This window comes from Colwellia sp. (genome assembly GCF_013214175.1).
GTDB lineage: Bacteria > Pseudomonadota > Gammaproteobacteria > Enterobacterales > Alteromonadaceae > Colwellia.
Map to the genome: position 1 here is coordinate 57,672 of NZ_JABSPA010000011.1, position 57,671 is coordinate 115,342.

Here is a 57,671-nt window from a genome sequence, read left to right on the forward strand (position 1 = left end):
GGCTGTTCAGCATAACCTTGTTGTTTTGCCACGCTATAAAAACGCAATTGGGAAAAGTTATAAAAGCTATGCAGCATAACACTGATAAATAAGCTGGCTAATAAATAGCTGAACAACAAAATAATGTTATTTTGGTAGTTGGTGCCTAATAAAAAAACCAATACCACAAAGCCTAGATACGCCAAACCAAAGCGAGTCGGGTATATCATGATGTTACTACTGTTTAGCTGATGTTCCGGCTGACTTGGGATCCTTCGCGCCAGCCAACGTTCAAAGTGTTTTTGAAAAAAACGCCTAACCGGCCGAGCCAATGAAAATTTTGCTGTTGCTGCCATAATTTACCCGTTACCTGGCAAGTTAGTAGCCAAATTAGTAACCAAGGGGATTAAGCACATCAACACTATTGAGTATTTGCCTAGCCACACTAGATGACTCAAGCTGACTTGCATCTAACTGTCGGTTTGGTTGCATTTCTAATCGGTGTTGGCAAACCACATAAAATACTGCCTGGACATCATCAGGTAAGACATAATCACGATTATCAATAAAAGCCATTGCTTTAGCGGCTTGCAACAATGCCTTGGAAGCGCGCGGTGATAAAGGCTTACAGCTTATTTCACTGGCAATTTCGTCAGTATTATTTACCGGACTAATGTGACCATTGTATGCCCGTCTACTGACATGGCTTAAAGCAATAATATATTCCAATACATCATTGGAAACACTCACTTGCGTGACGGCATCTTGCATCACTATAAGCTCTGCTTCGGCAACCACGGCTTCATTGTCAGCCTTACTGTTACCTTTGCTATCCGCTGAAGTTTGATTAGTCCGCTGAGAGGTATTTAATAAAATCTGTTTTTCGGCTTTTAAATCAGGAAAACCGAGCGATAAGCGCATCATAAAACGATCAAGTTGCGACTCGGGCAATGGGTAGGTACCGGCATGAAACAAGGGGTTCTGGGTAGCAATAACAAAAAATGGCATAGGTAATTCATGGGTAATGCCATCAATACTCACCTGCTGCTCTGCCATGGCTTCAAGCAGTGCACTTTGCGTTTTTGGACTGGCACGGTTAATTTCATCGGCCAAGACCACTTGATTAAAAATAGGACCTTTATGGAGCTCAAAACGATTCGTTTCATTATCAAAGATGGAAAAACCAACTACATCCGCGGGTAATAAATCGTTGGTGAATTGCGTACGCTGATAACTTAACCCCAGTGTGGTCGCTAAAACATGAGCCAGAGTTGTCTTGCCCATGCCGGGTAAGTCTTCTATTAATAAATGACCTTGGGCAAGTAAACAAGCCAGGGCTAAACGACATTCTTTCGGTTTACCTAATACCACTGATTCAATTTTATTTAAAATGGCAGTAATGGATGCTTGGCTGGCTTGAACTATATCTACAGCGGGTGTTTTCGACATAAAAAAACGTCTAATTATAAAGAGTTAATTAGACGTTTTAGCATGAATTGTCATTAAAGGGAATTGCTTGCCCTTATATGTTTAGCTTAGTCGTTAATATTACGTCGGCTAACTACCGCTTCACTCAACTGACTTAATAACTGTTCGGTATCATTCCAGCCAATACAAGCATCGGTAATACTTTGGCCATAGACTGCCGCTTTACCGTTTATTAGGCTTTGGTTGCCTTCAACTAAGTGACTTTCCACCATAACGCCAAAGATATTTTCGTTACCTTGGCTTATTTGCTCACTGACATCTGTTGAAACCAACATTTGGTTTTCAAACTTTTTCTGTGAGTTAGCATGGCTAAAGTCAATCATCACTTTGGTATTCAATTCAGAAGCTGATAACTGCTCGGTAACCAATTTAACACTTTGTGCATCAAAGTTAGTGGTTTTTCCACCACGTAAAATGATATGGCAATCGCCATTACCTGTGGTTTCAACAATAGCAGCATGACCAAATTTCGTTACTGATAAAAAGTGATGTGATGCTGCTGCTGAGCCTATGGCATCGATAGCGATTTTAATGGTACCGTCAGTACCGTTTTTAAAGCCTACCGGGCAAGAAAGACCTGAAGCTAATTCACGGTGAACTTGTGATTCAGTGGTACGAGCGCCAATGGCTCCCCAACACATAAGATCCGCCATATATTGCGGCGTTATCATATCTAAGAATTCGCCCGCAGTAGGTAAACCGAGATCATTAAGCTCTACTAATAACTTACGACCTAGACGTAAACCGTCATTTAATTGAAAACTGTTATCCATATAAGGGTCATTGATCAAACCCTTCCAACCCACGGTAGTACGTGGCTTTTCAAAATAAACTCGCATGACAATTTCAAGACTATCTTTATACTTTTCACGTAATTTTACTAAGCGTTGACCATATTCAAGCGCCGCTTTAGTATCGTGAATAGAGCAAGGACCAATCACTACTAATAAGCGATCATCTTTACCTTTGAGGATATTGTGTATAGCAGTTCTGCCAGCAACGACTGATTTAGTGGCTTGCTCTGACGCAGGAAATCGTTCCAATAAAGCGATTGGTGGTAATAAGTCTTTAATTTTGTTGATGCGTACATCGTCAGTTTGGTACATAGTTGGCTCTCTACTGCTCTTTCGTTACTTATTCATCACTAACATAGTACTCATTTTGCACTAATGTAGTGTTAGCATGAATGTTGACGATACTCATTGGCTTAGTTTTACTTTTACTTTTACTTTTATAAATAGTAAAAGTCTTCGCAAACTAACTGACCCTGAGTACCTATTATTAATTCCTAATTAGAATCCCAAAATCAATCTAGCAGTGTTGCTGGTTGAATACCATGAAAAATTACTGTTCTAAGCTAGTTTTTAGTACATTTATTCTAACGCGGAAAATATCAGTAAAGATGTAGCAAATATTTAATCAATATTTGCTACGGTTAAGATGGCTTAACACCTTCAAGTAAATGATTACTTAAGTAAAGCATGGCCTTCTGGTAACTGCTTGGCGATCCAAAGAGCGAGTTTATGTTTCATGTTAGGTTGGTCTTCATTGTCGACTGCTAACGGTTGAATGAGGTTATCGCTAACTAATAAACGATAAAGGCTTTCGATTTTATCTTTGGCCGAATTAGTTGCCGCAAAAGCATTATAGCCACGGTTTACCGCATATTTTTCACCAATGGTTAATGCTTTCTTTAGTAATTCTGCTTCATTTTTTAATTTTTTCATCGAATAGTGTCCTAGTAGCAATCTTAATTGTTATTACCATGCGTTAAATGCCCAAGAAACACAAGCTTAAATACACAGACAAACACCGGCAAACCCCTCTAAATATGACTAATAAACAATCAATTACGAATTTAATGACTTGCAGACTATTCTATTGATTTACATCATATAGACAACTTTTTAGTCTTGTATAATTTGCCTATAAATTTATATTTTCATTTGATTTTGTCCATTTAACATTACTATTTAATATCAGGGGTAACTATGCCTTTATCACGTACCAAAAATTTGCAACACAAAGCTTATATCCCTTTATCTGCTCGAGAGAATCAATACTTGATGGCTAAAATTCCTTTAACCGATGAGCTATTAGCACAATACCAAGGGCTTATTGATCAAAGCAGTGACAGACCTTATGAGAAACTCTATCAATACTTAGCCGACAAGTTCTTTGCTATCAATGATAGTTTATCACTAGAGAGTACTCAGTTTATCGCCAATGATAAATTTGCTCGAGTACGCTTTAGTCCGGAAAAATTTACTGCCCAAACCAAACAGCAAGTATTATTTTTATACAACCCTAAATATCACACCAGCCGAAATACCTTTTTCAATGGTGCCAACAGAGCTAAAAAGATAACCTTAATATTTTTAGCTAACGGTGAAGATATTCGTGGTCAATCAGCCAAGTTTCATCAGCTAGTCACTAAGGCTTTAACTGCTTTTGCTAGTAAAGCTAACATTGACCTGCAACAGATTAGGGTCAGTGATCATCAACATTTAACCTATGATTTGTTTGCTAAAAATAAAGGTATTGATGGTAGTCAGGCACATAAATTTAGAGCGATTTCTGACAGGTACTTAGCAGATCAATACCAATTACCAGCGCAGACGAAAGCGTTAACCTATGCGGTAGTCGAATTCCCTATTAACCGACGAGTCCGTGCGTTGGTTAGCCATGACGAAAACCCGCAAGAGCGTTATAACCCCTTGTATAACCTTATCGCTGATGCTTTTATTAGTACCGCTAAAAACCACAACTTAAATAACGGTGCTGTCGTCGCTAATGGCCTAGTACCGATTGTACGTTCGGGGGAAGATGAAAATGTGGTCACTGCTGGCGAGTTATTAATGCTTGGCTACAACCCACAACATACTAGTTGTGGTTATACCTGTAAGTGGAATTCGGCAAAATTAGTCGACAGTGTGCAACTCATTTTTGTTGCTAGTGAGCAAGATAAAACCAGCCACGGCTACGGTAAGTTTGTTAATAATATCGAGCAAGCATTACGCGAATTTGCCCAGAAATTGGCTGTGGTTAGTGAGCAAGAAGAAATGATGGTTCGATTGCATCAACATGTTGGCTTTCAACTTGGCTAGCTAAGCTTGCCCTGCATTTATCTTTTAGCCGAACATAGTTAGTCTTCACTAAATATGTTCGGCTATTTTCTAACAATCTATTTTGTCATTTTTATTAATTTCGAGTCCATTTACCGTCATCAATCCTAGTTAACGTTTATACTGATAAGCAAGGGGTTATGCTTGCTGGAGGTTAATATGTTTTTAAAAAATAGAAAGAATGGTGATATGGTCGATGTCGATAAAATCCAAGATTTAACCAATTTGTATCATGAAAAGGTTTTAGGTTGTTATCAAGTAGGCGAAGAGGTGCAAGATCCACAAGAGTTTGCGAAAGCTGAGTTAACCTTTTTATCGGGTGAAGACTTACCACGCTGTTGGACCGATCCACATTATAGAAGCCATAAAAAGTAGTTTTGCTAAAAAGAGTCTTGCTCAACAACTTGATAACTGGCACTGATACTGAAATATCTATTGGGGGGAGATAATAATTACCTCCCCCTGTTATTAGCCCTGTTATTAACGATTTGACCATCCATCTAATCATCTATTCTAGCCAATTTACCTTCATTAAAATCAGCTACGGCTAGCTAAAATGCGAACCACAGTAGCGCCCTATAAAGCTCTTAGTAAAAGGTCTTATTAAACAATCCTATTAAACAATCCTATTAAAGGCCTTAAATACAAATCATAAAACACCGGCTATTAAGCAACTCCACCTTATTTGAACTAAAATAATACTAAGTGGTAATTAACTTGAGTGTTCAGTTATGTTTCGCTTGTTATTTTTTATCATACTTAGCAATCCTTTTATGCTCAGCGACTTATTAGCTACAGAGCAGACTCTTTCTGCGCAACAACAAATCCCAGTATTAACCATAAAAGGCGCTATTGGCCCTGCTGTAAGTGATTATATTGGCAAAGAAATAAGCAAAGCAAATCAACAGGCTCAAGCTTCGGCCATACTACTTATTATTGATACACCCGGAGGTTTAAGCAGTAGTTTGCGCGATATCAATCAACGTATACTGGATTCAGACATTCCGCTACTGTGCTTAGTTTTCCCGCAAGGTGCACGCGCCGCCAGTGCTGGTACCTATATACTTTATGCTTGCCATATAGCTGCAATGTCCTCAGCGACAACACTGGGTGCAGCTACGCCGGTAAATATTGGCGGTGGTTTTACCCCAAAGCAAGAAGACAAAGATGCTAAACAACAAAAATCAGCCATGGAGAAAAAAGTCCTTAATGATGCCATTGCTTATATCCGCTCTTTAGCGCAATTAAGAGGCAGAAATGTAAAATGGGCAGAGCTGGCTGTTAGTGAAGGAGCTACCTTATCTGCACAAGAAGCCTTAGCTAAAAATGTGATTAACTATTTAGTGGAAAGCCCTGAACAATTGTTACAAGTCCTTGATGGTCAAACCATCATGGTTAAAAAGCAAGAGTACCAATTAAAGCTCGCGGGTGCGCAGTTAGACTACCGCCAGCCTGATTGGCGTAGTAAATTTATTGCCACCATTACCGATCCTAATATTGCTTATATTTTAATGTTAATTGGTATCTATGGTTTATTACTCGAATTCTATAATCCCGGTATTGGCATAGCTGGGGTTACCGGCGCGATTTCCTTGTTTATCGCCCTTTATGCATTTCAGCTTTTACCAATAAACTACGCTGGTTTGGCATTATTATTACTGGGCATCACCTTACTTATTGTCGAGTCTATGATCCCGAGTTTTGGTGTCTTTGGCATAGGTGGCTTAATCGCCTTTGTCTTAGGCTCTATTTTTCTAATAGATACCGAGCAACAACAGTTTCAAGTATCGCTTAAGCTCATCTTTACCCTAGCTATTGCTAGCGGCTCATTTATTGTCTTTATTCTCGGATATATATGGCGCCTGCGTAGTAATCAAGTTGTTAGTGGTTTAGAAGCGCTTATTGGCGCCCAAGGCACAGTACTAGAGAATTTCACCGGTGCCGGTTATATTTTATTAAAAGGCGAGCGCTGGGCCGCAGTTAGTGCGAAACAGCTACAACAAGGCGAGCAAGTGACAGTAAATAGTATTAAAGGTTTAACGGTTAGCGTAACAAAGTCCGCTAATCCTGAGAAAATCTCCGCAGAAATAGAGAGGTAGTGACTATGATGGAAATTTTAATTAATACCGGTATGTTGATGCCAATAACAATCATTAGTTTAGTATTATTGTTTGCTTTTAGTTTATTTAGGGTTTTACGGGAGTACGAGCGTGGCGTGATATTTTTCTTAGGCCGTTTTGAAAAGGTAAAAGGACCTGGCTTGATCATAGTGATACCTATCATTCAACAAATGGTGCGAGTAGATTTACGAACTGTCGTTATGGATGTGCCCAGTCAAGATGTCATTAGTCGCGATAATGTTTCAGTGCGAGTTAATGCCGTCATTTATTTTCGCGTTACCGACCCACAAAAGGCCATCATTAATGTCGAGAACTTCTTACAAGCCACATCACAATTAGCGCAAACAACCTTAAGGTCAGTTCTTGGTCAACATGAATTAGATGAAATGCTTGCCAACCGAGATATGCTAAATACCGATATACAAGCAATATTGGATGCTCGTACCGACGGTTGGGGTATTAAAGTATCCAATGTCGAAATCAAACATGTCGACTTGAATGAAAACATGATCAGAGCCATTGCTCGGCAAGCGGAGGCAGAGCGAACTCGGCGAGCTAAGGTCATTCATGCTTCGGGCGAAATGGAAGCCTCCACTAAGTTAGTTGAGGCTGCTAGTAAATTAGCTTTGGAGCCAAATGCTATTTTATTACGTTATTTGCAAACCTTGACAGAAATTGCCGGTGAAAAGAATTCCACCATATTATTTCCTTTGCCGATGGAATTGATGAAGGGCATATTTAGTCAAAATGAACAGCCCGAACAGAAAAGTACTCAACACGGATCCCAACAAGATAAGACGCCAAATAGCTAACGTCATCGCTAAATAGCCATAAAGAGTAATTATTGCTTAGCTGTATTTGTTCACACTGTGGCTTAGCAATTTTATTAACTTATTATCTACGCGACCAATAAGTAACCTCTTGCTCAGTCAAAAACTGCTCTGCGCCCTCTCCTTGCAACAAGGCTAGCGTAGCTAACATACCCGCTTGAATACATTGCGGTGCCAGCGTGGTGATTGACTTGGGTGCCTGCTCAATTGGCCAGCCAGTTAACGCATTAAGCACGTGACTATAACGCCGGCCATCTTTAACTAAAAAACGTTTACTATCACCACTTGTAGCTAAGGCGCCTTGATATAAAGCAATTATGGTATCTTTGTCATCTTTATTATTATCGTTGTTTAACTTAGTTCCCTCAATTGACTCAATGGCAACTTGCCAGGGCAGACCGTTTAATCTTGGTCCCGTTACCGCCAAATCTCCGCCCAGATTAACCAGCACCGGTAGCTTTGTTATTTGCTTAGCGAGTAAAATACTGCGGTCAACGGCATACTCTTTACCAATGCCGCCAAAATCAAGGGCCATGCCTTGGGGTAAGGTAATGCTATTTGGCTGATAACTAATATTTTCCCAGCCAACTAAGGGTAAAACACTGGCAACCTGCTTTGCTGAAGCGATATTAGCGCTACCATCAAAGTGCCATACTTGATTAAGAATACCAGCGCTAATATCAAATAAACCATCACTTAGCTGATAACACTGCTCAGCAAAGTTTAATAACAGGTAGCATTCTTCATCAATAGCAATGTTCTGCCCGCTACTATGGTTAATTTGGTAACAGACACTGTTTTTGTTATAACGACTAAACTTGTCTTCAATACGCCAAACCTCATCACTAACTGCACGGCCGACCAGCTTTGCTAAAGCTAAATCATTTGTTTGCATCAGTACTTCACATGGGCTGGCCATGGCATCAAAAGTTATCACATAACCCTGCTCTTGGGCTTTGACCGATAGGATTCGCTGACTGCTCTTAATCGTTTTTTTAATGGTATTGTTAATTACTTTGCTAATGGTTTCATTCATTGTCTTGCTAGTTGCTTTGTTCATTGACGTTACTATACGGAGAAAATTTCATATTAACTTCCATATCAGCTTTAAAATAAGGTGTCATAGCAACATCCATAACATTTCCCAGATTAATTACCCTATCAAGCATCATAAAAACGAATAACTCAGCTGGAATATAACCGCTTGCACAACGGGATAAACAGTTAAACTCGACAGTTCACTAGGCTCATCAAAACCGGCATTATTTGGCATTTGCCGATAATACTCTAATCTTACGGAAAAATCGTTACCATTATTCAGGCTAAAACCATACTTTACCCCAAGAGTCACAGCGTCCATTGCACCGATGCGATAATCAGCACTGATATAGTTTTCGTCTGGCGTAGTCTTATTTTCTTGTTCAGCAAAAGTATAAGGGCGATAGAATTTGGCGGCACTTTGTTGATAATAACGAATATGCGGCTGAAGGTAGCTTTGTTTACCGAAGCGACTAGATAGCGGCATGTACAAAGTGCTATCTAGGGTGTGCGATTTAATTTGCCAGTCGTCCCACATATAACGATATGAAATATCTAGCACACTGTTCAATAAGTTTTGGTCAAAATGGTATTTAGCTTGAGCAAAAGTACTTTGCTTATTACGTTCATTCGGCCTGTTTTCATAGATATAATCTTGCGCAGTGCCTTGTTGATCTAAAACACTGACAATTTTAAAGGGATCAGTTAAATAACCTCGCACCATAGAGTACGAATAATTAAACTGAGTGATCATCCTGCGGTTAATCACCTGGGTGAAACCCAGTAATACATCGCTAGTGACTTTTTTATCACTACTTCCTATACGAGTTTTAGCAAGATCTTCATCCCAACTTGCCGAATTACTATCTCCAATAGGCATTGAAGCATAAGGCTTAGGTATGCCGCCCATAGGGGTAAAGGTATCTTGAAAATGACTTAGCCCTAATGAAATAGTTGAGTTTTTCTTATAAAAATCCACCGCCAAATTACCATTAACCCCTAGGGATAAATAATCAAATTCTTTAGAGAAATGTCCGCCAATACTGCCCGTGTAATTCTCAGCTAGGGGTTGAGTCCACTGAGCGTTTAATTGCACTCGAGTATCTTTGAAGGTGTCATCAAGGGGCGTTTCCCCTGCTGGGGTAACATATTGGCCCTCACCTGAGGGGCGAGTAAATGTTTGCGCCTGCGCTTGTACTACAGCGCCATTCGCCGAAGCGCCAGTTAAAGAATCAATAGTCAATTTTAAATTTAATATTTCATCATTAGCAAAGGTTTTGTTGCCGCTGACAATCACCTCAGCCGCGGTTACTCGCTCGCCTTCAGAATAAAATAAAAAGGCACTATCAAATTGCCAATCTTTTAACACTTCAGCTTTAGCGTCATTAACCATTACGCCAGTACCTAATAAAGCGCCTGCGGCCATGGATAAAGCCATTTTGACATTAGCTTTTTTAAGCTGGCTATGCTGATTACTTTGGCTATGTTGCTTACTGTTTTTATTGTCTGGGTAGATCATTTATATATTGATAGTTACTGCTTGATTAACCAATCGGTTAATTGCAGCCACAACCTCCGCCGCCAAAACTTTTACCACCGCTAGAGGCTTCTTTTGAAAAATAAATGTGATCATCCAAAGCGGCATCAATAGGGCTGGATGTTAACGCCATTGCTTTTGTCGCCAATAAATCACGCTCCCAAGGCTCTACCCCCAAACTACTGCAAGCACTCAGGTTGACAAGAACAACAGCTAACAGGATAAACTTTGTTTTAGACACAGCTATAGACTGATATAGCTGCGGTGATTTTTTAATAGAGGATTTATTCGCTTTCATTATGACCTTTATGACTTTAGTGCCTTTGCTTGCCTTTAACACCCTTTTCAAAAAGAGTGGCTATAACAATCAACATTGAATGCCAGCTTTATACTTGGTTTAATTTACCGATACCAGAGCCACTATAGCGATATTTAATCTCGCCTTCAGCTTTTATTAACACGATTTTACTATCCTGCTTGGTATTATTGTAGGTATCCTTGCATGTAAAGTACTTACCTAGGATGGGTAATGTAACTATCTGCTCTCATCAGCTTAGACAAGTAAACTTACCCAAAATCATCCCAAACGTAACTAACTCAAAATGCATAAATAATTTCAACGTTAACAATTTTGAAATCGATTAACATTTCTTTAGAACAAACTTGGGTATATACTGCGCCGCCATGGCAATGATTAATGATTTAAAAATAATGACTTTCAATAAGCCTTATACCTTATTGTATTTTTTATTATGCTTTTGCTTTATCAGCACGAGCTTTGCACAACCATGTCACTCAGAAGCCAACCTAAGTAACGGCTATCATTGCCAACTTGAATTAGAAGATAATCATGAGCCCAGTGAACTATTAAGCGGCCACCTTTATCTAAATATGCTTGATAGCACTTGTGAAGTTATTTCATATACACCAGTAGAAAATCTAAACCTACAGAGCTTACCTTGCTGTAATCGTGGTCCTCCCACTAACTTATATTATTCAAACAACAGCAAGTAATACTATAAGCTAGGCAATAACTAAACCGTTATAAGGCATAGCATTATCTTTTTCTACCGACTCAGTTTCACTATTTTTATTAATGGTGACAGTAAGTTATTATTTTCCAGTAGTCCATTATTATGATTAATACCGTTATTATTACCCTCGTTTGCATCAGTCTTGTGATGATCATTACCGAGGACTTAATTCACCTCAACAAAGCAAAAACCACACTGTTTTTTGGCACCCTGTGCTGGATTCTAGTCTTTATATTCCCAAGCCAGCCAGATGTTGCCCGTGAAACCACGGAACAGCTCAATGAAAATTTATTAGAAATTGCCACCCTGTGGTTATTTCTAATGTCGGCAATGACTTTTGTTGCTTATTTGAATAGCAAAGGTTTTATCTCTGCTTTAGTACAACGCGTTTTGCCCGCAGCCATTTCTGAACGTGGCTTGATGTTCGTTATTGCCATTTTTGCCTTTGTCTTCTCTTCTTTTGCCGATAACGTCACGGCCACGCTAGTTTCTATAGCTGTGGTAATGAACTTACAATTAGAAATAAAAAAGCGTTTAAAATACGCCACCCTAATAATATTCGCCGTTAACAGTGGCGGTGTGTCACTGATCACCGGCGATGTCACTACCCTAATGATATTTCTTGAAGGTAAAGTCACTATTGCTAACTTACTTATCTTAGTTTTACCTTCTTTCCTCGGCGTATTAACCTTAGCGAGTTTATTATCGATAAAACTCTCCGGCGAAGTTAAATTATCCCAAACACGTATTAAAATTGAAAAAGCCGATATCATTATTGCGCTGATTTTTGTCTTAACTATCTCAGGCACCCTACTCGCCAATGTCTTGTTTCAGATACCGCCAGTATTGAGCTTTTTGTTTGGTTTGTCGGTAATGTTTTTAGTGGCAAGCTATCTACCAAAAAGGAACAATCAAGATGTTTTACACTATATTCGAGAAGTAGAATTTGATGCTCTACTGTTCTTTTTAGGTGTACTACTTCTGGTCGGTATTTTAAAACAAATTGGGGTATTAAATGGCTTTACTGAGCTCTATCAATACTTACCCGCCATGGCCGTTAACTATTTAGTTGGCTTTATGTCATCGGTAATTGACAATGTGCCCTTAACCGCAGCGTTATTAAAATCTGGCGTTGATATGAAAGTCACCGAGTGGTTAATGTTAACTTACGCCACGGGTGTCGGGGGCTCTATTTTAGTTATAGGCTCAGCCGCGGGCATCATTGCCATGAGCAAAATTAGCGAATTGAATTTCATTAGTTATTTAAGCAATGCTTTCTATTTGATTATCGCTTACACGGTAGGTTATATCGGTGTCTATTTCGCCGCAAATTGGGCACTGGCCTAAAACATCAGCCGCGGGTAGCAGGATAATGCCCTGCTGTCCGTTTGACTACATCAGTCACAGTAGCTAAAGCTCAGTTGGCACTCTCAATCGTTCACTGGCAATTGTGTTATAATTATCCCCAAGTAGTAATCATGATTAATGTATTATTAGCTTAAATCGAATGTTCAAAAACACCTTAAAACTCAATAGCCTTGTTAGCTTATTGATTCTCACAATCTTACCCATGCCATTAGTCGCTAAAGAGCTATTGATGTTAACTGATGATGGCCCGCCACACATGATTGCCGCCTCAAAAAGCGGCATCGACGTAGATATTACCCGTGAAGTTTTACAAATATTGGGCCATAAAGTGAAGGTTGGTATTGCTCCATTAAAACGTACCATGCGTCAAGTTGAGAATAAAGAAGCCGATTTATTTTTACCAACATTTTTTCAAAATGATACCGCCAAGTTGTATTTTTCTGCCCCTATAATTAGCTACCGCCCAATAGCCTTTAGTTTAAATAAAAACAACTTCAAATTTAATAAAATTGCAGACTTGGTTAGTGTACGAGTTATTACATTTCAAGGAGCTGCAGGTTATTTTGGCGAAGAGTTTGTCAAAATATCAAAGCTCGATAGCTATATTGAGCTACATGACATGTCAAAATTTCCAGAAATGTTAATTAAAGCAAGGTGTGACGTTGTAGTTTTGGATTACTACATCTTTTATTATTATTTACAAAAATATCTTAGGCAAAATCCGACAGAGGACTTTTCTGTTGAGGAAATTGATGAGTCTCTATTATTTTCTGAAGTTAAAGCCCATGTTGGCTTTCATGATCAGCACCTACGAAATAGCTTTGATAAACAATTAGAGTTATACAAAAACCAAGGGAAAGATAAGACAGTTATAAGTAAATACCTAGGCACTATTACACCTCAGTTATAAATTCACGCTCATTAATACAGCCTCGTTATCCGTTCGCTGTCACTTAATAAATAATAAATTCAACTAAGCAGTAAGGGCTATATGCTTGCTGCTTGTTTTTCTAGATATACATGATAACTTTCGAATGCTTGTTAAAATACCTTATCCTTGTTTTGTAAATAAGCGAACAATTACTCTACTGTTATGGGTTTGCTGAAGTAGTAACCTTGAATAACGCCACAGTCTTCGGCTGCGAAAAACTCCAGTTACACTACTGTCTCTATTACTTATTTCCGCTGGAATCAAACACTGTGTTTCCATGTTATGAGCAAAAGAGACTCGCTATTTTGTAAATTAGTATATACGCCTATTTTTTTTCAAATTACGCTAGACTAAAAAGAGTGCCATCAAAAGTATTGATGTGTCATACGGTAGGACATTTATGAAAAAGACTTCATGTTTAGCCATTCCAGAAAAAGACTATCTCACCATTGAACAGCGAAAAATACTTAATTGGCATCGTATGATAATACAGGTCAATAATGTTTCTTTATGGCTAGTTGACTTGGCCGGCTTGCTACCTAAATTATCCAAGTACCGACTATTAAATATAAGCGATTACGATAAATATTTCTCTCGACATACCTATGAGCTACTTTATTTAGTTAAGCAAATTGAAATTGTAGACATTAACGAGCAGACCCTTAATCTATATGGATTTTCAGATAAAGCGTTATTTCTCTCTTCTTTGCCAGAGAGGCATACAGTAGATCAAGTTGAATTTTTGAAAAACCTTATTATTACATTACTTGAGGGGCGCCATTACCTCGAAACGGAAGCAACTGCACGCCATAGTAATGGTAATAACTTTAGGGTTAGTATAAAACTCATTATTCCTGAACATGTAGAGCGTAATACTAAGGTTATTATTTCAGTTGTTAGTCTTTTCGATTACGAGCCAGTGGACAGCAAAATCGCGTCTTCGCAGAATATTTACCAAACATTTGTCAACAATGCTTCAGTATGTATTCACGAAATAGATGATGAGAAACGCTTACAATCAATGAATCAAGCGGGTCTTAAAATGTTGAACACAGACAATGTAAACAAAATAAAAGGCTTGTATTATGTCGACATTGTTGCAGAAAAGGATAGGTCCCGTATCAACCATCTAATGCTAAAGGCTTTCGATGGTTACTCCTCCGAGTTTGAATTTGAATTACTAACTGATGAAGGCTTGCGAGTATTCTCATCCTGTTTTATTCCAATGATAAAGTCTGGCAAAAGAATTACACGTATCATTGGTGTGACACAGGACATTACTGAGCAGAAGGCTGATGCAGAGCAGCTTTATCATTTAGCGAATTATGACTATTTAACTGACTTGCCTAACCGTATCAATTTTTTAGGTTCAGTCAAGCAAGCATTAGCACAAGCGATTAGACATCAACATGGTTTAGCTTTGCTGTTTATTGATTTAGATAATTTCAAAGCCATTAATGATAACTTCGGACACGAAACAGGTGATGCATTACTACAAGAAGTATCTCATCAAATTAAACAGTCATTGCGTAAGGAGGATATTGTTTGTCGTTTCGGTGGCGATGAATTTATTGTCTTACTGCCGGTTTTAGGCCAAAGAAACAAAGCAGCTGTTATCGCAAGAAAAATATTAGCCAGTTTTAAAGAAATAGTGGAGATAACCGGCCACCGAGTCACTATTGGAGCAAGTATAGGTATAGCGAGTTATCCTGAAGATGGTAAAGATGACAAATCATTAATATCTCATGCAGACGATGCTATGTATAACGTAAAGAATTTAGGGGGTAATAATTACCTATTTCATTCTGGTAGGGAAAATCGTTGAGCTATTAAAATAACTATAGTTATAACTTTTAGTGCAAAAACTTTACTATTTGGTATTGATCTTTCTACAAAAACTGTCAAAGTGAATGTGTTGCTTTATTCTCACTTTATATTATTTAACTATTTATTGAGATAAAAATAAACAACAGAGGTATGGTCAGGCTCCCCTCTTATAAGAAAACCCTGCCTTACAATTCAGCTTAACTTTCTATTTCAGCGATAAGTTAACATAACAATTTAATAAAGGAGTAGCGCTTCAATGTGTTCGATCTTTGGTATATTAGATATAAAAACAGGTGCAGATGCACTTCGTCCTAAAGCATTAGAATATTCTCGTCTTTTACGTCACCGTGGCCCTGATTGGTCAGGCATCTATCATAGTGAGCATGCCATATTAGTGCATGAACGTTTATCGATTGTTGATACTGAGCATGGCGCTCAACCACTATACAACAGCGATAAAAGCAATATTTTAGCGGTTAACGGTGAAATTTATAACCACAAAGCATTAGCCAGTAACTTAACAGTTGATTACGAATTTCAAACAGCTTCTGATTGCGAAGTTATCTTACCTTTATATGAAGAGTTTGGTGTAGAGTTTGTTGACAAACTACAAGGCATGTTTGCCTTTATTTTGTTTAACGAAAAAGACAATTCTTATTTGATTGCCCGTGACCATATTGGCATTATCCCGCTTTACACTGGTTATGATAGCGATGGTAACTTTTATGTTGCTTCTGAAATGAAAGCATTAATGCCTATTTGTAAAACTGTTGAAGAATTTCCTCCTGGGCATATCTTAGATAGCCGCGTTGGCAAGCTACAAAAATACTACAAACGCAACTGGCAAGACTATGCTGCAATTAAAGACAATACCACTAGTACCACTAAAATTCGTGAAGCATTAGAAGAGTCAGTAAAAAGTCACCTAATGACGGATGTGCCTTACGGCGTACTATTATCTGGTGGTTTAGATTCATCATTAATTTCTGCCATTACGCAGAAGTTTGCTGCCCGCAGAATTGAAGAAAACGATTTAAGCGAAGCTTGGTGGCCAAAAGTGCACTCTTTCGCTTGTGGTCTTGCCGGCTCTCCTGATTTAATTGCCGCACAAACCGTTGCTGACAGCATTGGTACAATTCACCATAGTATTGTTTTTACTGAACAAGAAGGGATAGATGCGCTTAAAGAAGTTATTTATCATTTAGAAACTTATGATGTAACCACTATTCGTGCTTCCACCCCTATGTATTTAATGGCCCGTAAAATTAAAGCCATGGGTATTAAAATGGTACTTTCTGGCGAAGGTGCTGATGAAATTTTTGGTGGTTATTTATACTTCCATAAAGCGCCTAACGCACAAGCCTTTCATGAAGAGCTAAACCGTAAACTCGACAGACTGCATAAATTTGATTGCTTACGTGCTAACAAGTCTATGTCTGCTTGGGGCATTGAAGCACGTGTACCCTTTTTAGATAAGAACTTTATGGATGTTGCCATGCGCATCAACCCTGAAGATAAACTGTGTGGCAATGGAAAAATGGAAAAAGCCATTTTACGTGAGTCTTTTGAAGGATATTTACCTAAAGAGATTTTATGGCGCCAAAAGGAGCAATTCTCTGATGGTGTTGGTTACTCTTGGATTGATGGTTTAAAAGCCCATGTTGCAGCGCTAGTTACTGATCAGCAGCTAGAAAGTGCTAGCTTTAGATTTCCGGTGAATACTCCTGATAATAAAGAAGGTTATTACTATCGTTGTATATTTGAAGAACGATTCCCATTAGCTTCGGCTGCGGATTGTGTTATGGGTGGCAAGTCTGTTGCTTGTAGTACCGAAGAAGCTTTAGCTTGGGATGAAAGCTTTCAAAACAATGCTGATCCATCGGGTCGTGCTGTATTAAGTGTTCATAACGAGAGTTATTAATACCCCCTGGTAACGAACTCGCCTAAAGTAAAAAAGTAAAAGCCGATATTTTTAAAATATCGGCTTTTTTGATTGTCTGAACGAATTAACAACAGGTTATTAGCCAAGTGTTAGGTGCTAATCGTTAACAAATTATAAAAGGGCTCAATTAACGCTTGATTCATTGTTAACTGAAAATACTTTTTTACCTGCTACCCATGTTTGTAACACCTGACTTTGCCATATTTGGCTTGCAGGCATAGTAAATATATCATTGGCCAGCAGAATGAAATCAGCTTTTTTACCTGCCTCTAAGCTGCCTATTAGCTTTTCTTGATGGCCCGCATAAGCCGCATCAAGGGTAAAGCTTCTTAACGCTTCAACAGGTGTCATTTTCTCATCCGCATACCAACCGCCTTGGGGTGAGTTGTTGTGATCTTGCCTAGTAATGGCTGCATGTAAACCATAAAATGGATTGGGCGACTCTACCGGAAAATCTGAGCCAGCAGCAATAATAGCGTTACTATCAAGTAACTTTCGCCATGCATAGGCACCTAAAATACGTTGCTCGCCAAGACGAGTAACAGCCATGTTTTTATCGCTAGTGGCGTGTGTCGCTTGCATTGAGGCAATGACATTAAGTGAGGAAAAACGAGGGATATCGGCTAAGCGCAGTACTTGTGCGTGCTCTATTCTATGGCGTAATAACTTAGTGTTACTTTTAGCAATGCTTTGCTGATAAAGATCCAATATCAATTTATTAGCATTATCACCAATGGCATGAGTGTTTACTTGAAAGCCAGCGTTCATGGCAAAGCTAATATAATGCTGTAAGGTTTTATTATCATGTAATAATAAACCTTTATGTCCCGCGTGATCACTATAATCCTTTATTAATGAGGCACCTCTACTGCCTAAAGCGCCATCAGCTTGAATTTTTACACTGTTAAAAATAAACATTTCATTGTCAGTTTTAAAAGGGCCATCGGCTAATTGTTGTTGCCAGTTTTCGCTGGGTAAATACAACATGCCATTAATACGAATAGTCATATTATTTTCGCTGGCCAACTCTTTATATAAGTTAATATTCTTTTGATCTATGCCGGCATCATGAACACTTGTTAATCCCAAACTTGCCAATGAATACATTGCTTTTGTTAAAGCTAGCTTATCTTCTGTACGTGATGGTTGAGCAATGCTTGCTGTTATTAAATCCATAGCATTATCAATGAAAATACCGGTAGGTTGGCCATTTTTATCTCTTATTATCTCCCCGCCAGCCGGAGATTTACTCGCTGAAGTTATTCCCGCTAAGGCCATGGCTTTAGAGTTTGCCCAGCCAGCATGACCATCAACTCGTCTAAGCCATACAGGTTTGTCCGGAAAAGCTTTATCTAAACTTTTAGCATTAGGGTAAGCATTATTAGACCATTGCACCTGGTTCCAGCCCCGACCTAGGACCCAGCTCAATGATGCATTATCTTTGGCATAATCTATTGTACGGTTAACGGCATCATCTTCAGAAAACGTATTAACCAGATCAACGCGCAGCAAACTGTGTCCATAGCCGAGTACATGACCATGTGCATCAATTAATCCTGGCAGCATCGTTTTACCATGGCCATCAATAACCACCACATCATTCGCTAAATCAACGACTTCACCTGCTTGATATGTTTTATTGATGGTGTCATTAGTGAACGAGATGGCAGAAAATCTCATTAAGGTATCACCACTAAGGGTGTAACCGTTTACATTCTTTATTAAGGTTGTTTGCGCCATCAGCGGCATAGTGATGAGTAGTGAAGTAATGGCACTAATAAATTGAAGTTTCTTCATGATATTTCTATTGTTATTTTCGTTAATTTTAGCAGCGAATAAGTTTACTTTAACATGCTCCAACAACATAGAAAAAATAAATGCCAAAACAATAATAGTCATTGGTAACATTTAGCAACTTAACTTCACATAGTCATTTAGGGTAATATAGCGCTTTGGTTTACTACCCTATTAGCAATTAAAGGTTATCACGTGACAGAAAAACATCTTATTTGGGATTTACCCTTACGCATTTTTCATTGGAGCTTTGCCATTACTATTTTGGCTAGCTGGTATACCTCAGAGCAAGACGGAGAGATGGTTGAATTACATATGCAATTGGGTTTCGTTGCCTTAGCGTTAATTGCCTTTCGAATTCTCTGGGGTGTTATTGGGCCAAAACATGCGAGATTTTCCCAGTTTATCCCCTCTCCAAAAACACTTATAAGCTATTTACACCCAGCAAAGGAAAGTAAAGCGACACCTGGTCATAACCCCTTAGGTGCCTTGATGGTTGTATTGATGATAGTGTTAATCTCTTTACAAGCCGTAAGCGGTTTATTTATCAACGATGATATATTTTCTTCTGGGCCATACTACGGCAGTATTGGTAATGATTTAGAGAAAGTCATGGCCTTTATCCATCACAACACCTTTGACTTTATGATTGCCGCAATTGCTTTGCACATTGGCGCTATTGCCTACTATTGGTATATTAAAAAGCAAAACTTAGTTTTACCTATGATCACCGGAAAAAAAGCCGCTAATCAGGTAAGTGCTATTGATGCTATTCCCCATTCCAAGCTAATTCTCGGCTGTGTTGTTGCCATTTGCTGTGTAGGTTTTATTTATTGGCTGGTGATCATCAATGCACCAGTCCTCGAAGAGTTTTTCTATTAAACGCTCCTTAAAGGCTTGCTAAAGACTATCGCAGGTAACTGTTTTAACAAAAAAGGTTAGCCGCTTGGCTAACCTTTTTTGGATTTTTGCTATTTAAACCGTTCAGATTACCTAGGCTTCAATAGCTTTATTTCATATCATTGATAAAGAAAAATAAATTTAAAGTCATTAAAAGTAGTGGCGATATTCCAACTTGAACTCTTGAAAGCTACTGTTGGCATGATCGTTACTTTCAATACGGTGAAATTCAGCAGAGACCCTCAAACTATCATTATCACCAAGTTGTATACTTTGCTGAAAACTCACTCGACTGCGTTGGGTTTGATCCAACAAGAATTGATAATGCTCGGCTTCAATCATCAAGGTGCTTTTAGACCAGTAATGTAAAAAACCTAACTGTACCCCTGGTGCAACGGCGGCAAAACGATCAAGCTTACGATTAAACTCTAACCTGCCCGTGGCAAAAGCAAAAACATGGCTGTTAGCGTGTATTTGGTAACTAACACCGCCACCACCTGAGCCTTGAGTGATTAGCACTTCCTTATTAACTGTCCATTGTTGCTCTACACTGATATTGGCTTTCCATGACCAAGGAGAGAAATAGCTGTTCCTTGGTGATAAAGAAATAATATCAAGTAATTCGGCTTTCTCTAGTTTTATATCACCGCCTTCATAGGCTCTGATCATGATATTGACCATATTTAGTGACATACCTTGGTAATAACCCGCAATAGGGTCAAGTAAGTCATGATAGCTACCTCGGTATTTCATCTCTACGAAAGTTTTATCTAGGTTTTGTCCAAAACTAACGCCGAGCATTGATGTTTTATGGCCAAGATCAGGCCTCAAAGGCTCTTCAATAGGAATGATTAACTTGGTTGGGTTTTCGCTTAGTCGTCTCAGTAATAAGAAGCTTCGGCGTGTAGTGTCTTTAGGGCGACCATTAAACGTATTTTGGTAACGTAAATACCGATAGGCACTATCAACAATAATTTGTTGCTGCTCAAGAGGAAGACTAATAAACGCTGGTATTGTTAATACCTTAATATCTTTAGATAAAGCCAGTGCCAAGGCATTTTCATCCTCGCTTAACATGGCTAACTGTGCTTTTAGCTTAGTTAAAATTGACGCTCGGTAATGAGTCTCTGCGATTAAGTCTGCATCTTGCACAACCCTAACAGTATCTAATGGCATTGCCGTTACCGGAAAATTATTCGCGAGATACAAGCCGGGTCTGGCAACATCAAGTAACTCCAGTAAACGAAAGGAGCAGTTTTCATCAAAAAAGTAATATTCAAAGTTGATACCTTGTAATTCCCATATATGGGCTAACATGGCATCAATTTCATGCTGGTTTAAATTTAATTTATATTCCCATAAGTCTCTGTTTTCCAGGCGGTTATACTCTTTAATTTTTTCAAAATAAGGATTCGCAGCAAAATTACCTGGGTAGCCCCCCGTTAATCCTTTGGCCGCATATAAGAAGCCGGCATCACCTTCAGGTACGGTCGCACCAAAATTCAAGGCATAAGAAAGGTAAGTTGAATCTTGCTCAACATTTTCAGGGTCAAAACGGAAAAAAGTATGGCCATACATAGATGAGGGACTATTGAGTTGCGCTGATGCAAAGACCAATACCACACTGGTAGTGCTGAGCTTGTTGCGCCAGTCTCGATATTCCTGACAATAAAAGGGTTTAACTTCTTTGCTAAGACCTTTAATGTTTTCTAATAAAAATAGCGTTCTTGCCGGAAATTTACATTGAGTATCGTCTTGATTTTTTAAAGCCGCAATAGTGGCTAATAATTCACTTTCTGGGTTTGTTGCGCCGTCAGTCGCTAAAAAGAAACTAGCGTCATCAACATAACTTTGAATATCGCTGCCTTCATTTTGTGTATTAATATGTAATAACGCACGCCATTGCTCAGTTTGTGCTAATTGAGAAATATTCGTTGGCTGCTGTGCAAACGCTTTTACAGTCAACATAAAAAATAAGGGTAAAGATAATAGCGATGCTTTTAAGTTCATAGAGATTACTTGCTAGAAATGTAGTGGTATTGAATGAAAGTTGAAAAATATAAATTAACTAATTAAAAAAGGCTACCTGAAGCAGCCTTTTATCATCGAAAACAACTAGAAACTATACTGTATATTTAACTAACGTTTCGTCATTTTTCATTAAAGAGAACATTGAGCTAACTACATGCTCAGTGGTTACTTCTTCTGAAGGGAATAATGTATTGAAGTTGTTATGAAGTGTCGACTTGAATAAAGCACGGTCTGCTTCTGATACACCTAAAGAAACAGCAACGGCTGTTAATGCTTCACCATCACCACGAGCAACGTCTTCACTGAACTCATCCATAATCATGCTAACATCAATCATTTCCTTACCGCCGTAAGTCAATGTACCTTTAGTTGAACAACCGTTAGTACCGAATGACATACCAAAAGTATTGTTACCAGTTGAGTTGTTTGTTGTCGCAGCTAAAACATGACTAGGAGTGCCTGTTTGACCAGCGAAAAGCATGTTGCCCCAACCACAAGATTGGCTACCCGGTGCATCTGCAAGTGCAGAAGTCGATACTAATAAAGCAGAAGCAATTAATAATTTTTTCATGATAAATCCCTATATTTTTGTTAAATGTTACTAACTGTTAAAATTAACCGTGGTTATTTTAATACATATAATTTTTTAATTCTAGCGATTAAGTCTTTAATTACATGAGAAATTTATCAGTGACTATCTAGTTGCCTATTAATTTTTAACCGTTAAATATTTCTTGTTCACTGATCAGTATTCCCTAATAATGGCCAACAAAAAAGCCCTTGCAGATGCAAAGGCTTTTAAAGGCAAAGTTATTTTAACGATAATGCTATAAATTAATCTTTCTTAAAGTCATTGTGACAACCGCCACACGTTTTACCGACACCACCAATCGCTTTTTTAATGGCACTTTCATCGTTAGATTTTGCCGCAGCAATTAGCTTAGCAGACGCTAAGGTTAGCTTGTCGATATCTTTGTTGAAATGGTCAGTTTCTTGCCAAATTTTGGCTAAAGCTTCCGTTTCAACATCGAACTTTGAAGTATCTGTACGTGTGTAATCAGCTATCATCAAAGATAATTGGTTGATGCGAGTGGCATTTTTTTCAACAATTGTTGCATCAACCGGCGTTTTTCCTTTCGCCATAGCGCCCAATGGCCCCATGTTACTTCCCAATAACTTAAAGATAGATTGGCGTAACTCGGTTGCATAGACAGCGTGTTTTTCAGAGCTTGCTGGTTGCGCCATAGCTGCAGTAGCGGCGACTAAACTCGTTGCAACGGTAATAGCTAATAAACTTTTTTTCAGGACATTCATCGATACTTCTCACTTACATAATTATTATTTTGATGATTTTTCTTTTGATGGTATTTACTCGGCTAGTGTAGCGTAACCGCACGGCTAGACAAGCAACACTTTGTAACAAAACACAAAAATAGAATACTACAAATGGCTACTTGGCATTTCATCACTTACAAGCCGTTTACTATATCTTTAACTAACGGTGGTCCTTGATAAATAAAGCCGGTATATACTTGTACTAAACTTGCGCCAGCAGCTAACTTTTCATTGGCATCATCACTTGACGCTATGCCGCCAACACCAATAATTGGTAGCTTGTTATCAAGGGCTTCACTTAATATTTTGATAACCTGAGTACTTTTATCTTTTACCGGTTGACCGCTTAAGCCACCTTGCTCGCCGCCAAACTCAAGACCTTCAACGCCTTCTCGAGATAACGTTGTATTAGTGGCAATAACGCCATCGATGCCATTATCAATTAAAGACTTAGCGATAGACTTTACTTCATCTTCATTTAAATCTGGCGCAATTTTAACCGTTAGCGGGATATACTTGCCGTACTTTTCAGCAAGTATTGTCTGCTCAGCTTTTAAAGCTGACAATAGATCATTTAATGCATCACCGTATTGTAGCGATCGTAAACCTGGCGTATTAGGAGAAGATATATTCACCGTTATGTACGTTGCTAAATCGTAGACTTTACGCATGCAGTGTAGATAGTCATCTTTAGCATTTTCTTCTGGGGTATCTTTATTTTTACCAATATTAATACCTAAAACACCTTTAAAGTTAGCGGCTTGTACTTGTGATACTAAGTAATCAACACCTTTATTGTTAAAGCCCATACGATTTATAATCGCGTTAGCTTCAGGCAATCTAAAAATACGTGGTTTATCATTACCCGGTTGAGGACGAGGTGTTACCGTGCCAACTTCAACAAAACCAAAGCCCATAGCAGCGAAGGCATTGATACACTCACCATTTTTGTCAAGACCCGCAGCTAAACCAAGGGGGTTAGGAAAATTTATCCCCATAACCGTTACCGGCTTATCTTGTACTTGTTGTTTATAAAAAACATTAAGAGGTGATTTCCCCGTGCTTTTTAAGCCCTTAATAGTCAACTCATGGATGGTTTCAGCGTCAAACTGAAAAAGAACTTTACGAATGGCTGGATAAAACATAATGCCTCGACTTGTAAATAATAATAATAAAAAATCCCCGCTAGGCGAGGATTTTATCAGTTAAAGCGAGCATTACAATATGCTAGCTCTGTTTGACCAAAATAAACTTAGTTAACAGTTATTTTGGTTTTTATTTAGCTGAAACCGGTTGGCAATTTAAGCTCAATAACATTAATTCACGTAACGCTACTGAGAATTTAGCGAAGTCATGAGACTGGCCTACTTTAAAGTCAGCCAAAATGTGCTTCCAACGCTCAAGTGGTTGCTCATTTACGTCAATCCATTCAGTAAGCAGTTGCTCTAAGTCAGCAAATTGAGCATCACATTGGCAGCGTAATACCACTGACGTTAATGAACGTTGTTGCCAATCTAACTCTTCTCTAAATGATGCACGAGCCAGTGCTTGCCAGTGGTTTGCCACTGGTTGGCGAGTAATTTGGTCTAAGAACCAATGTAACTCTAAACGTGCACCCAATTTGAAGTATAAGTTTGCTGCTTGCTCAACTGTACAGTTATTTTCCTGAGCAACTTCAGCAATATCCATGGTCGAAAACAAAGTGCTTAACTGCGCAAGACGTGTAGCAACAAGTTTAGGAACGCCTGCCTCAACTAAATCAGCTGCAACACGCTCTAATCCTTCAACTTCAGTACAGATCATAAAGCTAAATAACTTTTCAGACAAAATGGTAAATGTTGGTTGATACAAGGCAATCGATTCTGCAATAGAAAGTGACTTGTTACGATGACGTAAGAACCAACGAGTTACGCGACGAACAGTTCTGCGGTATTGGAACAACATTTCAGTTTGAATAGCGGTAGATATTTGATTATCTAACACCTCAATTTGCTGCCAAAATTCACCTAGCTCAAACACTGCACTGGCAATAGTATAACAATTAGCAATCTCGGCAATACTGGCACCGGTTTCTTCTTGCATGCGATTAACAAAGTTAAAGCCCATATCATTACCAATTTTATTGGCAAGTTTGGTGGCAATAATTTCTGCTCGCAATGGATGCAATTGCATCTCGGCTTGATACTGCTCACGAAGCTGACGTGGGAAAGCTTCAATTAATAAACTGTTGTGATAAGGGTTATCAGTAATTTCAACATGAACTAAATCATCTTTAAGTACCATTTTACTGTAAGCAAGTAATACCGAAAGTTCAGGACGAGTTAAGCCTTTACCTTGGGCTAACCTATCAGCAATTTCTTCGTCATCTGGAATATATTCTAGAGCGCGATTCAATTTCCCAGCTCTTTCAAGCTCATGAATAAAGCGTACTTGCTCTTTTAGCTGATTAGCACCACGCATAGCGGTGATAGATAACGAATGAGTTTGGCGATAACAATCTTCAATAACTATATCACCGACTTCATCAGTCATATCATGAAGGAGTTTATTACGTTGCTTAATGGTTAAATCACCATTTTGCACCAAGGTATTTAGTAATATTTTAATGTTTACTTCATTGTCTGAGCAATCAACACCACCGGCATTATCAACTGCATCGGTATTAATACGACCACCGTTAGCTGCATATTCGATACGGCCGAGTTGAGTTAAACCTAAGTTACCACCTTCGCCAACCACTTTAGCTTGCAGATCTACACCATTAATACGTAGGGTATCATTAGCTCTGTCACCAACTTCTAAATGTGTTTCTTTGCTACCTTTAACATAGGTGCCTATACCACCATTCCACAGTAAATCGACCTTCATACTTAAAATGGCTTGCATTAAGTCAGTAGGTGCCATGCTTTGTTTTTGTGTACCGATCATTTTTTTGATTTCAGGCGTCAGCTTGATGGATTTCACATGACGACTGAAAATACCGCCACCTTTTGAAATAAGCTCTTTATTGTAATCTTCCCAAGTACAACCAGGTAAATTAAATAAACGTTCACGCTCTACATAAGAACTAGCGGCTTCTGGACTAGGGTCAATAAAGATATGCATATGGTTAAACGCTGCTTGTAAGCGAATATGTTTTGACAACAACATACCATTACCAAATACATCACCCGCCATATCACCAATAGCGATACAGGTAAAATCAGTACTTTGGCAATCAATATCCATTTCTCTGAAATGACGTTTAACTGACTCCCAAGCCCCTTTAGCAGTAATGCCCATGGCTTTATGGTCATAACCAACACTTCCGCCTGAAGCAAAAGCATCACCTAACCAGAAGTTGTATTCTTCAGATAGGGCGTTGGCAACATCAGAAAAAGTTGCCGTACCTTTATCAGCAGCGACCACAAGATAAGCGTCATCATCATCTAAACGAACCACATCTTTTGGTGGTACAACTTCGCCGGCAACAATGTTATCAGTAATGTCTAACAAAGCACGAATAAAGGTACGGTAACACTCTTTACCTGCTTCGAAAATTTCTTGACGTGAGCCATTAGGTAATTGTTTACAGACAAAACCACCTTTAGCGCCTACTGGTACAATGACAGTATTTTTAACTTGCTGTGCTTTAACTAAACCAAGGACTTCAGTACGGAAATCTTCACTTCTATCTGACCAACGTAAACCGCCTCGAGCAACTTTACCTCCGCGTAAATGCACACCTTCAATTTGTGGTGAATAAACAAATATCTCAAATTTTGGTACTGGCTGAGGCATTTCGCTTATTAGCTCAGGAAGGATTTTAAATGAAATGTACGATTTATCACCTTTCACCGGGTCAGCTTGGAAATAGTTAGTTCGGATAGTTGCATTAATCAATTCGACAAAACGGCGAATAATGCGGTCATCGTCTAGGTTAGCAACATCATCAAGTGAACTCTCAATTTCTGCTAATAGTTTATTGGTTGCTTTTTCTTTCGCTGAAGCAGTTGATTTACTTTTTGGATCAAAGCGTAAAACAAATAACTTAATCAGTAATTCAGCCATATCAGGGTAGCGAGAGAAGGTGTTTTCAATATAACTCTGGCTAAAACGACCACCAATTTGGCGTTCATACTTAGCAAAAGCACGTAAAATTGACACTGCTCGACCTTCAATGCCGGCACCTAAAATAAGGCGGTTAAAACCATCGTCTTCTAAATCGCCATGCCATACTTTAGCAAAAGCATCTTGGAAAAGCGTTCTAACTTTGTAAACATCGAACTTACCTTCACCGGTAAGGAACATAGAAAAGTCTAATATCCAGCTTGTTTCGCCATCAGAAGTTTGGATTGCATAAGGCCTTTCGCCAATAACACGTAGACCAAAGTTCTCCAACATTGGCAATACATCACTTAAGTGAATAGGTTCGCCAGTATGGAATAATTTTAATCTAACAAAACGGCTATCAGGCTTCTCTTCAAGCGGTTGATAAAAAAGCATTTCCAAATCATTTTCTGCGGTGATATTTTCTAATTTTTCAATATCAACAATGGCAGAGCCTGGTAATACTTCATCTTTATAAGCTTGTGGAAATTTAACATATTTACGGCTCAGGGCTTTCGCTGCGGCTTCACCACGATTAGCTCCTAAAGCACTGACAAGTTTATCATCCCAATTACGGGCGGCTTCGTTTAAATTCTTTTCTATTTCTTTCACGTCTATATCTGCTTTAGTTGAGTTAACTCGAACAATGTAATGGGTTCTAGCATGAACCGACTCTGAGAAGAACGTTGTAAATTCAACCTCTTCATTACTATCAAATACTTCTTGAAGTAAGTTTTGCGTTTCAATACGTAATTTGGTGTTGTAGCGCTCTCTTGGTACATAAACCATACAAGAGTAGAAACGATCAAAAGCATCACGGCGAACAAACAAGCCAGTATAGTCACGTTCCTGCATCTGCAAAATGCCAGTAACATTGTGCAATAGCTCTTCTACCGAAGACTGTAAAATTTCATCTCTTGGGTAGGTTTCTAATATATTAATGAGCGTTTTGTAGTTGTGAGTACCTTTAGCAAAAGGAGATGCTTTACATACGGCCATCACTTTAGAGTTGATAAGCGGTAAGTCTAGCGCGCTATTGGTGTAATAAGCAGAGCCAAAAAGTCCAATAAAGCGTTCTTCGCCAACAACATTTCCTTTATCATCGAAGCGTTTTACCCCAATGTAATCAAGTTGCGCTGGACGATGAACACGTGAGTTTGAATTAGTTTTAGTTAAAATAAGGTGGTTTTGACCGAGTGCTACTTCTCGACCTGTTGCGCTAAGGCTTGATACAAGACGTGACTTGTTACCTGGCGAATTTTTCATTAAACCAAGGCTAGATTCAACATTGGCTTCTAATGAAATATCGCCCTTAACGGCTTTTACGTCATATGAGCGGTAGCCCATTAAAGTAAAGTTATTAGCCGCCATCCAATTTAGAAAACTTAAAGTGTCTTCTTTATGCGCTTTGGTGCCCGGGTACTTAGATTTTTCAACATCGCCAATAACCTTCTTTAAGCAAGCTAACATCGGCTGCCAATCACTGACGGTTAAACGGATATCTTCAACTACAGAGAGTAAGGTGTTTTTAATGCTACTTAATTCTTTTTCGGTAGCTTGACGATCAATTTCAATTAAAAATATGGTTTCTTCTGAACTGGCTTTTACATGATTATCAACAATAGGTGCTAATTCTGTCACTTCCAATTTTTTATCGCGAGTTATTTTTAGTGGCGCATTTAACATCAAGTGTGGTGATAAACCTAAGCGGTTTAAAGCGATACGGATAGAGTCCACTAAAAATGGCATATCTTGAATAATCACTTCGATAATAGTATGGCTAGACTTCCAACCATTCTTACTTACCGAGGGATTAAAAACATGGATAACAGGTGCATCATCTTTATGCTCGTTAAGTGAACTCCACAAGCTTAATGCAGCACCATACATATCACTCTCATTACGGTGATCGAGATCTAATGAGGACATGTTGCCGTAAAGTAATTGGGCAAACTTTTCCACTAAGGGAGCTGTTTTTCCATCTACTTTCTGTTGAATAAGTTTTGCTACATTGCTAAGAATAACCGAGGGTGAACCGTTTACTAACGCCATGGATGTTTCCTTTTCCTTTTAAAAAGAAAGCTTGAATAATTACTTTTGGTTTTGATAAAGGCTATTACTTTTAACTAAACAAGTTACTAGAATAGAATTTATGCTTTATTTTTTTATATTTTGTCTATCAGAATAGACTATACCGTGGATTTTATGAATAAACTTAGGCTATTGCGAGTGTTTTTTTGTATTTTATTGGCTTATTTTTCAAGAGGTGGATAAGTAAATGAACAGTTTATTTTACAGTTAACAGTGTTTATGCAGTAATGATAAATAGATACTGGTTAAACGGCTTTTTTATTGTTTATTTATGCAATATTCATTGCCGTTAATTGTTTGATTTCAGCAAAAAAAAAGCACTTAATAATACAGTTTTGTATTTAATTAAGTGCTTAATGTCATTTTTTATATAGAGCTAACATTCTAAAACTGACATGAACAATGAATTGTTCCGTAAAAGGTTAGGTTTTAGTTTTTATCGTTATTATTATTTGACCATAAAAAGGCTGACAGTGCCGGTAAAATAATAATAGCCGCCAACATATTAACCAAGAACATGAAGGTTAGTAATATACCCATATCTACTTGGAATTTTAAATCCGAGAAGAACCATGTTGAAACGCCTATCGCTAACGTTAAGCCTGTGATTAACACAGCACTGCCTCGCTCTTTTAATGCTGCTAAATAAGCATCATGGACATTCATGCCCTCTTTAAGCTTAGTGCTCATGGTAGAGAGTATATAAATACCATAATCAACACCAATACCAACCCCTAAGGCAATAACGGGTAGAGTCGATACCGTTAAACCGATATCAAGTACTGTCATCAACCACTGAGCTAATGTAGAGACCACATATAAAGGCACAACCACAACGATTGTTGCTCTAATGCTTCTAAAACTAAGTAAACATAACGCTATTACAGCACCATAAACATAAAGCATCATAGGTAATTGTGCTTCTGCTACCGCTTCATTCGTGGCTGCCATAACCCCGACAGGGCCAGAAGCTAGCTTAAATTGAACTTGTTCGGTGCCTAATTCTTCAGCTGCTGCTTTCACCGCATCAATAACCGTATTGATGGTGTTTGCTTTGTGATCTTCTAGGAATAAAATTACCGGCATAACACTACAGTCATGATTTAACAGGCCGCTTGAAGAAGGTACCCGTGCAATGGACTGTACCAGAGTGTGTTGATTACGCGGGATAACTCGCCACTTAGGGTTACCTTCGTTATAACCGGCATTCACCAATTTAGATATAGACGCTAAGCTTACCGCAGATTGCACACCGGCAACGTTTTCCATCTGCCACTGGAATCGATCGATCGTAGCCATGGTATCGTAGTAGGTACAGGCATTTTCAGTTGTTTCGATAATAACAGACATATAATCGACACTGATTGCATACCTATCGGTAATTAAGAAAGTATCTTGGTTATAACGCGATGATTCGTGTAGTGCAGGAGCACCGGCGTGTAATTCGCCAATTTTTAATGCTTGCCCTTGATAAAACCCTACCGCAAATAAAATAGCCGTAAGCACTAATATCACTCTTGCCGGACCTTTAGTGGCAAAACTAGCCATGAATGTCCAAACAGCACTTTCTTCAGTTAACTGCCCTACTTTTGCCGTCGTTCTTATTTTGGTATAAGAAAGCAATACTGGCAGTAGGATAAGGTTAGTTAAAATGATCATCGCCACGCCAATAGAAGCGGTGATAGCTAACTCTTTAATAATGCCAATATCAATGGATAACAAGGTTAAAAAGCCGACAGTGTCAGAAACTAAGGCAACACCACCTGGGATCAACAAGGCTCTAAAACTTGCTTGTGCAGCTGATGCCGGTGTTAAGCCAATAGCGACTTTTTTAACGACCGAGTTTATCATTTGTACACCATGGCTAACGCCAATAGCAAACACCAAAAAAGGAATCAAAATAGACATAGGGTCTAGGCCAAAACCCAGAGTTGACAACATGCCCATTTGCCAGACAACCGCGACTAACGAACACAAAATAGGTAAAATTGTTAAACGAACTGAATGACAGAAGATGTATACCATCACCGCAGTAATACCAATGGCAAGCGCGAAGAATAGCACCACACCTTTCGCACCTTCGGCAACATCACCAACCATTTTTGCAAAACCAATGATATGAACCGTTATATTATCGCGCTCAAACTCTTGACGAATTTCCTGTTCAAGCTGGCCCGCTATTTCTAGGGTATCAAGCTTCTCGCCAGTATCGGGGTTAATGTCTAATAAAGCCGCCTTAACCATGGCACAACTATAGTCATCGGCAACAATACTGCCGACTATGCCGGCTTTTTCAATATTAGCTTTAACAACAGCTAAACCTTGAGTTGTCGGTTGAAAGTCAGCGGGAATAACGGGGCCGCCAGCAAAGCCATCTTCAACCACTTCAACAAAGCGTGTACTTGGTGAAAACAGTGACTTCACTTGAATTCTATCAACCCCTGGGATGAAGAAGAGTTTGTCATGCACACCTTTTAAGGCATCAAAAAAACCGGGATTAAAAATATCACCACTATTATCACAAACCGAGATAAGTATAGTATTCGCGCCACCAAAATTCGCCCTATGCTTTAAATAGGTTTTCATGTAGCTATGATTTAGCGGTATGTTTTTGGTAAACGAGGCATCAAGCCTAATTTGTGTCGCTTGAAAAATAAAAAATGCGCTGGTGATGATAAATAACATTAACACCAGGAATTTATGACGAAATAGGCCTACTTCAATACGACTAGCCAGAGAAATTTTCATAGTGATTCATTCCGAACTTTATTATATTTAATGATTAAATTGCTTTTAACTGCTTTTAAACGATTGTGTTTGTTAATTGCTAGGTAAATTCAATACCTTAATACCAACATCTGAAACGGCCAATAATCGCCCTTTAAACCATACACCAGCAATTAAGGTTTTACCGTCTTGTTGAGGTCTTTGGCTGAAGCTTTCACCATCATCGCTACTAACCAGTAACATGCCATTATTCCCTAAAACAAATATACGTTCATCATCAGAAAAAACAATATCATTGAGCAATGCCGTGGTGTTGGTGGCTATTTCTTGCCATTGCTGGCCGTTTTTTATGCTACGAAACACATGTCCACGTAAACCAGCAACTAAAATGTTACCACTTTGTGTTCTAGCCAATGAGAAAAATGAGCCCTGGTAAAAACCGTCAAATTGCTGCCAAGTAAGACCAAAGTCATTACTTTTAGCAAGCAAACCAGTTTCACCTAACAGGAATAAAGTCCGGCCATCTTGCACTAATCCGTTGAAGTGCGGCAAAATGAAAGCTATTTCATCTAGGTATGCTTCTTCATCTTCGGCTTTGAGCTCTTTAATGTAGTCGACATCGTCGGCTAATAGAAACTCTTGATGAAATTCACTCTGCCAAGTCGTTCCGCCATCATTGCTGCGAAAAACCTGCCCATAAGCCCCAACAGCAAGACCTTGTTGGGCATTCTTAAAATAAATATCAAGTAAGGGTTTTTCAAGTTCTGGTAAATATTGTTGTACTTGCCAGTTAAGGCCACCATCTTGACTATGTAATATAGTGGCATCATGACCAACAGCCCAACCTAGCTGATCATTTAAAAAATAAACACTGGTTAATGTTGCCTGGACTGGCACATTGGCTTGCTGCCAATTTTCACCATCATTCGACAACAAAATATGTCCATGTTGGCCAACAGCAACTAATTTATTTTGGCCGATGGGGGAAATATCTAATAATAATGATTTACTGGCTAAAGCCGATTCGGTTGCAGGCGCTAAGGTAGCAGAAGTTACAGCTAAGTCTGCAGCACGAACGGAGGAAAGGGAAATAATAGAAATAACTGCAAAAGCAACTAATAAACGCATAACAACACTCTTTCTTTTTGATTTCTGAAAATAAAAATAGTAATAAAAATAAAGGTAAAACTTAACTAAATTAAACTATGAACTATGAACTAAGTAAAGTATGTACTAAACAAACACTTAATTCAGCGCTAAAAAAAACGGCTAACATCTGTCAGCCGTTTCCATATTACTGATTATCTACGACCTTCTCGTCTTAGGGCTGCGGGAGTAAAATCTCGCTCATTAAGTTTAGTTGAGAAATCATACATCTTCGTTTCGTTATCTAAGCCGATGGCAATATAACGACGCGACTGCAGATCATGATAAACATCAAGTGTTGACCAAAGTGTCGGTACATCATAATAGTTAATAGCATGGGCTACAGCTACGCGATAAAGCTCATCACGATTATCATAAATATCAGTCACCGCTATTTGCCAGCTATCTTCATCGATATAAAAGACACGCTTTTTATAGATATGACGAGTATTTTCTTTAAGATTAGCTTCTACCACCCAAACACGATGTTTTTCATAACGCACTAGGTCTGGATTGATATGCCCTGGCTGTATAATATCTTCATATTTAAGTTCATCACTATGAAGACGGTAGTCATTATAAGGGATCAACAATTCTTGCTTGCCTTTTAATGTCCAGTTATAGCGATTTGGCGCGCCATTATACATATCAAAATCATCAGTAGTTCTTAAACCATCTGCTGCTGTTCCAGGTGCATCATAAGCAACATTTGGCGCACGACGAACACGACGTTGACCGGTATTGTAGGTCCAAGCCTGACGAGGTGTTTTCACCTGATCCATGGTTTCATGTACTAACAAAGCAGTACCCGCTAAACGTGCTGGCTCTGTCACTTTTTGTTTAAATTTAAATAAAATATTAGTATTTTCTAGTTCCTCAGGTGAGGCGCCCTTAACACTGTAAGGTAATAATAATGTTTCTTTTAAACCAATATAAGTAAAATTACCTGATGCTGTAGGTGCCGCTTGACCTGCAGAACGGGTGACTGATTCACCACGATAACGCAGGGTATGGTTCCAAATCGCTTCTAAACCATTGGCTGGCATAGGAAAAGGAATACCAACAGCAGCCCCTTGAATACCATTACCTTCTTTAACCAGCTCTGCACGTGAAGCATTAGTACGCACAGCCTGATAAACATGTTCAGGGTAAGAAGCACTACGACGTGTTTGATAAATATTCATTTTATAAGTATCAGGATAGGTCTCAAATAACTTGATTTGACCTGGTGTTAACAGCCCTTTGTACTCAGCAACATTACTTGCAGTAATGGTGAATTGTATTTTATCATTAGGAAAAGGATCAATATGGTGATCACCAACCGTATATCCCGCAGGAGCTTTAGTAATCCCGCCCTTCCACTCAGGAATTGAACCGTCTTTATTCGCTGCACGAGTTGCGCCAACTGGCGTTAATTCCGCTGACAATTTTGCCACTTGATCGCTAGGTACTTTAGCTAAAGCACCTGTTGATAAGACCATAGAGATGGTCAATGATAATAATGTGACTTTATTCATGTTTTTTCTCATGATTACTGCCTTAAATTAGATTGAATAACTTACGCTGAAAGATACATAGTCACGATCTTCCATCTGGTTGGTAGTGCCGACACCACCGAAGAAACTGTTGTAGTTTATATCTGCTGACCATTTACTTTGGTAATCAAATTTCAAACCTAAAGACATTGACTTTCGGTCTTCAATAAACATAAACAGTGGATCTGGTGTAATACCTTTAACATCATGAGCAAAGACAATACGTGGCGACAAATTGATACCAGCAAAAACATTGGTATAGTCCATTTTAACTACCGCACGATAGCCCCAAGCAAATTCTGTTGGGAATGGGTTAGTTTCAGTGCCACCTTGTAATACCTGCATAAGGCCACCAGTGCTGCCACTTCGCGCAGTACCTGGACCATTTAAACGTAATTCACTTTGCTCGGGCATATCATTAATATTGATACCACCGACTTCAATTAAACCAACAAATTGACTTGCACCTAAAGTAGGACCAAACAAATGTGTTAAGGTCGCTTGTGCTTGCACGGTATCGGATAAAATATATCCTTGTGCTGTTTGACCTGGTTGGTATGGCGTGCCATCAGCTTGCACCATTTGTGAAACACCGTCTAAAGCGGCATATTCTGGACTACCTGTATTAGCAAGTTGCTGTGGTACCGCTGCAAAAAGCAATTCAACATCATCTATTTGCATTGGTTCATCTTGACGGTAACTCACTTCACCAGCAAAGGCAGTGGTGCCGATAGTGGTGTTAAAGCTCATCGCGTACATTTTAATGTCTTCTGGATAATCCAGTTCAACACGAGAAAAAGTATTTAATTCAGTATAGTTAGCTTCGGTAATTTCATTAACCGCTAAATAACCAATATCCCCAGCGACAGCACCAAAATCTGCGGTGACGCCTGAAAATATTGGACGACGGCTATGATAATTTACATGATACAAACTAATTTCAGTATCATTCAGTTCAGGAATAAACCAAGATAAACGCAAACCATATTGGCCACCACCATCGGGTTCATTTTCAGCTTTAGAGCCGGGCGCTCTTAACGTAATATTACCAGCATAAGCCGAGTACATTCCGCCAGCTTTAGCTTTAGCTGCACCTTCGGCTTTAGCTCTTTCTACTGGATCAGCAATAGATGCAGCTGCAGCTAGGTCAGCTCTTAAACCACTACCGATATCATTTAAGCCACCCATTAGGTAATCTAAGTTCATATCAGGATTACCGCCAAAACCTAACTGGACATTATTATATTGTCCACCATCACCGGCAAAATCATTGGTAGAAAAATAACTACCTGGTGGTGGCAGTATGGTCTTTTCCCAAGAGTACTGATAATAGGCTTCAACGTTGAAGTTATCTGTTATGCCCAATGAACCCCACAAGGTACCAACAGGAATAAAGGCTTCTTTTAATTCGGCACCGGGTGCACGTAAACGCGCAATATCAACAGCATTTATCTCACTAATGCCATGAGAAATTAAGGTACTTTCACCCCAGCTAATAACTTGATCACCAAGACGTACAGAGAAAGGCATTTCAGCTATTTCAAAGTCGCCATAAACATAAGCATCAAGTAAGCGAACATCTTGACAGACTTGCTTTTTAGCTTCGCTGTCACGACAGGGATCAAAAACATTACCGGTAATTGCATTTGATGAAGCTCTATCGTCATCCATCATGGCGTAATCATAAAAATACATACCACGAACAAAAATACCGACATTTTGATAATGAATATCTAATTCATGCACACCTTTGAATATTTTAGAAAAACTTTCACCGGCATTGTAATTCAAGTTGCCCGCGTCACCATTGGTGGAGTAGCCGCCTTTACCTTGCGCCCAAATATCTTCTTTCGGTATCGCTGGAGAGAATATATTGTAATTGCTAAAATCAAGACCACTATTGGCGTTGTTAGACTTACCAACATTGTCATTCCAATTTCTATTTTCTGTGCGCCAGCTTGAGCCGATGCTAAAGGTAGAATCAAAACTGATCTCTACATCACCTAACTCAAATCTTGCTGCTTGAACACTATTAACCATTGAGGTTAACAATGTTATCGAAAGCGCAGCAGCAATACCTACAGCTAAAGGTTTTTTGGCAAAGCCATGTTGAGGCTTGTGTTTCATCTAATCTCTCCCCTATTCAAACATGATACTAAAAGATAAAATATCTGTGAAAATTCATCTCTATAAATGTAATCAAAAGTTAGTTTTTGTTTTATTGTTTATCTAACGGCAACAATAATTACATCATTTGACTTAGGTAGCAAGCGTAAAGGTGAGAGTTAAAGCGCTATATTTTAATGACTTGCATTGAAACCAGCAAAGGTTTTAATAGCATGTTTAAAACTAGCGTTTAAAAACAAATCATTACAAAACGGTCATTGTTTTATAAGTTGATGAAATAACGCTGATTTGTTAAAGCTATAACAGTAAAGACACTAACAAAATGGTCAGACCACTGTTTCAAGTGTTTACTCTATTTAAGGACGTTTAGCTTAAATTATTTAACTTTAGATAAGGCTAAAAACTTGTTCTGCTGGGTTTGTAAACAAAAGTGGCCTTGGATACCATTTGCGGTCAGGTACTTTCGTAGATGCATGGCTGGGAATTGAACTTTAATGCCTTGGGTTGTGGTTACCACGACATTTTGCACTTTGCCTTGATAATAGGGCAGGAATTCTTGAGTCGTTATATTGATAGAGAAGTAATATTTCATAGGATTATAATTTAATAACGTGCTCACCGGTAAAAATGAGCACGCTACTATACAGTGATAGTCTTAGATTTCAGATTGCTTAGTCATTTAACGCAGCATCAAGTTTTTCTTTTAAGTCATTTGATAACTTAGGCAATGATTGTAATTTAACTAGCTCTGCCCTCATTAATTTTTGATGGTTTGGTGCAAAACTTTTAAATTGAATGAGCGGCGTGATCAGTCTTGAAGCAACTTGCGGATTAATTTCATTTAATTTTGCAATTTGCTCGGCTAAAAATTGATAACCTCGTCCAGTCGGACAATGAAAATACTTAGGGTTATTCATCGCAAAAGCACCAATTAAAGATCGAGCTCGATTTGGATTTTTTAAACTAAATTGTGGATGGGTCAATAAGTTATCAAGTTGCACAAAAATATCTTTGCTGACAACACCGGCATTTAAAGCAAACCATTTATCCATCACTAAAGTCGTTTGTTGCCACTTATGTTCAAAGTGTTGTAGCTGCTTATGCAAGTCGGTTAAGTTATGCTTTGCTGAGCAGGTTAACGCAGCCAAACTATCGGTCATATTCTCTTGTAGAATGTCATCATTATCGGTAGCTTGCTGATATTGCTGTGTTACCAAATATTGATATTCAGGTAAAAGACTTAGGAACGATAAACAAACATTTTTTAATGCGCGATTAGCAACCCTATTGTATGACGACTTATTTGGTGATTTATTTGCTAAATCATCTGCTGACTGTTGTTGTGGCTCTAACTGCTGGCATGCTTGATAGCTAGTAAGCAATTCTTGCTGACTGCTTTGGGCAATAAACAGTGACAATGCCGTTATAGCACTGGTAAGCGCCATGGGATCAACATCTATCATCAAACTAGCCACTTCATCAAAACTAGGTAGTAGTAATTGCTCTGCAATGAATGCTCGATCACCCTCACCCGTTAATAGCTCATTGATGGCGGTGATTAACTCATTGGGGATAACATAATCAGGATCAAAGGTTAATTGTTGTATATAGGACATTAACAATTTCTGCCCTGCGTCCCAGCGACAAAAGCTATTATTAGCTTGCTTGATAATGGTCAGTAAACTGGCATCATCTTGTTGAAAAACCAGTTTAACCGGCGCGCTAAAATCGCTAAGCATGGCTAAAGTCGGTTTACTGTTAAAACCACTGAACTGCCAAGTTTGCTCTGTTTGGGTTAATTCCAATAACTCACTTTGAGTCGCATTGTCATTATTTTCACTGATCAATTCAATTTTAATAGGTATATGCAATTCTTGCGGCTCCGGCTGACTCTTAGTTACCGGTGATTGCTGAGCTAGGGTTAAACTGTAGACCTTGGTTTTTGGATCATAGCTTTCTGCTACTTTGATGACCGGTGTGCCCGACTGGCTATACCATAACTTAAATTGAGATAAATCTTTACCACTAGCATCGCTCATCGCATTGATAAAATCATCACAGGTAACAGCCATACCATCAAAACGAGAAAAGTATAAATCCATGCCCTTTCTAAAGTTAGCAACACCAATTAACGTATGTAACATGCGAATAACTTCTGAGCCCTTTTCATAAACAGTTAGGGTGTAAAAGTTATTCATTTCCACTACTTTTTCAGGTCGTATTGGATGCGCCATAGGACCGGCATCCTCAGCAAACTGCTGTGAACGTAACACTCGTACATTTTGAATACGAGTCACTGCACTTGAGTGCATTTGCGCACTAAACTGTTGATCCCTAAAAACCGTTAAGCCTTCTTTTAGACTCAGTTGGAACCAATCCCGACAAGTAACACGATTCCCGGTCCAGTTATGGAAATATTCATGAGCAATAACAGCTTCAATATTAAAATAATCTGTATCTGTCGCACATTGGCTATCTGCCAAAACATATTTGGAATTAAAAACATTTAAGCCTTTGTTTTCCATCGCGCCCATATTGAAAAAATCTACCGCGACAATCATGTATATGTCTAAGTCATATTCAAGACCAAAAGTTTCTTCATCCCAAGCCATGGATTTTTGTAATGACACCATGGCATGCTCAGCTTTGGCCAAGTTGCCTTTATCAACAAATATTTCTAAGGCAACTTCACGACCTGACGACGTAGTGAAATTATCTTCAAGTAAGTCAAAGTCTCCTGCAACCAAGGCAAATAAATAACAAGGTTTTGGGTATGGGTCGTGCCAAGTGACAAAGTGTTTATTATCCGCTAATTCGCCTGCCGCTACTTTATTACCATTGGATAATAAATAAGGGTACAGGGCTTTGTTAGCGATTACTTTAGTCGTAAACGTCGCCATTACATCAGGTCGATCAAGATAATAGGTAATGCGGCGAAAACCTTCGGCTTCACATTGAGTACAAAAGGCATCACCCGACTTAAATAGTCCTTCTAATGAAGTGTTTTCTTGCGGGTTAACCTCTGTGGTAATAGTCAGAGTAAACTCATTACTCTCCGGTAATCTACTTGCCGGAATGGTCAGTAAAGTATCACTGAGCTGATAATGATCTTTACTCAAGGCCTGGTTATCAAGCACTAATGATACTAGCGTCAACTGCTCACCGTTTAACTGTAAGCTTTTCTGGCTATCACCCTGTCGCACTATGGTCAGCTCGCTAACAACCTGGCTACAGCTATCATTCAAGCTAATAGTTAAGTTTACTGTCTTAATCGTAAAGTCAGCTGGACGGTAGTCCGCTAAAAATCTTGGTGCTGTGTCTGCTAAAGTAGATGACATAGTAGAGCCTTACTTTGGGAATGAAAATGGCAATTAAGCCGTCTCTTTTTGACTAACGGTTGCGCTTACTTTTGTCGATAGCGTTTTAATATTAAAACCAATAAAGCCATAGATAACCGCCAAAATAGGGTTAATCCAGTTAAAGAAACAGTAATAAATATAGTCTAATGGATTCACTAAAAGCACACCTGACATGTAAACTGCACAGGTATTCCATGGAATAAGCGGTGAAGTAATGGTACCTGAATCTTCTAGAGTACGACTCAATACAAGTGGATCTAATCCTCTGCGCTTGTATTCTTCTTTATACATACGACCTGGCATTACTATAGCCATGTATTGATCAGCGGTTAATAAGTTAGTACCGATACAAGTTGCTACTGTACTCGCTATCAGGCTACCCGTTGTTTTAGCTGATGCTAAAATTACGTCAACAAACTTTTTCAACATACCTAAGTGCTCTAAAACCGCGCCAAAACTAAGCGCACACATAATTAACCAAACAGTATTTAACATGCTCGACATGCCGCCACCGCTAAGTAAATCATTCAATTCACTGTTTCCTGTTTCAATACTAACGCCATCAAAAAATGCCGTCCAAACCACCATTATATTGGCGGTTATGACGTTAGTTTCACCATTAGCCAAGCGTAATATGAGATCTTGTTGAAAGATTACCGCCCATAAACCACCAACCAAAGCACCAATAGCAACAGCTGGGAATGCCGGTACTTTTTTAATAGCTAAAACAAGTAACACCAATAACGGCACTAAGTTAAATAAAGATAAGTTGAACTGCTCGGCAAGTTGGCTACTTAATAAATCAATTGATGCGTTGTTAGTACTCGTTGTCTCGGTAAAACCTAAAAAGAGAAACAGTATTAATGCTGTAGCGATAGACGGCATAGTAGTCCAAAACATATATCGAATATGAGCAAATAACTCACTACCAGCAATTGCAGGCGCTAAGTTGGTGGTCTCTGATAAAGGCGATACTTTGTCGCCAAAGTAGGCACCTGAAATGACAGCACCCGCAGTGATGGCAGGAGATAAACCTAAACCTTGCGCTATACCAATTAATGCTACACCGATTGTTGCCGCTGTTGTCCATGAACTACCTATGCTCATGGCAACAACAGCACACATTACACACGCCGCCGCATAAAACCAAGCAGGATCAAGAATCATCAAACCATAATAAATCATGGTAGGTACTGTGCCTGATAATAACCAAGTACCAATAAGAGAGCCAACGGCGAACAAAATTAACACTGCACCTAACGATAAGGAAATACCCTTAACAATAGCTTGTTCAAGATCATGCCAAGCATGACCATTTTTTATGCCAATAACAACGGCAACACCCATAGCAATAAGCAAGGCAATTTGATTTGGACCATACGATGAATTATCACCAAAGTAACTTACCGCTAGGGTCAGTAAGGTAACCAAGGTAATAACGGGAATAAAAGCATCTAACATGCTCGCTTGTTTAATTGGCTTTAACTCTGACATTAAATATAAACCTTCTCTTATTATAGTTATATGTAGGCAATTGAATAAATTGGCTTAGTCGTAATGAATAACAAAGCCGCCTCTATGGGCGGCTTTGCTTTAATTTTGTAGATTATTTTTTAGCTATTTTACCTAGGGAGATAAAGTCGAAGGTGATACGTGCCGCCTCATCTAAAAACGGGTCAAGATCATCTAGTTCATCAGATAAATCATCTAAGTTGGTGATTTTATCTTTGCCTAATAAGGCTAGTTGCTCGTTAACACGAACAAGACGTTTGCTTTTACGCGTTTCACGTTCAGCTTTGCGGGTAGCAAGATTTAATGAAATGGTTTTATCATCTTTTTCTGCTTGGTAGATACTAATATCTTCAAGTAGGTAATTAAACTCAGGGTTCTCTTTAATTCGCTGCTGATACAATGAAGTTAAATAGTCGATATCGGTATTTAATTCATTCAACGGTGTATATTTTGCTTTTTGAATTTGATCCCAAGGCAAAGCATTTTCTTCTTTACTCTCACCCCAGTCTTCTGGGTCTATAGCAGTAGGAAATGCTATATCAGGTAAAACACCACGATGCTGTGTACTACCGCCATTGATACGATAGAATTTTGCGATGGTATATTGAATGCTGCCTAATGGTTTTTCGTATAAGTCATAAACTCGACCTAAACCACGGTGTTGTTGAACGGTACCTTTACCAAAAGTATGCTCACCAATAATAACACCACGACCGTAATCTTGAATGGCAGCAGAGAATATTTCAGAAGCAGATGCACTGTAGCGGTCAACCATAACAGTTAATGGCCCATCAAAATAACTGACGCCATCTCTATCACTTTGTACTTGAATACGGTTGGCACCATCTCTAATTTGAACTACGGGACCTTTATCAATAAACAAACCCGTTAATAAAGTCGCTTCGGGTAATGAGCCGCCGCCATTGCCACGCAAGTCAACTATTATTCCCTCAACGCCTTTCTCTTTAAGCGTGGCAATTTCTTTTTTAACATCTTTAGACAAGTTGTTATAAAAACTTGGAATAGTGATAACGCCCAATTTTTTGCTGTCAGCATCTTTTGGATTTTCTAAATAAACTTCAGACTTTGCCGCTCTGTCTTCTAGCTTAATGATATCGCGAACAATAGAGACAACCTTGATATTCGCTTCGTCATCCCCTGATAATATTTGTAAGCGTACCGTGGTACCCTTTGAACCTTTGATTAACTCGACCACATCATCCAAACGCCAGCCAATGACATCTTCAAAGTCTTTTTCACCTTGAGCAACACCAACAATTTTATCTTTTGCTTTTAACTGCTTGGATTTATCCGCTGGGCCGCCGGTAACAATACGGTGAATAACGGTATAATCTTCAATTGAACGCAGCTCGGCACCTATGCCCTCAAGAGATAAATTCATATCAACTTGAAAACGTTCCGCATTGCGAGGTGATAAATAAGACGTATGAGGTTCAACGACACGAGCAAAACTATTCATCAATAGCTGAAAAGCATCTTCACTTTCACTCTGCTTTAAACGTTTTATCGCATAGTTATAGCGTTTAGTTAACACTTCCTTGATTTTTGGCCATTTTTTCTTGGTTAATGTCAGGTTTAACACATCTGACTTCACCTTTAAACGCCACAATTCATCCAAGTCAGCTTCACTTGCCGGCCATGGCGCCTTTTCACGATCAAAAGAATAAACTTCCTCTTTGGTGAAATCGAAAGGGCTTTTATCCCCTTTAACCGCCAATAAACTAAGCGCATATTCGTAACGTTCTAAACGTCTTTGCATATTTAAATTATAAATATCATAAGCTACGTCTAATTTGCCACGGGTCAAAACTAAGTCGAACTCTGAACGGTGTTTTTGAAAGCCATCAATATCGGTTGCTAAGAAAACATTACGAGCATAATCGAGTTGTTTAATATAGCGGTCGAATACTTCACCTGACAAGGCATCGTCAATGGTAACTTTCTTATAGTGTGCACGGGTAAATCGTGCCGTAATGCGCTTGCTTGCTGTAGCATGCTGAGATTCAGGCATGAGTACAGGGAGTTCTTCCGGTGTATGCGGCTTCTCAAAAGCGATTGCGCTAACTGACAAACCTAACGATAAAGATACGGCGAGTGCGATACGACAAAATTTTTGCATGCATTAACTTCCTATTCAAATTCTATATGACTTGGCAATTTTACTAAGCCCGCCGCCACGTTAACAGTGACGACTTTTGTACTTTTTATAAGTAGATATTTTTTAGTTGCGTCTTAATAACCATACCAGAGTCAAGTTGCACACTGATATCTTTACCAGATATTTCAGTGATAGTAGCTTTCATTGGTGTATTACCTAGTTGCACTCTAACGTTACCACCTACTTTGATTGTAGCTGATTCAACAGGTTTAAGTGGTGCAGCTTCTTTTTTAGCAACAGGTTTGCTTGAAGACTTAACCGATTTAAATTTAGCTGAATCACGCTTTTTATCAGCGGGTTTATTACTACCTGCTGATGAGCTTTGCTTACCTTTATAAGGTTTTTTTCCATCGCTGTCTGCCGCTTTTTTGTTACCAAACTTTTCTTGGCTTTCTTTAAGCGTTTTGCTGGCGTAAGCTGCTTGCTCTTCATCAATTTCAGCAACTTCATTACCATCAACATCAACACGAGAAGTGCCAACCTTGATGATTTTTAGGTAACGCCAACTGCTGGTGTAATGTCTAAGCGCTTGACGTAAACGTGTTTTACTAACCGTTTCATCATCTTTAAGCTGTTCTGCTAGGTCTTGGAATATACCAATTTTTAGCGGTTTAACAGGACCTTTAATTGAAAAACACCCTGGGAATTTTTCAGTTAAATAAGCAATAATATCTTTTGTACTTGTACGTTTAATTTCAGTTTCCATAACTACACTTTTTTTTTACAATTTAATTGATTTAAGCTGACTTTACTTTTAAACAAGAGTCACTCTATGTAAGAGCACTCTAGCAAGAATATAGCGCCAAGGGTTATCTTTCTTTATTCTTCAGATTGGAGATGTTGCTCAGGATTCTCAAGCACATTTTTACACCAATCATATATATCGTCTGTTTCTATATCAGCTATCACTTCTTGGCCTATCCAGGTATCCCAAATAAGGTCCAATAACTGCTCTAAAACTTCCGTATCTATATCTTCATCCGCTAAGTCGTACATTGTATGATAAAACTCATTCATACGCTCAGCAACTTCTTCTTCTTGACCATCCCAGTCGCCAACAACTTCTTGGCTAACTAGATAATCATGAATGACCACAAATTCTTTCATTCAAACTTCACTTTTCTGTTTTAAACTTTCGGTATGACTTATGCTTTAATATCATTCTGAGCCGCTATGTTTTGCTCAAATACTTTAACAATCGAGCGAATGCCTTGTTCATCTTGCTCATCAAAGCGGCCAAACGCTGTGCTATCAATATCTAAAATAGCAACCACTTTACCGGCAACTTTTACAGGAACAACCAGTTCGGCATTGCTACTGGCATCACAGGCAATATGGCCATCAAATTTATGAACATCTGCAATACGCTGTACGTCTCCTGTTGAAACACATGTGCCACAAACACCTTTCCCTACTGGAATGCGAATGCAAGCGACCTTACCTTGAAAAGGGCCAAGGACTAACTCATCATCGATAAGACGATAAAATCCAACCCAATTGACTTCAGTCAAACGTTCAAAGAGTAAGGCACTAATATTTGCCATATTAGCAATAATATCAGATTCATTGGTTATTAGCGCTTTAGTTTGCCCTAATAGCTCATGATAAAGTTCAGCTTGGTTACTCATTAAAAGGTACCGTTGAAGAAAGCTATATTAAAAAGCGCTAACATACCTAAAAACACGCGGTAATTAAAGCTTTTATCGAACAATTAGCCAACTATTGCCAGTTAATCGTTCATTTTTCAATCTTTAAGGCTAAATTTCACCAAAACACGGGCCGTAATGGTTTGGCTACCGATTAATGAAGTATGACCTCGAGGGCTTGCATCACTCATCATTGCTTCAGCATACATAGGTTGATAATGATTACTTGATACTTCTTTCACTAAGAGCAATTTACCTAAACCACGCTCTGCTTGTTTGGCCATTCGCTGTGCTTTTTGCTGTGCGTGACTAATAGCGTCTAATAAAGCTTGCTGATAATACTCGTCTCTTGCTGTTACATTCATCGATAGCGATGAAATACGGCTGACATTTATTTTAATAATTTGCGCTAAGAAACTATCGTAATCGGCTACTTGGTCGAATTTCACCGTAATTTGACGACTTAATTCAAATAATGGCTGTTTATGAGTATTAACACTATTCGCTTGTTGGTTAATACTTTGACCATCGATATAAACACTGCCTTGCCTTTTATGTAATTCGACGCCCTGCACTTGAATTGATGGCCTTTCAGTGACAATACGTAAATTAACCCGTGCAGAAGAAATATTACTCTCTTTTATCGCTAAGCTTTTAGCGGCATTGACTACTGAGTTACTTTTTTTATCCACTAACGCTTTTAATTTACTTGGCACTCGACCACGTTCAGTAATAGTTAAGGTTAGTGAAAATTGATCAGGGATAACCACGACACTGCCTTGGCCCGTCACCTCAATGCCAACTTCTTCAACAGCAAAAGCCTGGCTTGGCAACAACAAACACATGAACAAAGTAAAATAAGACGGTAGCCCTTTTAGTGCCGGTAAATGACTTGTTAGCAAATGACTTTTTGGTAAACAGATAAAAGATAATAAATTCATCTTGGCTCCTTAAATTAAGCGGTAAAAAAGAGATTATTGAACAGGGAGTCGCCCTATTCTAATGACTTGGTTTTTTTTATAAAATCAATAAAACTGGATTTTTCAGTATTGCTGGCCTTTTGCCACCAGTATTTAAGCATGGGCACAGCATTAAGATTTTCGATAACTTTATTATTGAAAACTTGTTCGTTTGTAGTGACATTGATTGCTGTGTTATTACTCTGCGTGGTAACAACTGGCTCTGACAACGTAGTAATCACCTTGGTTACCTGTTTAGCTAACTTATAGTCACTTAACGTTTCTAACACCAAAACTACTTCTTGTTTTTTTTCATCAAGCAATATCACTTCCGGTGCATTAGCAAAGCGCTCGGCTGCGGCTAAGTCACGAATGTTACTGGTCGATAAAAATAGTGTCTGCTGCTCATCAAGGGTAAATTTAACAACAAAATAATCGGATGTAACTAACCTTTCTTCGGCAAAATCTAAGTCTTCAAAAACATCTTTGTATTTAACAACTAAAGTATGTTCGCCTTGCGTTATGTTAAAGGTTTGCTTTTTTGACAAGAAACCGTGCTCAACGGCTTTATCATCAACATCGCGTAATATCAGATTATCAGCAAGGGTTAGCGTTGTAGCACTCACTTTAAAGGTAAGGATACTGCATAACAATACGCTGGCAATAAGGTAAGTTACCAGTTTTGCGTTCAATAAAGGTGTACGAGTGGTAATGTCAGACAAGCTTGGCTCTCTTATGACGATAATAAGTAATGACTCTTTATAAACTGCCTAGCGAATAATTAAAAGTAAAAAGATGTGATTAAGTTAGACATTTACTCAGTGCCATGGTTATTATCGAGTTAAGTTAAAAGGTAACGAGCAAACATGGATGGCAAGAAACTCGACATTAGCAAACCTATTGATTACACCCAAGACTTTGATTTATTTTCACTAGCCATGGGCGCTGAATTTAAGTTCTAACTCTTGCCGTTAGTATAAAATGTAAACACAAAAAAGCGCAGCAATAGCTGCGCTTTTTTATTGCCCCGAAGTAAAAAAATCACTAATTTTAGCTAGCAGTTAACTTAATCACTCACTTCTCGATTTAGTTTAACTTTTGGCTAAGATGCAGGCACCCTCACCCAACCTTCCATCAATACCCGAGCACTTCGGCTCATAATGACTTTTTTTACTGTCCATTTATCATTATCTAATAATGCTTCTGCGCCTACTTTCAAAGTACCCGATGGATGACCAAAAGTGACCGACCCTGCAGCTTCTCCAGCAGTATTACCGGTAGCAAGAGCGACTAAAGTTCCTGGGATAGCCGCAGCAGTGCCTATAGCTACCGCCGCAGTACCCATCATCGCATGATGCAATTTCCCCATTGATAAGGCACGCACATGTAAATCTATATCAGTAGATGATACTGATTTACCACTGGAAGTAACATAGTCTTGCGCAGGAGCAACAAAAGCTACTTTTGGCGTATGTTGGCGTGTTTTAGCCTCAGAAATATCACTAATCAAGCCTATTTTAACCGCGCCATAGGCACGAATAGTTTCAAATCGCTCGAGTGCTTTTTCATCGCCGTTAATAGCTTCTTGTAGCTCTGTACCGGTATAACCAAGGTCAGCCGCATTTAAGAATATGGTAGGAATGCCAGCACTGATCATGGTCACTGTAAAGGTGCCAACTCCTGGCACCTCGAGCTCATCTACAACATTTCCTGTTGGGAACATTGCCTCCGAAGGATCGACAGGAGAAATAAATTCAACCGGCACTTCCGCGGCAGGGAAAGTCACACCATCGAGCTCAAAGTCACCGGTTTCTTGTACTTCACCGTTACTGATAGGAACATGAGCAATAATGGTTTTACTGATATTTTCCTGCCAAATACGAACCGTACAGACACCATTATCAGGGATACGGCTTGCAGCAACCAAACCTGAATTTATCGCAAAAGAGCCTACAGCCGCAGTTAAGTTACCACAATTACCTGACCAATCGACAAAGGGTTTATCTATAGCCACTTGGCCAAATAAATAATCAACATCGTGATCAGCAACATCACTTTTAGCTAAGATGACTGTTTTACTGGTGCTTGACGTTGCTCCGCCCATACCATCGGTTTGTTTACCGTAAGGATCTGGACTACCAATGACGCGCAATAACAACGCATCACGAGCACTGCCAGCGACCTGACAATCTTTTGGTAAATCCGTTAAATTAAAAAATACACCTTTTGATGTACCACCACGCATATAAGTTGCTGGGATTTTTATCTGTGGCGTATGTACTTGAGGAACATGAGACATTATTCTTCCCTTTTGCTTTCATAAAAATGGCACATTGTCTTTTAGATCAATGTGCCACTGTAATATGTAAATTATTTGATTAATTTTCATTTTAGAAACTTGATAGTTTGACTTAAAACAAAGCGAAAGCACGGAGCTTGGTTTACCAAGTGAGTACTTTCAATGCAGTTATTAGTCAAAATAGCTGTTTATACATGAAAATTAGGCATTAGATTTAAGAAAATCATTGGCAAACTTTTGTAATACCCCGCCGCCATCGTAAACGGTAACTTCTTCCGCTGTATCTAAACGACACTTCACCGGAATTTCAACAATTTCACCATTTTTTCGTGTCATTATAACCGTCATCTCTGCACCTGGAGATGTCTTACCAACAACATCATAGGTCTCACTGCCGTCAATATGATAAGTATGACGTGTTTCACCGTTAGTAAATTCTAAAGGTAATACACCCATACCGACTAAGTTAGTGCGGTGAATACGTTCGAAACCTTCAGAAACGATGACTTCAACACCAGCTAAACGAACACCTTTTGCCGCCCAGTCACGTGAAGAGCCTTGACCGTAGTCAGCACCGGCAATAATAATTAATGGTTGCTTGCGTTCCATGTAAGTTTCAATGGCTTCCCACATGCGTGATTCAGTTCCTTCAGGCTCTATACGAGTGAGAGAGCCTTGCTTCACATTGCCGTTTTCATCACGACACATCTCATTGAACAATTTAGGGTTAGCAAACGTTGCACGCTGAGTTGTCTCATGATCGCCCCTGTGGGTGGCATATGAATTAAAGTCCTCTTCAGGTAAACCCATTTTAGCTAAGTAAGCACCCGCAGCACTGTTTAACTGAATAGCATTGGATGGTGATAAATGATCTGTGGTAATGTTATCGCCAAGCACGGCTAACGGGCGCATGCCTTTCATGGTACGTTCAGCCGCTAAAGCACCTTCCCAATATGGCGGACGACGAATATAAGTACTGGTTTCATCCCAATCGTATAATGGACTTTCTGCCGGTTCAAACGCTCCTAAATCAAACATGGGTGCATAAATTTTCTTGAATTGCTCAGGCTTGACACATGAAGCGACGATTGCATCGATTTCTTCATCCGATGGCCAAATGTCTTTCAAGGTAATGTCGTTGCCTTTTTGATCTTGACCTAAGATGTCTCTTTCAATATCAAAACGCATGGTACCAGCAATGGCATAAGCAACCACTAATGGCGGCGATGCTAAGAATGCTTGTTTAGCGTGTGGATGAATACGACCATCAAAGTTACGGTTACCAGATAAAACGGCAGTAGAGTATAAATCGCGGTCAATAATTTCTTGCTGTATTTTAGGGTCTAACGCGCCGCTCATACCGTTACAAGTAGTACAGGCGTAACCGACTATACCAAAACCTAATTTTTCCATTTCAGAGAGCAGCCCTGCTTCTTCTAAATACAGTTTCGCTACTTTAGAACCCGGGGCAAATGACGATTTAACCCAGGGCTTACGTACTAAACCTAATTCATTAGCGCGTTTAGCCACAAGACCAGCAGCAACAACGTTACGTGGATTTGAGGTGTTAGTACATGAGGTAATAGCAGCAATAATTACCGCGCCATCAGGCATTTGCCCCTTTGCTTCTTGTGCTTTACAAGCATCCAAATTTTTCGCTATGTCTTTCGACACTAAATCAGCTGTTGCTAAACGACGATGCGGATTAGAAGGCCCAGCTAAGTTACGACATACGGTTGATAAATCAAATTCGATAACGCGCGGATAATGCGCCTCAACGAGATCATCAGCCCAAAGGCCGGTGTGTTTAGCGTAAGTTTCCACAAGCTTTACTTGCTCTGGTTCACGACCAGTGATTTTCAAGTAATCAATGGTTTGTTCATCGATGTAGAACATACCTGCTGATGCACCGTATTCCGGTGTCATGTTTGAGATAGTTGCGCGATCACCAATTGTTAAGTTTTTAGTGCCTTCACCAAAAAATTCTAAGTAAGCAGATACCACTTTTTGACTGCGTAAAAACTCGGTGATTGCTAAGACCATGTCCGTAGCAGTAATACCAGGTTGACGCTTGCCCGTTAACTTAACACCAATAATATCAGGTAAACGCATCATAGAAGGTCGACCAAGCATAACCGTTTCAGCTTCTAGGCCGCCAACACCAATAGCAATAACCCCGAGGCAATCTATATGTGGTGTATGAGAGTCGGTACCAACACAAGTATCAGGGAAAGCAACACCGTCACGCGCTTGAATAACTGGTGACATTTTTTCTAAGTTTATTTGATGCATGATACCGTTACCGGCCGGAATTACATCAACGTTTTTAAAGGCCGTTTTGGTCCATTCAATAAAGTGAAAACGCTGTTCATTACGACGGTCTTCAATAGCACGATTTTTATCAAAAGCTTTTGGATCAGATCCCGGCGCTTCGACAGCTAATGAATGGTCGACAATTAATTGGGTCGGTACTACGGGGTTTACTTTTGATGGGTCGCCACCTTGTTCAGCAATAGCGTCACGAAGGCCAGCCAAATCAACTAAGGCGGTTTGACCTAAAATATCATGACAAACAACACGAGCTGGATACCAAGGAAAATCAAGGTCTTGCTTAACTTCAATAATTTGCTTTAACGAATCGGTCAGTGTCGCAGGGTCGCACCTACGTACTAATTGCTCTGCCAGTACACGTGAGGTATAAGGTAATTTAGCATATGAGCCTGGTTTAATGGCTTCGATAGCTTCACGGGTATCAAAAAAATCTATAGTAGCGCCCTTATTTTTATAGCCAGGCAAGGGTTTTCGGTATTGGTAATTCATAAGTTAATCCAGGAAACTCTAACAAATAATGGTTTAATATCTTCAGTTTATTAAATATTTAAAATGCATAATCAGACGACGGAATTTGCCACTAATTCAAGGAAGAAAATATGAACATATAAGTATATGTGACTATTTTCTGACGATGAAGTAGTAGCAAATAACAAGTCTCTCCTATCGCTCAGAAATAGGACGAACAGTACGTGGTTCAGAGCCAGTGTAATCCGCACTTGGTCGGATTATACGGTTGTTTGAACGCTGTTCCATAACGTGCGCTGCCCAACCGGTTAACCGTGAACAAACAAAAATAGGGGTAAATAATTTTGTCGGGATACCCATATAATTATAGGTTGAGGCATGGAAGAAATCAGCATTACAGAATAATTTTTTGGTATCCCACATGTATTCTTCACAAGCAACTGAAATATCATAAAGTGATGTGTCACCATTTTGTTTGGCGAGTTTTTCAGACCAAGCTTTAATGATGACATTACGTGGATCGCTAGTGCGGTAAATTGCATGGCCAAAACCCATAATCTTTTCTTTGCGCGCTAACATGCCCGCCATTTGCTCTTTCGCATCACTCGGTGAACTAAAGCCCTGAATCATATCCATCGCTGCTTCATTAGCGCCACCATGCAGTGGTCCACGTAAAGTGCCAATAGCAGCAGTAATACAAGAGAACATATCAGATAAGGTTGAAGCACAAACACGAGCAGTGAATGTTGAGGCATTAAATTCATGCTCAGCATAAAGAATGAGAGATACATCCATTACACGCTGATGTTGCTCTGAAGGACTTTCTCCGTTTAATAAACGTAAAAAGTGCCCGGCAAGAGAAGTCTCGGAAGACTGACAATCAATTTCTACACCATCATGGCTGTATTTGTACCAATAACACATGATTGCTGGAAAAGCGGCTAATAAACGATTTGCTGCGTTATTTTGCTCGGTAAAATCACTTTCTGGCTCTAAGTTACCTAAAAAAGAACACCCCGTACGCATAACATCCATTGGGTGGACATCTTTAGGAATAAGCTTTAATACTGCTTTTAAAGCCGCGGGTAAATCACGCATCCCCATCAATTCAGCTTTATATGTTGCTAACTCTTTTTCATTAGGTAGTTCACCATTAAAGAGCAAATAGGCAACTTCTTCAAAGGTAGAGTTTTCGGCTAAATCAGCAATATCATAACCACAATAGGTTAAGCCTGAGCCTGATTTTCCTACCGTACATAACGCTGTTTCACCAGCACTTTGACCACGTAATCCTGCGCCACTCATTTTTTTATCACTCATGATTCTTTCCTCATATTCTTAAAATTAAATGTTCGAATTATTTTTGAATTATTCTTAAAATTAATTTTCTAAGTCATTGCCCTAATTCAATTTCGATACTTATATTTATTATTAGATTTCTTATTCAGTTACTTGTTGTTGCCTTCAGCACCCTTTACCTATTTATTCTTACCTTCGGCAAAAAGGGAATCAAGCTTTTGTTCATAATCGTGATAACCAAGGTAGTCATATAAATCCATGCGTGTTTGCATGTTGTCTATTTCTGCCTTTTGATCGCCATCGGCTAGTAATGTTTTATAAACTGATTCAGCAGCTTTATTCATGGCACGAAAAGCGGATAATGGGTAAAGCACCATGGCACAGCCCCACTCAGCTAATTGTGCTTTATTCCACAGCTCTGTTTGACCAAATTCAGTGATATTAGCCAGTACAGGTACATCAAGGGCTTCAGTAAAAGCACGGTAATGCTCTTCAGTTTTAATGGCTTCAGCAAAAATACCATCGGCACCTGCAACAACATAAGCTTTAGCACGTTCAATGGCAGCTTCTAGGCCTTCTTGTGCAAAAGAGTCTGTACGCGCCATAATAAAGAAGTCACTATCTATACGGGCATCGACAGCGGCTTTAATACGATCAACCATTTCTTGCGTTGATACAATTTCTTTATTTGGGCGATGTCCACAACGTTTTTGCGCAACCTGATCTTCAAGATGAACCGCAGCTGCTCCGGATTTTTCCATATCACGAATAGTTTTAGCAATATTAAACGCGCCGCCCCAGCCAGTATCAATGTCAACTAATAAAGGTAAACTTGATGCAGCTGTAATACGTTGTACATCAGCAATAACATCATTAAGTGATGTCATACCTAGATCTGGTAAACCGTAAGAAGCATTAGCCACACCACCACCGGATAAGTAAATAGCCTGGTGGCCAAGTTGCTCAGCCATCATGGCGCAATACGCATTAATCGTACCGACCACTTGCAAGGGTTTATTATTTTCTAGGGCAAGACGAAATTTTTTACCCGGTGAAATATTATTTGTTGATACGTTTGCTGACATCTTAGATCTCCTATGATTCTTGCTCTGCTTGTTGCAGGGCAATTTTATTTTCAATGTTTTTACGTGAAGCGGCAATATGACGGCGCATTAATAGCTCGGCTAGTTCACCATCTCTATCACTGATTGCTTGAATAATATTTGAGTGTTCAGTAAATGCACGAGTAGCCCTTGGGCTATGCATACCAAATTGACAACGGTACATACGCACTAAATGATACAACTGACCACAAATAAGGTTGATCAACTGCTGATTGTGGCTGCCAAGAATAACTTTATAGTGAAAATCAACATCGCCTTCTTCTTGGTAGTAAGCCACACCATCTTGCAGTGCTTTATCGCCGGCATGTTGAGCAAGCATATCTTGCATATGCGCTATCTCTTCATCGGTCATGTTTAGGGCCGCTTGCCTACACGCCATGCCTTCAAGTGCTTCTCGGGTAATATAGAGTTCAAGTAAACCTTCGATAGTACAATCAACGACGCGTGAGCCAACATTGGCTTTACGTTCAATAAGGTGGCATTTCTCCAGTCGATTTAATGCTTCACGTAAAGTAGAGCGACTTATTTCATAGCGTCTAGCAAGCTCAGGCTCGCTTATTTTGCTACCTGCGGCCATATCCCCTTCAACAATGGCATGTTGCAACTGTTCAAAAACTTTATCGGCTGTGGTTACTGCTGCTTGTTTTGTTGGGTTTTGTAAAAGCATATTGTCTCATTTAAGCTTATTAATACTTTTTCATCCTTTATCAAACAATGCAACATTGTCGACAAAGATAATTACTTAAGACAATAATAACTTAAATAATAGATTATTCAAGTGAATAAAACCACAATTGTCGACAATAACCGGCAATTAGCAGCATAAACTGTAAATTATTATGACCTGGGCTATCTGAAGATTATGAGTAAAACTAAGGAAGGAATAAGTTAATGAATGAAATTGAAGTAAATCACCTGGATAAATTAAGCGTTTAAATCCCGTGCAAAGTGAAAAACCGAACTGTGCTTGCTCTAGTTGAGCAGCACAAATGAGTAATATCAATGAAAAGTAATTACATATATACCCGATCCACCTGCAGGTGCTTGTTTCAGGAAACTTGAGTGAATCAAAATCAAGGCACATTTTTTTGTTAAGGGTCATTCCCTTAAAAACAAATGTTACGACGAGTATGTTTTGCTCAGGCTTCCCCTAAGGGCTGGTTTATAAACGCTTTATGCTACGTTATTGATTTCGACAAGGGAACAACCATTATCTTCAATCTATGCCTTGCCTAAAAGCGTTTATAATTCCAGCTGAATCCTGCTCCTTCAAGTGGAACGGGTATAGTTAAACAATTTACATTAACCGCTTTAAAATGAAGAATTAGGTTGGCTTAAAAAAGCAAGTTCTTCAGCCGTCGACTGTCGGTTTAAAATACTATTTCTGTGCGGATAGCGACCAAACCGTTCAATAATTTCTTTATGTTTTATTTCAAACTCAACATTGCTATCGATGCCATTAGCCTGATAAAGCGCTAGTGCTTTTTCGTGGATGACTAATGACTCACTGTGCATAAAAGGCATATATAAAAAGCTTTTCTCTACTGGTTTGAGGGCTTTATCGGTACCGGCCGCAATGGCTTCTTGCGCAAGTACTAAAGCAATACCATCGCAGGCAAAGGCTTGGGGCGTATCTCGATACATATTTCGGGAAAATTGGTCTAAAACAATGATTTCAGCCAACCTTCCATGTGCTGTTTCTCGCCAAGGTGCTAATTCACAGTGTTTTGCTGCATTATGAATACTAAGAAATTTTTCCGTTATGGAATTGTCAAAAGCACTATCTTTAACCCACCAATTAGCAGGTTCTATTTCTTTAAACCAAAAATTGAGCACTTCTTGATAGCTCATCTAAATATCCTTTTTTATTTATTTTACTATTAGAGGGGTTATGAACACTTAATTGTTTTTTCTGCAAAGTGGTAAGTATTATATACTGCCACATAGACCCCAGAAACGATAGCCGAGGTAGGGACTGTTATTACTGCTAATATCTCGTCATTCCAGGCATAAAAACTATTATCATTTTCAAGTAAATTCACAAACTTCAAAATTTTTTTATCCGTTGATAAGCCACACTTGTATTTTGCGGTAAAGTCTTTTTCTGGAATGACTACACAGCCTGATGTAGTCAATATAACGACAATCATTAGTATCACTAAATTCTTAATCATAACCATCCTTGTTTTTTTGTACTAACGTTTTACCTGTGAAGTGTGCCTGTTAACCATGCATACTTAACTTATTTGAATTAAGTATGCATGGTTAACAGGCACACTTAACTTATTTGAATTAAGTTATTTGACTTAATTTATTTGAAATAGCTTTGCTGATATAGCTCTAACGGTAAACCATCAGGATCACTAAAGAAAGTAAATTTTTTACCAGTATATTCATCCACTCTTATCGGCTCAACGTCAATACCTAAACCAGTTAAATACTGACAAACCTGTTCGACACTCTCAACATTAAAGGCTAAATGCCTAAGTCCTTGAGCTTCTGGAAAGCTTGGCCGGTTAGGAGAATTAGGAAAAGAAAAAAGCTCTATTTGTGTGCCATCAGGCAAGGCTAAATCAAGTTTATAAGAATCACGTGCTGCTCGATAATTTTCAGCTAGCACTTTTAAGCCTAAGATACGGGTATAAAAGTCTTTCGATTTTTGATAATCGGAGCAGATGATTGCTACATGATGCATGCCATTTAACATAATTACTTTTCCTTAACACTCGGGTTTGATATCGCAATATCATTAGTAACTAAAGATGACAGACTTTTTTGGGCGGTATCGTAACCTAGTTTGATCATTTCATCTGCTCGATGAAACTCTAAGGTACCGCAGGCATTACGCGCTATTTCGACAAAATGATCGGCCGGGTATGCCGCCAACTTTTGCCGAGCAATGGTGCTTTGCATCGCATCGAACGCCTGGTTAGCAATATCGTAGGCGCCCCATTCGTTGGCATTATGTTTCACAATCTTATTTTTAAAGCGCGCTAAGAAGTTACTTACTTTACTTGTTGGCTGATTGGTAATAACAGCGGTATCTTTATCAGCAGTGTTTACGGTTTTGACGCTACCACCTAAGTTTACCGCGATAGAGTAATCCGTATGATCGCTAAATATTGGCGCAATAGGAACAGGATTCAGTACACCGCCATCAATAAGATCTACGCCCTTGTAATGAAATGGGGTAAAAAATAGCGGCAAAGAAATAGAGGCCCTAATAGCATCGAATAAACTGCCAGAGCTTAGCCACACTTCTTTTTCATTAGCTATATCAGCAGCAACGGCGGTATATTTTATCGGCAGATCTTCAATTGCGATATCACCCACTAACTCGGTGAGCGTAGCAATTATTTTGTCACCTTTAACGAGACCATTTTTTTGCCAAGATAAATCAAGTAAAGTTAAGATATCAATTTTATTGATGTCCCTAACCCATTTTTCAAAAACATCAAGTTTACCCGCAGCATATATGCCGCCAATCAAAGCACCCATAGA

44 protein-coding genes (2 of these 44 cut by a window edge) are annotated in these 57,671 nt (G+C 39.0%); 9 read left to right on the top strand and 35 right to left on the bottom strand.

The window, feature by feature from the left end; genetic code table 11:
* From HRT55_RS19550 to HRT55_RS19565, 4 genes are all read right to left on the bottom strand, one after another.
* Nucleotides 1-335: the start of a DUF58 domain-containing protein gene (locus HRT55_RS19550; RefSeq protein WP_291623977.1), read on the bottom strand. 688 nt of this gene lie to the left of the window's left edge; 335 of the gene's 1,023 nt are visible here — the first part of the coding sequence; the start codon lies at nt 333-335; the stop codon falls past the left edge of the window.
* A 34-nt stretch (nt 336-369) separates the two neighbouring features.
* A complete protein-coding gene (locus tag HRT55_RS19555; protein ID WP_291623979.1) occupies nt 370-1,428 on the bottom strand; it encodes a MoxR family ATPase in 1,059 nt (352 codons plus the stop codon).
* Nucleotides 1,429-1,514: 86 nt separating this feature from the next.
* Nucleotides 1,515-2,573 carry a 3-deoxy-7-phosphoheptulonate synthase AroG gene (gene aroG / locus HRT55_RS19560; RefSeq protein WP_291623981.1) on the bottom strand — a complete coding sequence of 353 codons (1,059 nt, stop codon included), beginning with the start codon at nt 2,571-2,573 and terminating at the stop codon, nt 1,515-1,517.
* Between the two features lie 360 nt (nt 2,574-2,933).
* Nucleotides 2,934-3,194 (bottom strand): DUF5062 family protein, encoded by a 261-nt coding sequence (locus HRT55_RS19565; RefSeq protein ID WP_291611368.1) that lies wholly within the window; start codon nt 3,192-3,194, stop codon nt 2,934-2,936.
* Between the two features lie 264 nt (nt 3,195-3,458).
* Between HRT55_RS19565 and HRT55_RS19570 the strand changes: the two genes are divergently transcribed.
* From HRT55_RS19570 to HRT55_RS19585, 4 genes are all read left to right on the top strand, one after another.
* Complete coding sequence (locus tag HRT55_RS19570; RefSeq protein ID WP_291623983.1) at nt 3,459-4,574, top strand: DUF3083 family protein; 1,116 nt, start codon at nt 3,459-3,461, stop codon at nt 4,572-4,574.
* Nucleotides 4,575-4,751: 177 nt separating this feature from the next.
* Complete coding sequence (locus tag HRT55_RS19575; protein WP_291623984.1) at nt 4,752-4,967, top strand: acetyltransferase; 216 nt, start codon at nt 4,752-4,754, stop codon at nt 4,965-4,967.
* A 398-nt stretch (nt 4,968-5,365) separates the two neighbouring features.
* Nucleotides 5,366-6,691 carry a nodulation protein NfeD gene (locus HRT55_RS19580; protein ID WP_291623986.1) on the top strand — a complete coding sequence of 442 codons (1,326 nt, stop codon included), beginning with the start codon at nt 5,366-5,368 and terminating at the stop codon, nt 6,689-6,691.
* 8 nt (nt 6,692-6,699) lie between these two features.
* Entirely contained in the window at nt 6,700-7,524 is an 825-nt protein-coding gene (locus tag HRT55_RS19585; RefSeq protein ID WP_291624088.1) for a slipin family protein, read from the top strand.
* 82 nt (nt 7,525-7,606) lie between these two features.
* On the opposite strand, the gene HRT55_RS19590 is transcribed toward HRT55_RS19585, so the two are convergent.
* The 3 genes from HRT55_RS19590 to HRT55_RS19600 form a co-directional block, all read right to left on the bottom strand.
* Nucleotides 7,607-8,602 carry an FAD:protein FMN transferase gene (locus tag HRT55_RS19590; protein WP_291623988.1) on the bottom strand — a complete coding sequence of 332 codons (996 nt, stop codon included), beginning with the start codon at nt 8,600-8,602 and terminating at the stop codon, nt 7,607-7,609.
* A 108-nt stretch (nt 8,603-8,710) separates the two neighbouring features.
* Entirely contained in the window at nt 8,711-10,099 is a 1,389-nt protein-coding gene (locus tag HRT55_RS19595) for a DUF3570 domain-containing protein (protein ID WP_291623990.1), read from the bottom strand.
* 37 nt (nt 10,100-10,136) lie between these two features.
* Nucleotides 10,137-10,415, bottom strand: coding sequence for a DUF4266 domain-containing protein (locus HRT55_RS19600; protein WP_291623993.1), 279 nt, complete (start codon nt 10,413-10,415; stop codon nt 10,137-10,139).
* An 838-nt stretch (nt 10,416-11,253) separates the two neighbouring features.
* On the opposite strand from HRT55_RS19600, the gene nhaD reads away from it, so the two are divergent.
* From nhaD to asnB, 4 genes are all read left to right on the top strand, one after another.
* Nucleotides 11,254-12,498 (top strand): sodium:proton antiporter NhaD, encoded by a 1,245-nt coding sequence (nhaD, locus tag HRT55_RS19605; protein WP_291623995.1) that lies wholly within the window; start codon nt 11,254-11,256, stop codon nt 12,496-12,498.
* Between the two features lie 160 nt (nt 12,499-12,658).
* Nucleotides 12,659-13,429 (top strand): ABC transporter substrate-binding protein, encoded by a 771-nt coding sequence (locus tag HRT55_RS19610; RefSeq protein ID WP_291623997.1) that lies wholly within the window; start codon nt 12,659-12,661, stop codon nt 13,427-13,429.
* 421 nt (nt 13,430-13,850) lie between these two features.
* Entirely contained in the window at nt 13,851-15,275 is a 1,425-nt protein-coding gene (locus HRT55_RS19615) for a sensor domain-containing diguanylate cyclase (RefSeq protein ID WP_291623999.1), read from the top strand.
* A 258-nt stretch (nt 15,276-15,533) separates the two neighbouring features.
* The gene (gene asnB / locus HRT55_RS19620; RefSeq protein ID WP_291624001.1) at nt 15,534-17,198 is read left to right on the top strand and encodes an asparagine synthase B; all 1,665 of its coding nucleotides are present in this window, start codon (nt 15,534-15,536) and stop codon (nt 17,196-17,198) included.
* Between the two features lie 144 nt (nt 17,199-17,342).
* Here the strand turns inward: asnB and HRT55_RS19625 are convergent, their stop codons facing one another.
* Nucleotides 17,343-19,016: an amidohydrolase gene (locus HRT55_RS19625; protein WP_291624004.1), complete on the bottom strand. Its 1,674-nt coding sequence runs from the start codon at nt 19,014-19,016 to the stop codon at nt 17,343-17,345.
* A 192-nt stretch (nt 19,017-19,208) separates the two neighbouring features.
* Here HRT55_RS19625 and HRT55_RS19630 point away from each other — a divergent pair, with 192 nt between their 5' ends.
* Nucleotides 19,209-19,895 carry a cytochrome b/b6 domain-containing protein gene (locus HRT55_RS19630; RefSeq protein ID WP_291624006.1) on the top strand — a complete coding sequence of 229 codons (687 nt, stop codon included), beginning with the start codon at nt 19,209-19,211 and terminating at the stop codon, nt 19,893-19,895.
* A 168-nt stretch (nt 19,896-20,063) separates the two neighbouring features.
* Here HRT55_RS19630 and HRT55_RS19635 read toward each other — a convergent pair whose 3' ends face one another.
* The 27 genes from HRT55_RS19635 to HRT55_RS19765 form a co-directional block, all read right to left on the bottom strand.
* On the bottom strand, nt 20,064-21,923 hold the full coding sequence (locus HRT55_RS19635; protein ID WP_291624008.1) for a DUF4105 domain-containing protein: 1,860 nt from the start codon (nt 21,921-21,923) through the stop codon (nt 20,064-20,066).
* Between the two features lie 112 nt (nt 21,924-22,035).
* The gene (locus tag HRT55_RS19640; RefSeq protein WP_291624010.1) at nt 22,036-22,515 is read right to left on the bottom strand and encodes a DUF3015 family protein; all 480 of its coding nucleotides are present in this window, start codon (nt 22,513-22,515) and stop codon (nt 22,036-22,038) included.
* A gap of 263 nt (nt 22,516-22,778) precedes the next feature.
* Complete coding sequence (locus HRT55_RS19645) at nt 22,779-23,258, bottom strand: cytochrome c (protein ID WP_291624012.1); 480 nt, start codon at nt 23,256-23,258, stop codon at nt 22,779-22,781.
* A gap of 155 nt (nt 23,259-23,413) precedes the next feature.
* Nucleotides 23,414-24,424 (bottom strand): quinone-dependent dihydroorotate dehydrogenase, encoded by a 1,011-nt coding sequence (pyrD, locus tag HRT55_RS19650; RefSeq protein WP_291624014.1) that lies wholly within the window; start codon nt 24,422-24,424, stop codon nt 23,414-23,416.
* A gap of 130 nt (nt 24,425-24,554) precedes the next feature.
* On the bottom strand, nt 24,555-29,420 hold the full coding sequence (locus tag HRT55_RS19655) for an NAD-glutamate dehydrogenase (RefSeq protein WP_291624016.1): 4,866 nt from the start codon (nt 29,418-29,420) through the stop codon (nt 24,555-24,557).
* A 468-nt stretch (nt 29,421-29,888) separates the two neighbouring features.
* Nucleotides 29,889-32,207: an MMPL family transporter gene (locus HRT55_RS19660; RefSeq protein ID WP_291624018.1), complete on the bottom strand. Its 2,319-nt coding sequence runs from the start codon at nt 32,205-32,207 to the stop codon at nt 29,889-29,891.
* Nucleotides 32,208-32,279: 72 nt separating this feature from the next.
* Entirely contained in the window at nt 32,280-33,314 is a 1,035-nt protein-coding gene (locus HRT55_RS19665) for a YCF48-related protein (protein WP_291624020.1), read from the bottom strand.
* 173 nt (nt 33,315-33,487) lie between these two features.
* Nucleotides 33,488-34,849: a DUF1329 domain-containing protein gene (locus tag HRT55_RS19670; protein WP_291624022.1), complete on the bottom strand. Its 1,362-nt coding sequence runs from the start codon at nt 34,847-34,849 to the stop codon at nt 33,488-33,490.
* Between the two features lie 27 nt (nt 34,850-34,876).
* Nucleotides 34,877-36,994 (bottom strand): DUF1302 domain-containing protein, encoded by a 2,118-nt coding sequence (locus HRT55_RS19675; RefSeq protein WP_291624023.1) that lies wholly within the window; start codon nt 36,992-36,994, stop codon nt 34,877-34,879.
* 376 nt (nt 36,995-37,370) lie between these two features.
* Nucleotides 37,371-37,586 (bottom strand): DUF2835 domain-containing protein, encoded by a 216-nt coding sequence (locus HRT55_RS19680; RefSeq protein WP_291624024.1) that lies wholly within the window; start codon nt 37,584-37,586, stop codon nt 37,371-37,373.
* Nucleotides 37,587-37,665: 79 nt separating this feature from the next.
* Nucleotides 37,666-40,332 (bottom strand): aminopeptidase N, encoded by a 2,667-nt coding sequence (gene pepN, locus HRT55_RS19685; protein WP_291624025.1) that lies wholly within the window; start codon nt 40,330-40,332, stop codon nt 37,666-37,668.
* Between the two features lie 33 nt (nt 40,333-40,365).
* Nucleotides 40,366-41,847, bottom strand: a complete 1,482-nt coding sequence (nhaC, locus tag HRT55_RS19690) for a Na+/H+ antiporter NhaC (RefSeq protein ID WP_291624027.1) — start codon at nt 41,845-41,847, stop codon at nt 40,366-40,368.
* 112 nt (nt 41,848-41,959) lie between these two features.
* Entirely contained in the window at nt 41,960-44,005 is a 2,046-nt protein-coding gene (gene prc / locus HRT55_RS19695; protein ID WP_291624029.1) for a carboxy terminal-processing peptidase, read from the bottom strand.
* A gap of 85 nt (nt 44,006-44,090) precedes the next feature.
* Nucleotides 44,091-44,750 (bottom strand): RNA chaperone ProQ, encoded by a 660-nt coding sequence (proQ, locus tag HRT55_RS19700; RefSeq protein ID WP_291624031.1) that lies wholly within the window; start codon nt 44,748-44,750, stop codon nt 44,091-44,093.
* A 113-nt stretch (nt 44,751-44,863) separates the two neighbouring features.
* Nucleotides 44,864-45,151: a hypothetical protein gene (locus HRT55_RS19705; RefSeq protein WP_291611993.1), complete on the bottom strand. Its 288-nt coding sequence runs from the start codon at nt 45,149-45,151 to the stop codon at nt 44,864-44,866.
* Nucleotides 45,152-45,189: 38 nt separating this feature from the next.
* A complete protein-coding gene (locus tag HRT55_RS19710; protein ID WP_291624033.1) occupies nt 45,190-45,672 on the bottom strand; it encodes a GAF domain-containing protein in 483 nt (160 codons plus the stop codon).
* Between the two features lie 116 nt (nt 45,673-45,788).
* The gene (locus HRT55_RS19715; RefSeq protein WP_291624035.1) at nt 45,789-46,631 is read right to left on the bottom strand and encodes an SIMPL domain-containing protein; all 843 of its coding nucleotides are present in this window, start codon (nt 46,629-46,631) and stop codon (nt 45,789-45,791) included.
* A gap of 53 nt (nt 46,632-46,684) precedes the next feature.
* Entirely contained in the window at nt 46,685-47,371 is a 687-nt protein-coding gene (locus tag HRT55_RS19720) for a DUF2057 family protein (RefSeq protein WP_291624037.1), read from the bottom strand.
* Between the two features lie 380 nt (nt 47,372-47,751).
* Nucleotides 47,752-48,948, bottom strand: a complete 1,197-nt coding sequence (gene prpF / locus HRT55_RS19725; RefSeq protein ID WP_291624039.1) for a 2-methylaconitate cis-trans isomerase PrpF — start codon at nt 48,946-48,948, stop codon at nt 47,752-47,754.
* A gap of 201 nt (nt 48,949-49,149) precedes the next feature.
* The gene (acnD, locus tag HRT55_RS19730; protein ID WP_291624041.1) at nt 49,150-51,768 is read right to left on the bottom strand and encodes a Fe/S-dependent 2-methylisocitrate dehydratase AcnD; all 2,619 of its coding nucleotides are present in this window, start codon (nt 51,766-51,768) and stop codon (nt 49,150-49,152) included.
* A 174-nt stretch (nt 51,769-51,942) separates the two neighbouring features.
* Nucleotides 51,943-53,067, bottom strand: coding sequence for a 2-methylcitrate synthase (prpC, locus tag HRT55_RS19735; RefSeq protein WP_291624042.1), 1,125 nt, complete (start codon nt 53,065-53,067; stop codon nt 51,943-51,945).
* A 158-nt stretch (nt 53,068-53,225) separates the two neighbouring features.
* On the bottom strand, nt 53,226-54,131 hold the full coding sequence (prpB, locus tag HRT55_RS19740; RefSeq protein ID WP_291624043.1) for a methylisocitrate lyase: 906 nt from the start codon (nt 54,129-54,131) through the stop codon (nt 53,226-53,228).
* Between the two features lie 10 nt (nt 54,132-54,141).
* A complete protein-coding gene (locus HRT55_RS19745) occupies nt 54,142-54,837 on the bottom strand; it encodes a GntR family transcriptional regulator (RefSeq protein WP_291624044.1) in 696 nt (231 codons plus the stop codon).
* Nucleotides 54,838-55,481: 644 nt separating this feature from the next.
* A complete protein-coding gene (locus HRT55_RS19750) occupies nt 55,482-56,021 on the bottom strand; it encodes a DUF924 family protein (protein WP_291624045.1) in 540 nt (179 codons plus the stop codon).
* Between the two features lie 38 nt (nt 56,022-56,059).
* Complete coding sequence (locus HRT55_RS19755) at nt 56,060-56,344, bottom strand: hypothetical protein (protein WP_291624046.1); 285 nt, start codon at nt 56,342-56,344, stop codon at nt 56,060-56,062.
* Nucleotides 56,345-56,481: 137 nt separating this feature from the next.
* Nucleotides 56,482-56,877 carry a VOC family protein gene (locus HRT55_RS19760; protein ID WP_291624047.1) on the bottom strand — a complete coding sequence of 132 codons (396 nt, stop codon included), beginning with the start codon at nt 56,875-56,877 and terminating at the stop codon, nt 56,482-56,484.
* Between the two features lie 2 nt (nt 56,878-56,879).
* Nucleotides 56,880-57,671 carry the 3' portion of a patatin-like phospholipase family protein gene (locus HRT55_RS19765; protein ID WP_291624048.1) on the bottom strand. 129 nt of this gene lie beyond the right edge of the window, so 792 of the gene's 921 nt are visible here — the last part of the coding sequence; its start codon lies off the right edge, out of view — the gene reads right to left on this strand; it ends in the stop codon at nt 56,880-56,882.

Coding starts and splice junctions, on each gene's coding strand:
- HRT55_RS19555 (WP_291623979.1), bottom strand. CDS start 1,428: ATGTCGAAAACACCCGCTGTAGATATAGTTCAAGCCAGCCAAGCATCC.
- aroG (WP_291623981.1), bottom strand. CDS start 2,573: ATGTACCAAACTGACGATGTACGCATCAACAAAATTAAAGACTTATTA.
- HRT55_RS19565 (WP_291611368.1), bottom strand. CDS start 3,194: ATGAAAAAATTAAAAAATGAAGCAGAATTACTAAAGAAAGCATTAACC.
- HRT55_RS19570 (WP_291623983.1), top strand. CDS start 3,459: ATGCCTTTATCACGTACCAAAAATTTGCAACACAAAGCTTATATCCCT.
- HRT55_RS19575 (WP_291623984.1), top strand. CDS start 4,752: ATGTTTTTAAAAAATAGAAAGAATGGTGATATGGTCGATGTCGATAAA.
- HRT55_RS19580 (WP_291623986.1), top strand. CDS start 5,366: ATGCTCAGCGACTTATTAGCTACAGAGCAGACTCTTTCTGCGCAACAA.
- HRT55_RS19585 (WP_291624088.1), top strand. CDS start 6,700: ATGGAAATTTTAATTAATACCGGTATGTTGATGCCAATAACAATCATT.
- HRT55_RS19590 (WP_291623988.1), bottom strand. CDS start 8,602: ATGAACAAAGCAACTAGCAAGACAATGAATGAAACCATTAGCAAAGTA.
- HRT55_RS19595 (WP_291623990.1), bottom strand. CDS start 10,099: ATGATCTACCCAGACAATAAAAACAGTAAGCAACATAGCCAAAGTAAT.
- HRT55_RS19600 (WP_291623993.1), bottom strand. CDS start 10,415: ATGAAAGCGAATAAATCCTCTATTAAAAAATCACCGCAGCTATATCAG.
- nhaD (WP_291623995.1), top strand. CDS start 11,254: ATGATTAATACCGTTATTATTACCCTCGTTTGCATCAGTCTTGTGATG.
- HRT55_RS19610 (WP_291623997.1), top strand. CDS start 12,659: ATGTTCAAAAACACCTTAAAACTCAATAGCCTTGTTAGCTTATTGATT.
- HRT55_RS19615 (WP_291623999.1), top strand. CDS start 13,851: ATGAAAAAGACTTCATGTTTAGCCATTCCAGAAAAAGACTATCTCACC.
- asnB (WP_291624001.1), top strand. CDS start 15,534: ATGTGTTCGATCTTTGGTATATTAGATATAAAAACAGGTGCAGATGCA.
- HRT55_RS19625 (WP_291624004.1), bottom strand. CDS start 19,016: ATGAAGAAACTTCAATTTATTAGTGCCATTACTTCACTACTCATCACT.
- HRT55_RS19635 (WP_291624008.1), bottom strand. CDS start 21,923: ATGAACTTAAAAGCATCGCTATTATCTTTACCCTTATTTTTTATGTTG.
- HRT55_RS19640 (WP_291624010.1), bottom strand. CDS start 22,515: ATGAAAAAATTATTAATTGCTTCTGCTTTATTAGTATCGACTTCTGCA.
- HRT55_RS19645 (WP_291624012.1), bottom strand. CDS start 23,258: ATGAATGTCCTGAAAAAAAGTTTATTAGCTATTACCGTTGCAACGAGT.
- pyrD (WP_291624014.1), bottom strand. CDS start 24,424: ATGTTTTATCCAGCCATTCGTAAAGTTCTTTTTCAGTTTGACGCTGAA.
- HRT55_RS19655 (WP_291624016.1), bottom strand. CDS start 29,420: ATGGCGTTAGTAAACGGTTCACCCTCGGTTATTCTTAGCAATGTAGCA.
- HRT55_RS19660 (WP_291624018.1), bottom strand. CDS start 32,207: ATGAAAATTTCTCTGGCTAGTCGTATTGAAGTAGGCCTATTTCGTCAT.
- HRT55_RS19665 (WP_291624020.1), bottom strand. CDS start 33,314: ATGCGTTTATTAGTTGCTTTTGCAGTTATTTCTATTATTTCCCTTTCC.
- HRT55_RS19670 (WP_291624022.1), bottom strand. CDS start 34,849: ATGAATAAAGTCACATTATTATCATTGACCATCTCTATGGTCTTATCA.
- HRT55_RS19675 (WP_291624023.1), bottom strand. CDS start 36,994: ATGAAACACAAGCCTCAACATGGCTTTGCCAAAAAACCTTTAGCTGTA.
- HRT55_RS19680 (WP_291624024.1), bottom strand. CDS start 37,586: ATGAAATATTACTTCTCTATCAATATAACGACTCAAGAATTCCTGCCC.
- pepN (WP_291624025.1), bottom strand. CDS start 40,332: ATGTCATCTACTTTAGCAGACACAGCACCAAGATTTTTAGCGGACTAC.
- nhaC (WP_291624027.1), bottom strand. CDS start 41,847: ATGTCAGAGTTAAAGCCAATTAAACAAGCGAGCATGTTAGATGCTTTT.
- prc (WP_291624029.1), bottom strand. CDS start 44,005: ATGCAAAAATTTTGTCGTATCGCACTCGCCGTATCTTTATCGTTAGGT.
- proQ (WP_291624031.1), bottom strand. CDS start 44,750: ATGGAAACTGAAATTAAACGTACAAGTACAAAAGATATTATTGCTTAT.
- HRT55_RS19705 (WP_291611993.1), bottom strand. CDS start 45,151: ATGAAAGAATTTGTGGTCATTCATGATTATCTAGTTAGCCAAGAAGTT.
- HRT55_RS19710 (WP_291624033.1), bottom strand. CDS start 45,672: ATGAGTAACCAAGCTGAACTTTATCATGAGCTATTAGGGCAAACTAAA.
- HRT55_RS19715 (WP_291624035.1), bottom strand. CDS start 46,631: ATGAATTTATTATCTTTTATCTGTTTACCAAAAAGTCATTTGCTAACA.
- prpF (WP_291624039.1), bottom strand. CDS start 48,948: ATGTCTCATGTTCCTCAAGTACATACGCCACAGATAAAAATCCCAGCA.
- acnD (WP_291624041.1), bottom strand. CDS start 51,768: ATGAATTACCAATACCGAAAACCCTTGCCTGGCTATAAAAATAAGGGC.
- prpC (WP_291624042.1), bottom strand. CDS start 53,067: ATGAGTGATAAAAAAATGAGTGGCGCAGGATTACGTGGTCAAAGTGCT.
- prpB (WP_291624043.1), bottom strand. CDS start 54,131: ATGTCAGCAAACGTATCAACAAATAATATTTCACCGGGTAAAAAATTT.
- HRT55_RS19745 (WP_291624044.1), bottom strand. CDS start 54,837: ATGCTTTTACAAAACCCAACAAAACAAGCAGCAGTAACCACAGCCGAT.
- HRT55_RS19750 (WP_291624045.1), bottom strand. CDS start 56,021: ATGAGCTATCAAGAAGTGCTCAATTTTTGGTTTAAAGAAATAGAACCT.
- HRT55_RS19755 (WP_291624046.1), bottom strand. CDS start 56,344: ATGATTAAGAATTTAGTGATACTAATGATTGTCGTTATATTGACTACA.
- HRT55_RS19760 (WP_291624047.1), bottom strand. CDS start 56,877: ATGTTAAATGGCATGCATCATGTAGCAATCATCTGCTCCGATTATCAA.